34 protein-coding genes and 2 pseudogenes (1 of these 36 cut by a window edge) are annotated in these 41,475 nt (G+C 67.2%); 19 read left to right on the top strand and 17 right to left on the bottom strand.

Annotated features, from left to right (window positions below):
* The 11 genes and pseudogenes from A5780_RS18030 to A5780_RS18075 all read left to right on the top strand — a co-directional run.
* A protein-coding gene (locus A5780_RS18030) for an aromatic-ring-hydroxylating dioxygenase subunit beta (protein ID WP_063009652.1) crosses the window boundary here: on the top strand, positions 1 to 4 show its final stretch. It extends 515 nt beyond the left edge of the window; 4 of the gene's 519 nt are visible here — the last part of the coding sequence; the start codon falls outside the window, past its left edge; the stop codon is at positions 2 to 4.
* 45 nt (positions 5 to 49) lie between these two features.
* On the top strand, positions 50 to 1,597 hold the full coding sequence (locus tag A5780_RS18035; protein WP_064909036.1) for a class I adenylate-forming enzyme family protein: 1,548 nt from the start codon (positions 50 to 52) through the stop codon (positions 1,595 to 1,597).
* A gap of 3 nt (positions 1,598 to 1,600) precedes the next feature.
* Positions 1,601 to 3,097, top strand: a pseudogene (locus A5780_RS41955) (class I adenylate-forming enzyme family protein); the annotation flags it as partial.
* A 117-nt stretch (positions 3,098 to 3,214) separates the two neighbouring features.
* Positions 3,215 to 3,997, top strand: coding sequence for an enoyl-CoA hydratase/isomerase family protein (locus tag A5780_RS41960; RefSeq protein ID WP_223273616.1), 783 nt, complete (start codon positions 3,215 to 3,217; stop codon positions 3,995 to 3,997).
* 22 nt (positions 3,998 to 4,019) lie between these two features.
* Positions 4,020 to 5,510: an aldehyde dehydrogenase gene (locus A5780_RS18045; RefSeq protein WP_063009645.1), complete on the top strand. Its 1,491-nt coding sequence runs from the start codon at positions 4,020 to 4,022 to the stop codon at positions 5,508 to 5,510.
* Between the two features lie 37 nt (positions 5,511 to 5,547).
* The gene (locus tag A5780_RS18050; RefSeq protein ID WP_064909038.1) at positions 5,548 to 6,750 is read left to right on the top strand and encodes a thiolase family protein; all 1,203 of its coding nucleotides are present in this window, start codon (positions 5,548 to 5,550) and stop codon (positions 6,748 to 6,750) included.
* A gap of 121 nt (positions 6,751 to 6,871) precedes the next feature.
* On the top strand, positions 6,872 to 7,756 hold the full coding sequence (locus A5780_RS18055; protein ID WP_231982998.1) for an alpha/beta fold hydrolase: 885 nt from the start codon (positions 6,872 to 6,874) through the stop codon (positions 7,754 to 7,756).
* Between the two features lie 31 nt (positions 7,757 to 7,787).
* Complete coding sequence (locus tag A5780_RS18060) at positions 7,788 to 8,372, top strand: flavin reductase family protein (RefSeq protein WP_063009641.1); 585 nt, start codon at positions 7,788 to 7,790, stop codon at positions 8,370 to 8,372.
* A 7-nt stretch (positions 8,373 to 8,379) separates the two neighbouring features.
* On the top strand, positions 8,380 to 9,570 hold the full coding sequence (locus tag A5780_RS18065) for an acyl-CoA dehydrogenase family protein (protein ID WP_064909039.1): 1,191 nt from the start codon (positions 8,380 to 8,382) through the stop codon (positions 9,568 to 9,570).
* 10 nt (positions 9,571 to 9,580) lie between these two features.
* Positions 9,581 to 10,504, top strand: coding sequence for an LLM class F420-dependent oxidoreductase (locus tag A5780_RS18070; protein WP_197521785.1), 924 nt, complete (start codon positions 9,581 to 9,583; stop codon positions 10,502 to 10,504).
* 9 nt (positions 10,505 to 10,513) lie between these two features.
* On the top strand, positions 10,514 to 11,101 hold the full coding sequence (locus A5780_RS18075; RefSeq protein ID WP_064909040.1) for a PaaI family thioesterase: 588 nt from the start codon (positions 10,514 to 10,516) through the stop codon (positions 11,099 to 11,101).
* An 87-nt stretch (positions 11,102 to 11,188) separates the two neighbouring features.
* Here A5780_RS18075 and A5780_RS18080 read toward each other — a convergent pair whose 3' ends face one another.
* Positions 11,189 to 12,361 carry an amidohydrolase family protein gene (locus A5780_RS18080; RefSeq protein WP_064909041.1) on the bottom strand — a complete coding sequence of 391 codons (1,173 nt, stop codon included), beginning with the start codon at positions 12,359 to 12,361 and terminating at the stop codon, positions 11,189 to 11,191.
* Between the two features lie 294 nt (positions 12,362 to 12,655).
* Between A5780_RS18080 and A5780_RS18085 the strand changes: the two genes are divergently transcribed.
* On the top strand, positions 12,656 to 12,934 hold the full coding sequence (locus A5780_RS18085; RefSeq protein WP_063009877.1) for a hypothetical protein: 279 nt from the start codon (positions 12,656 to 12,658) through the stop codon (positions 12,932 to 12,934).
* Between the two features lie 110 nt (positions 12,935 to 13,044).
* Here A5780_RS18085 and A5780_RS18090 read toward each other — a convergent pair whose 3' ends face one another.
* The 4 genes from A5780_RS18090 to A5780_RS18105 all read right to left on the bottom strand — a co-directional run bounded on the left by A5780_RS18090 (position 13,045) and on the right by A5780_RS18105 (position 18,375).
* Positions 13,045 to 14,139, bottom strand: coding sequence for a Gfo/Idh/MocA family protein (locus A5780_RS18090; protein ID WP_231982999.1), 1,095 nt, complete (start codon positions 14,137 to 14,139; stop codon positions 13,045 to 13,047).
* Between the two features lie 51 nt (positions 14,140 to 14,190).
* Positions 14,191 to 16,452 carry an acyl-CoA dehydrogenase gene (locus A5780_RS18095; RefSeq protein ID WP_197521787.1) on the bottom strand — a complete coding sequence of 754 codons (2,262 nt, stop codon included), beginning with the start codon at positions 16,450 to 16,452 and terminating at the stop codon, positions 14,191 to 14,193.
* Positions 16,453 to 16,519: 67 nt separating this feature from the next.
* Entirely contained in the window at positions 16,520 to 17,512 is a 993-nt protein-coding gene (locus tag A5780_RS18100) for a MaoC family dehydratase (protein ID WP_064909042.1), read from the bottom strand.
* Positions 17,512 to 18,375, bottom strand: coding sequence for a CoA ester lyase (locus tag A5780_RS18105; RefSeq protein WP_064909043.1), 864 nt, complete (start codon positions 18,373 to 18,375; stop codon positions 17,512 to 17,514). Before A5780_RS18105 ends, A5780_RS18100 begins: the two co-directional genes overlap by 1 nt.
* Positions 18,376 to 18,568: 193 nt before the next feature.
* Here A5780_RS18105 and A5780_RS18110 point away from each other — a divergent pair, with 193 nt between their 5' ends.
* The 4 genes from A5780_RS18110 to A5780_RS18125 all read left to right on the top strand — a co-directional run bounded on the left by A5780_RS18110 (position 18,569) and on the right by A5780_RS18125 (position 24,115).
* Entirely contained in the window at positions 18,569 to 19,726 is a 1,158-nt protein-coding gene (locus tag A5780_RS18110) for an acyl-CoA dehydrogenase family protein (RefSeq protein WP_064909044.1), read from the top strand.
* Positions 19,727 to 19,756: 30 nt separating this feature from the next.
* Positions 19,757 to 20,512, top strand: a complete 756-nt coding sequence (locus A5780_RS18115; protein WP_064909045.1) for a GntR family transcriptional regulator — start codon at positions 19,757 to 19,759, stop codon at positions 20,510 to 20,512.
* 124 nt (positions 20,513 to 20,636) lie between these two features.
* Positions 20,637 to 23,378, top strand: coding sequence for a branched-chain amino acid ABC transporter permease/ATP-binding protein (locus A5780_RS18120; RefSeq protein WP_064909070.1), 2,742 nt, complete (start codon positions 20,637 to 20,639; stop codon positions 23,376 to 23,378).
* On the top strand, positions 23,378 to 24,115 hold the full coding sequence (locus A5780_RS18125) for an ABC transporter ATP-binding protein (RefSeq protein WP_064909046.1): 738 nt from the start codon (positions 23,378 to 23,380) through the stop codon (positions 24,113 to 24,115). Before A5780_RS18120 ends, A5780_RS18125 begins: the two co-directional genes overlap by 1 nt.
* 68 nt (positions 24,116 to 24,183) lie before the next feature.
* On the opposite strand, the gene A5780_RS18130 is transcribed toward A5780_RS18125, so the two are convergent.
* Together A5780_RS18130 and A5780_RS18135 are read right to left on the bottom strand one after the other, a co-directional pair.
* Positions 24,184 to 25,440: an ABC transporter substrate-binding protein gene (locus A5780_RS18130; protein WP_156769545.1), complete on the bottom strand. Its 1,257-nt coding sequence runs from the start codon at positions 25,438 to 25,440 to the stop codon at positions 24,184 to 24,186.
* Positions 25,441 to 25,618: 178 nt separating this feature from the next.
* Positions 25,619 to 27,292, bottom strand: a complete 1,674-nt coding sequence (locus A5780_RS18135; protein ID WP_064909047.1) for an FAD-dependent oxidoreductase — start codon at positions 27,290 to 27,292, stop codon at positions 25,619 to 25,621.
* A 221-nt stretch (positions 27,293 to 27,513) separates the two neighbouring features.
* Here A5780_RS18135 and A5780_RS18140 point away from each other — a divergent pair, with 221 nt between their 5' ends.
* Entirely contained in the window at positions 27,514 to 27,927 is a 414-nt protein-coding gene (locus tag A5780_RS18140; RefSeq protein WP_064909048.1) for a hypothetical protein, read from the top strand.
* A 22-nt stretch (positions 27,928 to 27,949) separates the two neighbouring features.
* On the opposite strand, the gene A5780_RS18145 is transcribed toward A5780_RS18140, so the two are convergent.
* The 8 genes from A5780_RS18145 to A5780_RS18180 form a co-directional block, all read right to left on the bottom strand.
* Positions 27,950 to 28,615 carry an ATP/GTP-binding protein gene (locus tag A5780_RS18145; protein ID WP_064909049.1) on the bottom strand — a complete coding sequence of 222 codons (666 nt, stop codon included), beginning with the start codon at positions 28,613 to 28,615 and terminating at the stop codon, positions 27,950 to 27,952.
* Positions 28,596 to 28,973: a DUF742 domain-containing protein gene (locus A5780_RS18150; RefSeq protein WP_064909050.1), complete on the bottom strand. Its 378-nt coding sequence runs from the start codon at positions 28,971 to 28,973 to the stop codon at positions 28,596 to 28,598. Before A5780_RS18150 ends, A5780_RS18145 begins: the two co-directional genes overlap by 20 nt.
* Positions 28,970 to 29,389 carry a roadblock/LC7 domain-containing protein gene (locus A5780_RS18155; RefSeq protein WP_064909051.1) on the bottom strand — a complete coding sequence of 140 codons (420 nt, stop codon included), beginning with the start codon at positions 29,387 to 29,389 and terminating at the stop codon, positions 28,970 to 28,972. The genes A5780_RS18150 and A5780_RS18155 overlap by 4 nt, the downstream gene beginning before the upstream one ends.
* Complete coding sequence (locus A5780_RS18160) at positions 29,386 to 31,806, bottom strand: nitrate- and nitrite sensing domain-containing protein (protein WP_231983000.1); 2,421 nt, start codon at positions 31,804 to 31,806, stop codon at positions 29,386 to 29,388. Before A5780_RS18160 ends, A5780_RS18155 begins: the two co-directional genes overlap by 4 nt.
* A gap of 105 nt (positions 31,807 to 31,911) precedes the next feature.
* Positions 31,912 to 32,469, bottom strand: a complete 558-nt coding sequence (locus tag A5780_RS18165) for a DoxX family protein (protein WP_064909052.1) — start codon at positions 32,467 to 32,469, stop codon at positions 31,912 to 31,914.
* Positions 32,470 to 32,567: 98 nt separating this feature from the next.
* On the bottom strand, positions 32,568 to 33,572 hold the full coding sequence (locus A5780_RS18170) for a Rieske 2Fe-2S domain-containing protein (RefSeq protein WP_064909053.1): 1,005 nt from the start codon (positions 33,570 to 33,572) through the stop codon (positions 32,568 to 32,570).
* Positions 33,573 to 33,878: 306 nt separating this feature from the next.
* Positions 33,879 to 35,000, bottom strand: coding sequence for an acyl-CoA dehydrogenase family protein (locus tag A5780_RS18175; protein WP_064909054.1), 1,122 nt, complete (start codon positions 34,998 to 35,000; stop codon positions 33,879 to 33,881).
* 4 nt (positions 35,001 to 35,004) lie between these two features.
* Positions 35,005 to 36,234 (bottom strand): acyl-CoA dehydrogenase family protein, encoded by a 1,230-nt coding sequence (locus A5780_RS18180; RefSeq protein WP_064909055.1) that lies wholly within the window; start codon positions 36,232 to 36,234, stop codon positions 35,005 to 35,007.
* 264 nt (positions 36,235 to 36,498) lie between these two features.
* Here A5780_RS18180 and A5780_RS18185 point away from each other — a divergent pair, with 264 nt between their 5' ends.
* Positions 36,499 to 38,883, top strand: coding sequence for a CoA transferase (locus tag A5780_RS18185; RefSeq protein WP_064909073.1), 2,385 nt, complete (start codon positions 36,499 to 36,501; stop codon positions 38,881 to 38,883).
* An 81-nt stretch (positions 38,884 to 38,964) separates the two neighbouring features.
* On the opposite strand, the gene A5780_RS18190 is transcribed toward A5780_RS18185, so the two are convergent.
* Together A5780_RS18190 and A5780_RS18195 are read right to left on the bottom strand one after the other, a co-directional pair.
* Positions 38,965 to 39,897, bottom strand: coding sequence for a LysR family transcriptional regulator (locus A5780_RS18190; RefSeq protein WP_255407256.1), 933 nt, complete (start codon positions 39,895 to 39,897; stop codon positions 38,965 to 38,967).
* Entirely contained in the window at positions 39,882 to 40,961 is a 1,080-nt protein-coding gene (locus A5780_RS18195; RefSeq protein WP_082976545.1) for an enoyl-CoA hydratase-related protein, read from the bottom strand. Before A5780_RS18195 ends, A5780_RS18190 begins: the two co-directional genes overlap by 16 nt.
* On the opposite strand from A5780_RS18195, the pseudogene A5780_RS18200 reads away from it, so the two are divergent.
* Positions 40,881 to 41,475, top strand: a pseudogene (locus A5780_RS18200) (acetyl-CoA acetyltransferase); the annotation flags it as partial. The gene A5780_RS18195 and the pseudogene A5780_RS18200 overlap by 81 nt on opposite strands.

The raw sequence follows: 41,475 nt of genomic DNA on the forward strand, positions 1-41,475 counted from the left end.
CTAGTGCTCCGACGTAACCGGCTGAGCCACAACACATTTGCGAGGAAAAGTGCTCGTAGGCGATATCCCTACCAACAACGCCCGCCGGTATCCGGACAAGGCCGCGGTCATCGAATCCGATTGCATGCGTACGTGGTCGCAGGTCGACGACCGCGCGCGGCGACTGGCGAACCATCTGCGCGCGCAGGGACTGGTCACCGGTGACCGAGTCCTGGTCATTGCCCGCAACTGCGCCGAATGGCCGGAGATCGTCTTCGCGATCGCCAAGGCCGGACTCGTCGTGGTTCCGGTCAATGTCCGGCTAGCGCCCGACGAACTCGCCTACTTGCGCGACGACTGCTCGGCGCGGGCGGCGGTGATCCACACCGACCAGGTGGAGCGCTTCGGCGCCGAACTCGACGATCTCGATACCGTGCTCGAGATCGGGTCGGCGGGTGCGAGCGGGCACCCGGACTACGAGACCACGCTGGCGCAGGCCGCGCCCACCGATCCCGCGCCCGCGGACCTGCACCCCGACGCCATCGTCAACATCCTTTACACCAGCGGTACGACGGGGCGCGCCAAGGGCGTGGTGAACACTCACCGCAACCTGCTGGCCCAGGCGATCGACACCACGCTGGTCACCGAGAGCAACCGGTCGGACGTCTTTCTGGCGACCACGCCGTTCTTCACCGCCGGGGGCAGTGTGCGCACCCTGTCGTGGACCTATCTGGGCCAGACGATGGTGATCCACCGCAAGTTCGACCCGCAGGCCGTCATCGACGAAATCGAACGCAGCCGGGTCACGTTCACGACCTTCATCCCGACCATGCTGCAGCGCACCCTGCGCATCCTCGAGGAAGGCCCGGCCCGCGACATGTCGAGCCTGCGGCGGATCAGCTACGGATCGGCACCGGTGCCGCCCGGGCTGGCGCGCAAGGCCATGGATCTGCTCGGCTGCGATCTGCAGCAGCGCTACGGCCTCACCGAATGTGGCGGGCAGGCAACGATTTTCACTCCGCAGGACCACCGCGACATGGTGGCGGGCAAGACCTCGATCCTGACCTCCTGCGGTCAGGAGACGCCGATGTGCTCGATCCGCATCGTCGATGCCGACGGCAACGAGCTGCCCGCCGGGGAGATCGGTGAGATCGTGATCCGCAGCGACGCCAACGCCATCGGGTATTGGAACCGGCCGGAGCAGACCGCCGAGACTTTCCGGCCCACCGGTCTGTGGTCGGGCGATCTCGGATATCTGGATTCCGAACGCTACCTGCACATCACGGGACGCAAGACCGATATGATCATCTCCGGCGGCTTCAACGTTTACCCCGCTGAGATCGAGCGGGTGATCGGCGAACATCCCGGTGTCGAACTGGTCGCCGTGGTGGGTGTACCCGATCCGGAATGGGGGGAGACGCCGGTCGCGGCGGTCATCGCCCGCGACGGATTCGATCCGGACGGACTGACCGCCGAACTGCAGGCGTTGTGCCGGTCCGAATTGGCCGGATACAAACAGCCCCGCCGCTTCGTCTACCGGTCGGAATTCCCCCTCGGCCCGGCGGGCAAGATTCTCAAACGCCGGATCGCCGAAGATCTTCGAGTCGTGGCGGAGTAGGTCATGGAAACAACAGCATCCCCGCCACTCGCGGCCGAGGCGATCGGCGAGCTCGTGCGCCGGCGCGCCGCCGCCACACCCCAGGCGCCCCTGCTCGTCGACGAGGACCGGCGCCGCTTCACCGCGGGGCAGTTCGGCGACCTCGTCTCCTCCTATGCCGAGACTCTGCGCCGCGCCGGTGTTCGGGCCGGTGACGTGGTGTCCTGGCAGCTGCCGAATACGGTGGAGGCGATGGCGCTGTCGATGGCGCTCGCCCAGCTCGCGGCGGTGCAGAATCCGCTGATCATGATGTTGCGGGCCGAGGAGGTCGCGCGTATCACCGGCCGCCTGCACAGCCGATTGCTCATCGTCACAGAGGTTTTCGCGGCCGAGGCGTTCGCCGCCGCGCTCGGGTCCGAGGAGCAGGCGCCGGCGATCCACGTATTGTCCGCCGATCCCGCTGGCGGTGCGCTGCCGGCGCTGCCGCCGCGGCCACCGGCCGATTTCGGCCCCGGGGTGCGGTGGATCTTCTACACCTCGGGTACCACGGGAGTTCCCAAGGGCGTCAAGCACACCGACCGCACGCTGCTGGCCGCGGCCGATACGTTCATCGCCAATGTCGGCCCGCGACCGGAGGACCGGTGTGCGGCGCTGGCACCGTTCGCCCATATCGGCGGCGTGGCCCATTTGCTGCACGCGCTGATCATCGGGCATGTGCTGGTGGTCGGGGCGCGGAAATTCGTTCCCGAACGGCTGGCGGATCTGCTCATCGACGAGGAGGTCACGCTCGTCGGATCCGGCCTGCCGTTCACCAACGAATATCTGCGGATCGCACGCGAACGCGGTGTGGCCCCGCTGTTCCCGAAGTCGCGCGCGACGCTCGCCGGTGGGTCGCCCCGCCCGCGCGATCAGCACGAACAGGCCCGCGAACTGCTCGGCGGTGTCGGCGTCATCTCCGGGTACGGAATGACCGAATGTCCCTACATCACGTGGGGCTCGCCGTCGGACACCGATGAACAGCACGCCGTCGCCGAGGGCCGGCCGGGCCCCGGCGGGTCGGTGCGGATCGTGCGCGCCGACGAGACCGCCGCCGCGGTCGGTGAGATCGGCGAGATCAGGGTGCGCGGGCCCCAATTGTTCTGCGGCTACGTCGATTCCACCCGCGACGCGGAGGCGCTCGACGCCGACGGCTACTTCCGCACCGGCGATCTGGGATATCTGGACTCCGACGGCTGCCTGGCCGTGACCGGCCGGCTCAAGGACATCATCGTCCGCAAGATGGAGAACATCCCCGCCCGAGAGGTCGAGGAAGCGCTGATCGCGGATCCCGCGATCGCCGACGTGTGCGTCATCGGCGTGCCCGACACCGGGTCCGGGGAACGGGTCTGCGCGGTCGTGGTGCCCCGCGATGCGAGCGCGCCGCCGACCCTGGAGTCGGTGCGCGTCTTTCTCAGCGGCACGTCGCTGAACAAGCGCAAGTACCCCGAACAGGTCGAGATCGTGACCGAGCTGCCGCGCAATTCCCTCGGCAAGATCGCCAAACCCGCACTGCGCGAAAGGTTTTCCGACATGATGCCGGCGAGCGACACGAGAGCCGCGACGGCTGCGACGCCGGGAAACGGGCAGACCCCCCAGGATGTGGTCGCCGAATCGTTCACCACGATCGAGTTCGAGGTCAGCGGCCATGTCGCGACCGTCACGCTGAACCGCCCGCACCGCCTCAACAGCTTCGACCAGGTGATGGCCGAGGAGATCGCGCGGGTGTGGCAGCGGGTGCGCGACGACGACGATATTCGCGTGGCGATCCTGCAGGCCAACGGTGAGCGTGCCTTCTGCACCGGTATCGATCTCGAGGGCGGCGCGTGGTGGAAGCACAAAAGCCGGTGGAATCAGGAGGATCCCGGGGTGTCGCTGGGACCGCGCCAGCATCGGGTGTGGAAGCCGGTGATCTGCGCGGTGCACGGTATGGCCGCCGGTGGCGCGATGTACTTCATCAACGAATGCGACATCGTGATCTGCTCCTCGGAGGCCACCTTCTTCGATCCGCACGCCAACGGCGGCATGGTTTCGGCCCTCGAGCCGATCGGCATGCTGGCGCGCGGGATTCCGCTCGGCGAGGTGCTGCGCTGGGCGCTGCTGGGTAGCGACGAACGGATGACGGCCGAGACGGCGTTGCGGTCCGGCATCGTCACGGAGATCGTCGATACAGGGCACTTGCGTTCGCGCGCAAGGCAACTCGCGGAGGAGATCGCCGCGCGGCGCCCGGAGGCGATCCAGGGGACGGTGCGCGCCATCTGGGAAGCGCTGGAGATGAACCCGTCGATCGCGCTGCGAAACGGCCTGTCCTACACCCAGATCGGAAATCCGGGCGACGGGCGCACCGACTCGCGCGTCAACAAGCGCACCCCGCGTCTGCGCTGAACCGAGGAATCAGGAGACCGTCGTGACCAGCACCGGAACAGACAAGATCAGCAGTTTGCCGCTCGTGATCGGAGGCGTCGAAGGCGGCGCCGAATCCGGGCGCAGCTATGAATCCCTCGACCCCTACACCGGCTCGCCGTGGATTCGGGTCCCCGACTGCGGGCCCGAAGATGTGGACCGTGCGGTGCGTGCCGCGCGGGCCGCATTGGAGGGGCCGTGGGGGGCGTTGTCCGGCGCCGCGCGCGGGAAACTGCTGTGGCGCTTGGCCGATCTCATCGAGCGCGAGGCCGACCGGCTGGCCGAACTCGAGGTGCGCGACGGCGGAAAACTGCTGCGCGAGATGTCCGGGCAGATGCGGTCGCTGCCCGACTACTACCGCTTCTACGCCGGCCTGGCCGACAAGGTGCAGGGCGAGGTCATCCCGACCGACAAGCCGGACTACTTCGTCTACACCCGGCACGAACCGGTCGGCGTGGTCGGCGCGATCACCCCGTGGAATTCGCCGCTGCTGCTGCTGACCTGGAAGCTGGCGGCCGGGCTCGCGGCGGGCTGCACCTTCGTGATCAAGCCGAGCGACTACACCCCGGCCTCCACTCTGGCCTTCGCGCGGCTGTTCGACGAGGCCGGATTCCCGCCGGGAGTCGTCAATGTGGTGACCGGGTGGGGGCCCGAAACCGGTGCGGCACTGGCCGCTCACCCCGGGGTGGACAAGATCGCCTTCACCGGCTCGACCGCCACCGGGGTCAAGGTCGGGCAGGCCGCGATCGCGAACATGACCCGGGTCAGCCTCGAATTGGGCGGCAAATCCGCACAACTGGTATTCCCGGACGCCGACCTGGACGCGGCCGCCAACGGCATCGTCGCGGGGATCTTCGCCGCCACCGGGCAGACGTGCCTGGCCGGCTCCCGGCTGCTGGTGCACGAGAGCGTGGCCGCCGAGCTGGTCGGCAAACTCGTCGCCCGCGCCGAGCGGATCGTGCTGGGCGATCCGCGCGACCCCGCCACCGAGATGGGGCCGGTGTCCAATGAGCCGCAGTACCGGAAGGTGTTGTCCTACTTCGACAGTGCCCGCGCCGAGGGGGCCACGGTCGCCAGCGGCGGTACGCCGGTCCCCGAACTCGGCGGCTACTTCGTGCGGCCGACCATCCTGACCGATGTCACGCCGCGGATGAGTGTGGTCGCCGAGGAGATCTTCGGTCCGGTCCTTGCGGTGGCCACCTTCGCCGACGAGGCCGAGGCCGTCGCGGCGGCCAACGGCACCCGATTCGGTCTGGCGGGATCGGTCTGGACCAAGGATGTGCATCGTGCGCACCGCGTCGCGGCGGCCCTGCGAGCCGGCACGGTCTGGGTCAACGCCTATCGCGCGGTCGCCCCGAGCGTGCCCTTCGGTGGTATCGGCGAGAGCGGCATCGGCCGCGAGAACGGGATCGACGCCGTCAAGGACTTCACCGAGACGAAGGCCGTCTGGGTGGAACTCAGCGGCCGGACCCGTGATCCGTTCACCCTCGGCTGAGCACAAGCCACTTCTCCAACTAGAAGGACGATCAACAGTGACAGATTCGAACAAGATCGAGGCCGTCATCGTCGCCGGTGCGCGCACCCCGATCGGGACCTCGTTCAAGGGCACGCTGCGTGACACCACCGCGATGGAACTGGCCGAGACCGTCGTCAAGGAGGCGCTGCGGCGCTCCACCCTGGCTCCGGAGCAGGTCGACGACATCATCCTGGCGGAGTCCAACTACGGCGGCGGCGATATCGCCCGCCATGCGGCGGTGACCGCGGGTTTGCCGCAGGTGCCCGGACAGGCGGTGAACCGTCACTGCGCGGGCAGCCTCACCGCCATCGGCAACGCCGCCGCGCAGATCGTCGCGGGCGCCGAGCGGGTGATCATCGCCGGTGGCACGAATTCGCAGTCCACGGCGCCGCTGCAGCAATTCCGCACTCCCGGGACCACCGCCGAGTTCACCGGCCAGTGGATGCCGCCCTCGCACCCGGACACCGCTGAGGCGCCGAATCAGGACATGTCCATTACGGTCGGCTGGAACACCGCCAAAGCCGTGGGCATCACCCGCGAGGAAATGGACGCCTGGGCGCTGCGTTCACATCAGCGTGCGGTCAAGGCCATCGATTCCGGGGTCTTCGATGACGAGATCGTGCCGGTGCAGGCATTGCAGGCCGACGGCTCGCGCATCGAATTCGCCGTCGACGAGCATCCACGCCGCGACACCAGTCTGGAGAAACTGTCGAGCCTGAAGGTGCTGCACCCGGAGATCGAGGGTTTCTCGGTTACCGCGGGCACCGCCAGCGGGATCAACGACGCCGCCGCCGCGGTGGTTGTCACCAGCGCCGAGGTGGCGAAGGCACAGGGCGTCGAGGTGCTGGCGACGGTGCGGGCGTGGGCGTCCACCGCGATCGACCCGGCCGATACCGGACTGGCTGTGCTGGATGTGATCCCGAAGGTGCTCGAGCGGGGCCGGATCGCCGCATCCGATGTGGCGCTGTGGGAGATCAACGAGGCATTCGCCTCCGTGCCGGTGGCCGCCTGCAAGAAACTCGGCATAGATGACGAACTCGTCAACACTGCGGGCAGTGGGTGTAGCCTCGGCCATCCGGTCGCCGCGAGCGGTGCCCGCATGGTCGTCACCCTGATGTACGAGCTGCGGCGTCGCGGTGGCGGATACGGCGTGGCGGCAATGTGTGCGGGCGGTGGTCAGGCCGGGGCGGTACTGATCGAGGTGCCGAAGGTGTCGTGATTGTTCCTGTTTATTGACATTCTTGTCAGATATGGTTGGTGAACCCGTCGCCGGGTGCGTGCGCCCGAACGGGGCGGTCGGCTCGCGGCCGTCGTCGGTGGTACGGAAGGGAGCAGTCTCGGTGCGTCATCTCGAGCACAGTCTGCCGGGCGCCGGAGTGCGCCTGGCCGCCGATCGCTGGGCCGGCGATCACGCCGACGGGCGCGGCGTGGTGGTGCTGCTGCACGGCGGTGGCCAGACGCGGCACTCCTGGCGGCGCACCGGAATCCGGTTGGCCGAGGCCGGTTGGGTCTCGTATGCGATCGATCTGCGCGGGCACGGCGACAGCGACTGGCATCCCGGCGGTGACTACAGTGTGGCCGCCCTGGTCGACGATCTGCGCGAGCTGCTCGCCCCTATCCGGCGGGCGAATCCCGGACTGCCCGTCGCCCTTGTCGGCGCTTCGATGGGCGGGAAGATCTCCCTGATCGCGGCCGGTGAGGACGCATCGCTCGCGCAGGCACTCGTTCTGGTCGACATCGCAGTCCGCGTCGAGGTCAGCGGCGGTCGCCGGGTTCGCGAGTTCATGCAGAGCGCGCCGGATGGCTTCGCGTCGCTCGAGGAGGCCTCCGCACGAATCGCGGCCTACAACCCCCATCGCCCGCGGCCGTCGAGTGTCGAGGGGCTGCGCAAGAATCTGCGGTTGCGCGAGGGCCGCTGGTACTGGCACTGGGACCCGGCGATGATGCGATCGGCCGACGGTGACGACGACCGGCCGGTGAGCCCGCAGGTCTACGAGCGGGCCAAGGCGGCCGCCCAACGCATCACCTGCCCGGTGCTGCTGGTGCGGGGCCAACTGTCCGACGTCGTATCGGACGAGGGGGTCGCCGAATTACGGGAACTGATCCCGCATTCGGAGGTGATCGACGTCCGCGAGGTCGGCCACATGGTGGCCGGCGACGACAACGATGTGTTCACCGCGAACCTCCTCGGCTATCTGAATTCATCACTGCCCGCGCGCGCGTAGCCCGCCGGACATCCCGAAAGGAAACAACGACATGACTATCGACGTCGATGCGGCCAACAAGGTCCTCGGTGGCCTGCGTCCGTTCCCGGTCGCGGTCACGACGATCGACGGCGGATTCGCCAACGGCCTGATGAGCCTGTCCGCGGGCTCGATGAGCATCGTGCCGGAACTGCCACGGGCCACGGTCAGCCTCACCAAGTACAACAAGACCCACGACATGGTGCTCAGCTCCGGCATCTTCGTGATGCATCTGCTGAGCGCGGTGCCGGAGCAACTCGACGCGTCGCTCGACATTCTGATGACGCTGGGCGGCAGCTCGGGCCGCGACGGCGACAAGATCTCGAAATTGCGCACCAAGACCGGGGTCACCGGTGCGCCGATCCTGCTCGACGCGCACAGCTACGTCGAGACTCGGGTGATGGCCACCCTGGATGTCGAGGAGAGCACCATCTTCGTCGGCGACGTGGTCGCAGCGGAAATCCTCAACCCCGGCGAGCGGCTGCGCATCGGCGAGGCGTGGGGCAAGCTGCCGGCCGAGTGGATCGAGCGGTACGAGACCAACCACGTGCCGCAGCTCGAGAGCGCGCGGGCCTATCGCGCCGCCGCGCGGGGCTGAGTATCCGATGTCCGCATTGATCTCCGACCGGATCGACGATCCCCAGGTGACCGGCGCCTGGGAGCTGCCCGAGGAGTTCCGGCTGTTGCGCGAGACCGTGCGCCGCTTCATGGATTCCGAGGTGCGCCCCCTCGAGCAACAGCTTCCACACGATGCCGCCGGGCTGCCGCGCGAGCAGTTGATCGCATTGCAGGACAAGGCCCGTCGACTGGGGTTGTGGGCTTTGCAGACGCCGGAGCAATTCGGCGGCGCCGGACTGAGCGTCCTCGGACAGGTCGTGGTGGCCGAGGAGGCCGCCAAATGCCGTATGGGCGCGTTCTTTCCGGCGCTGGGCGCCTTCGGCGGCAACCCGCCGAACGTGATGTTCAAGGCGACTCCGGAACAGTTCGCGAAATATGCCCAGCCCATCATCGATGGCACCGCCACCAAGGCATATACGGCGATCAGCGAGGCTTCGGGCGGTTCGGACCCGGCGCGCGCGATCACCCTCAAGGCCGTGCGCGAGGGCGACCACTATGTGCTCAATGGCACGAAGATGTGGACCAGCCACGCCGAGAACGCCGACTGGGGCGTGGTCTACGCCCGCACCGGCGAAGGGCGGCACGGCATTTCGTGCTTCATCGTCGAGAAGGACACGCCGGGACTGTCGTTCCGCCGCATCGGTGTCATGGCCTCCTTCGCGCCCTACGAACTGCATTTCGACGATGCGGTGATCCCGGCCGAGAATCTGATCGGGGCCGAAGGCAAGGGCTTCGCGCTGGCCAGTGACTTCCTGATCCATGGCCGCATCCTCTATCCGGCCGGGCCGATCGGCATCGCCCAGAGCGCACTGGAGATGGCCTGCAGCTGGGCCAAGGACCGAGATGTGTTCGGCGGCAAGCTCGCCGACAAGCAGGGCATCCAATGGATGCTGGTCGACAGCGAAGTCGAGCTGCGCGCGGCACGGCTGCTGATGTATCAGGCCGCCTGGAACGCCGATCTCGGCAAGGACGTCAAGGTGGACGCGTCGATCGCGAAACTGTACGGCACCGAGGCCGCGTTCCGCGTGGTCGACCGGTGCATCCAGATTCACGGTGCGCTCGGCCTGGCCGACGAACTGCCGCTCGAGCGGTGGTTCCGGGATCTACGCGTCAAACGTCTGGGGGAGGGGGCGACCGAGGTGCAGCGGGTCGTCGTCGCCCGGAAACTGCTCGACTGAAAGCGATACCGTGAGCCTGAAATTCAATCTGATGTTCCCGATGCGGGCGGTCAAGCACTACCCGCGCTGGATCGGCGAATCCGACTTCGGCGCCGTGGCGAAGTTCGTGGAGGATGCCGGATTCGACGGTCTGTCGGTCAGCGAGCACCCGTATCCGGACAAGAAATGGCTGGCCAACGGCGGCCATCACGCCTTCGACCCGTTCGTGGCGCTCAGCATCGCCGCCCAGGCCACGACCCGGCTGCGCCTGATCACCTATGTGATGGTCGCGGGATATCGCAGTCCGTATTTGGGCGCGAAATCGGCGGCGTCACTGGATCTGCTGTCGGGCGGGCGGCTGACACTCGGCCTGGCCGCTGGCTATCTGAAGTCCGAATTCGAGGCGCTCGGAGCCGATTTCGCGCATCGCGGCGCACTGCTCGACGAGGCCATCGCGGCGATGCGGGCAACGTGGTCGGGAGTCGACCACGAGGGCCCGCAATTCGGTGCGGCAGGCCATATTTCGCTGCCGCCCCCACAGCAGCAGGGCGGTCCGCCGATCTGGATCGGCGGTAACAGCACCGCGGCCCGACGCCGCGCGGTCGAACTCGGCGACGGCTGGCTGCCGATGGGGCAGTCCGCGGAGATGGCCGCGATCACCCGGACGCCGCCGTTGGAGGATATCGGCACGCTACGCACGATGATCGGCGAGCAGAATACCCGGCGCGCGGAGCTGGGGAAGTCCGTGCTCGATGTCTCCTTCGTGCCGTTCGAGGCCAACCTTTTGCATAGCGGGGACAGCACCGCATTCTGCGACGCGGTGCAGCCGCTGCTGCCCGAGTACGCCGATGCCGGGGTCACCTGGATCACCATCGAGCCGGGCAGCCGCGGTATCGACGACTTCCGGGCCGACATCTCGATGATCGCCGACCGGCTGATCAAGCCGAATCGGTAAGCGCCGCAGATGGTTTCGCAATTCTCTGCAACCCACGATCGCACGACGTCGGACTACGGCGAACTGGCCGAGACCGTCCGCGGGTTGCAGGCCGCCGTCTGTGCGGCGGACCCGCCCCCGGACGTGATACGTCGTGTGGTTCGCGAATTGGCACGCACGTCAGCGGAATTGGAAGGCTACCGGGTGCCGGAGCAGCAGCGTCCGGCACATCGGCGTCCGACCCCGGCGGTGACGCATCCGTCGCTGATCCCGTATGTCATCACCGAGGTCGACGCGACCCGGCTGGTGGCTGCCACCCGATTCACCGATGCGCACCTGGGCGGCAACGGTGCGGTTCACGGCGGTCAGATCCCGCTGCTGTTCGACGATCTGCTCGGCATATTCGTCGGGATGAAGGCCCAACCGGGTTCGCGCACCGCTTATCTGAAAGTCGACTACCGCCGCATCACACCGATCGACCGACCCCTGCGCGTGGAGGCATCCATCGATCGGGTCGAAGGCCGCAAGACATTCGTCAATGGCCGGCTGCTCGACGGTGCGCACGTGTGCGCCGTGGCCGAGGCCCTGTTCGTGCGGTTACTGCCCGGACAACCGTAGGTCTCGGCAGTTGGCCGCCGCCCGGTTCGCCGATGCGCACCCGGGCGGCAACGTACCGCTGTGCTGCGGCGTGAATGCCGATCGTCGTCAGGCGCGGGGGAAGTTGAGCATGCGGCGAGCGTTGGTCTCGGTGATCATTTCGACTTCGTGGTCGGGGACGTCGGCCAGGACTTCGGCGGCGCGTTTGCGGCTGTTGGGCCAGTTGGAGTCGGAGTGCGGGTAGTCGATTTCGAGCATGATGCGGTCGATCCCGGCCTTGTGGCGGTTTTCCACGCCGAATTGATCGTCGATGAAGCAGCCCCAGAAGTGCTTGAAGTAGAGGTCCGAGGGGCGGGTGTCGAAGTCGATCGGCTGGTAGTGGCGGTGGCGTTCCCAGACGAAGTCGGCGCGTTCGAGGATGTAGGGAATCCAGCCGATGCCGCCTTCGGCGAGGGAGAATTGGAGTTTCGGGTGGCGTTGCAGGACGCCGGAGAACAAGAGGTCGGTCAGTGACCACATGAGGTTCGTGGAGAAGATGGTGATGGCCACGGCGAAGGGTGCGTCGGGCAGGACGACCTGACCTGGGATTGCTTTGGTTCCGGAGAAGGAGAATCCGGGAACGTAGGAGCCGGAGCCGAAATGCAGGGACAGGACCTGTCCGGTCTCTTCGCAGGCGTCCCAGACAGGTTCCCAGTAGGTTTTGTCGTGGAACGAGGGCAATCCGAGGGGCACGGGGGAGTCGGGGAAAGTGATCGTGCGTGAGCCCTTGGCAGCGGTGCGACGGATCTCCTGGGCGGCCAGCGTGGGGTCCCAGGTGGGGATGAGGGACATGGGGATGAGCCGGGTGGGTGCGGTCGCGCACCATTCGTCGACGTGGTAGTCGTTCCAGGCTTTGACGGCGAGGAGGGCCAGCTCTTTGTCCTTGGCGCGGTGGAAGACTCCGCCGCCGAAGCCGGGGAAGGAGGGGAAGCAGAGCGCGGCTTCGACTCCGTCGACGTCCATGTCCTTGATCCTGGCCGCGGGGTCGTAGCAGCCGGGGATCATGTCTTCGTAGCGGACGGGGTCCAGTCCCCACTGGTCCGGGGGTTTGCCGGCGACGGCGTTGAGTCCGACGGTGGGGAAGATGTCGCCGTCGTAGTGCCAGACGTGCTTGTTGTCGACTTCGACGATTTTGGGGCCGCGGTCTTTCAACTTCTCCGGGAGGCGGTCCTGCCACACACGGGGGTGTTCGATGAGGTGGTCGTCGACCGAGACGATCTGATGGTGGTCCTGCAAGGGCATGGGGGGCTTCTCCTGTGACGAGGTTCGTAGGCTGCTCGTCTGATACCAAAATCAGCTAACTTATTGACCTTTATTGGTCAGTTCTAGTGAATCAGATCATAGGCTCGAATGTGCGACTATCGCCGGAGTTTTCCCGTTGATATCGCGTTATGAGATTGGGGTGCTGGGTGAAGTTCCAGTTCAAGCCCATGCGAGCTTGCGCCGGATATACTAAGAGAGTATTTATTCAGCTGATTGTGGGCGTCGTGCGTAGAGTGCGCATCGGATACGCGGTTCGAGACGATGGAGGTCGCGATGACGGAGCAGGGTAACCCCCCGGAGCGTGCGGACAAGGACGATCATGACCTGCTCACCTACAGTGAGGTGGCCGTACGGTTGCACGAAGAGGTGGAGTCCCTCGCGCAGCGGGCGCGCGAACTCGCCGCGGCCGGTGAATCGGAAGAGCTGACGAGGGTGGAACAGCGGCTCGCCGTACTGGAAGCCGCTCGCGACCGCAACAGCCGCCAGCCCATCAACGATGACAACTTCGAAAAGTTCTTCGGATACAAGGGTTTCGCGAGAAGGAACGTCTGAGTGCGGCGGTCTGTCGCACCGGGTCGCTACCGGGGTCGGTGGCGACCCGGCGTGACCGCCGAGAAGACTACGGTGTCAGCCCCAGTGATGTCGGATGTAGCTGTGCCCGTTCATAATTCGACCCATCCCGCGCCCGCCGAACTCCGGCGGGCGGCGGTGATGATGCGCTGGACCCGCAATCCGTCCGCGAGGCCGGGGACGTCGGGGGTCGGTTTTCCGTCGAATGCCGGAAGCCAATCCTCGAGCAGCAGCGCCAGTTGCCGTGCGGCGCCGTTCCGTGCTCCGCCCTCGAAGGACAACGCGCCCGAGCGCGGGATGCGGGACGAGCCGGGTGTGGTGCTCAGTGCGGGCTCGTCGGCGGTACCGGCGAGCAGGGTGCGTTCGAACAGCGTGCCGTCGATGGCCACCGCCCCGGCGCTGCCGGTGATGTCGAGGTGGTAGGAGGCGCCCGCGTGCAGACCCATCGCGGTCAGCGTGTGAGTGGCCACGACCCCCGACTCGAAGCGGATGAGCACCGATGCGGTGTCGTCGGCGTCGATCTCGAGCACGGTGCCGTCGGGGCGCTGGCGGGTCGGCACCGTGGTGCGCACATCGGCGCACACCGCGGCCGGCTCTCCGAACAGCCAGCACAGGTAGTCCAGGTCGTGGGCGCCCAGACCCAGCAGATAGCCGCCGCCGTCGGCACTGCGGTACATCCATTCCGATTGCAACGGATGGGCCGGATGCCAGTAGTCGACCCGGGCGCTGACCCGCGCCGAATACGGGGTGCCGAGATAGCCGCCGGAGATCAATTCGCGCGCCGCGTACTTCTCCGGTGACCAGCGGTCCTCGAAACACACCGCGTGCGCGACACCCTTGTCCTCGGCGCGGGAGAGCATGTCGTGCGCATCGTCGTCGGTGAGTGCCAGCGGCTTCTCGCACAGCACATGCTTTCCCGCCTCGATCGCGGCCAGCACCTGATCGTGATGAGCCACCGTCGGCGTCGCGATGGAGATGACATCGAGGTCGTCGCGCCGGACGAAGGCGGGCCAATCGGTGCTCAGATCCGTGATCCCGGTACGACCACCGGCCTTGTCCACACTGGCCTCGGTGCGCGCGCACAGGGCCACCACCTCGAATTCGGGGACCGCCCGGAATGCGGGCACCTGCACGTGCACACCCCATCCGACGCCGACGATCCCCACTCGCAATCGATCAGACACCACTTCTTCTCCTATATACGGACTTCGTTGTTCCGATATGTGTTGTGCTCGCGCCTATTTCGGCATGCCCAGCACGCGCTCGGCGAGAATGTTGCGCATGATCTCGGTGGTGCCGCCGGCGATCGTGGCCGAGCGCGACATCAGGTAGTCGTGCTGTGCGGCGGCACCGGTCGCCGTGGTGATCGCGGCCGGGCCGAGCACCCGCAGATGGGTGTCGCCGATCGCCTGCATCGTGGTACTCCAGACCAGCTTGATCACCGAATGTTCGGCGCCCGGCGCACCACCGGCGGCGATCCGGCCCAGTGCGCGCTTGCCCAGCAGTCCGACCGCGCGGGCCTCGCTCAGTCGGTCGGTGAGCTCGGCGCGGGCGTGTGCGGGAAGCTCGTGGCCGGCCAGGGCGGTTACCAGATCCAGGACGGTCTGTTCCAGACGTCCGGCCATCATGATCACTCCGGCGCGTTCGAAGCCGAGCGTGGTCATGGTGACCTTCCATCCCTCGTGTAGGGGGCCCAGCAACGCACTGCGCGGCACCCGGACGTCATCGAAGAACACCTCGGCGAATCCGCCCTCGCCGGTGATCTGAGTGATCGGGCGGCGGGTGATTCCAGGGGTGTCCATCGGGACCAGCAGGGCCGAGATCCCCTTGTGCGGGGGCGCCTGCGGGTCGGTGCGCACCAGCAGCAGGCAGTGTGTGCCCTCCATCCCCTCCGAGGTCCAGATCTTCTGGCCGTTGATGACGAATTCGTCGCCGTCCAGCGTCGCGCGGGTGCGCAGGCTGGCGAGATCACTGCCGGAGCCGGGCTCGGAGAAGCCCTGACACCACACCTCGGTCCCGGCCTGGATGGCGGCCAGATGCTCGCGCTGCTCCGCGGTGCCGTAGTGCATCAGGGTCGGCGCCACGTTGTTCACGCCCAGAACTCCAGCCAGCATGGGCGCACGCGAGCCCGCCAGCACCTGGTCGCAGGCGACTTGATCGACGATCGAGAGCCCGCGGCCGCCGAATTCCGTCGGCCAGTGCGGTGCGATCCAGCCGGCCTGGTGCAGGCGCTGCTGCCAGGACAGCCGGGCCGGGAACGAATCGTCGGCACCCCATTGCTCGTGATGCAGCGGCAGCAGTGATTCGACGGCGGCGGCGAGTTCGGCGGCAGGGCTGCCAGGGGCGATCTCGGCGGCCACGGTCGACGCGGCCGCGTCCCGGGTGGGGTCGAGGCGCTCGCGGGCGGCGCTCACGCCGCCGAACAGCGGGGCCGAGGCGCCGGCCCGGCGATAGTAGAGGTGTGCCTCGTGCTCCCAGGTGAAGCCGACTCCGGCCAGCACCTGAATATAGTCCGCGGTGACATGCTGTGCGGCCGTGACGGATTCGAGCAGCGCCAAGGCGACCGCCTGATCCAGGGCAGCGGCCCCGGCGCCGGAATCCAGCAGCCCGGCAACTTCGCGGGCGGTGGCTCGCGCCAATTCGACATGGGCCAGCATGTCGGCGCACTTGTGCTTGACGGCCTGGAATGCCCCGATCGGCTTGCCGAATTGTTCGCGGGTGGCGGCGTAATCGACCGCCGCCCACAGACAGTGGCTCGCGACGCCGGTCAGGTCACCGGCCAGGGCCAGTCCCGCGGTGACCAGGCTGCGCCGGATCGCCACCACCGCGTCGTCACCGGTGGCCAGAACGGTGCCCGCCGCCTGCCGCAGATTCACAGCGCCGAGCGGGCGTAGCAGATCTAGGCTCTGGGTTCGCTCGGTGCGCACCGCGTCGGTATCGGAGGTCGGCACCGCGATCAGCAGCGGGCCGGATTCGCTCTCGGCGAGCACGAGGACGACGTCGGCCTCCGGCGTCAGTATCAACGCCGCGGTGCCGGAGACCAGCGCCCGGTCGGGGTGGTCACCGGCCACGGCCTCGAATCGACCTGCGACCGCGGGCATTCCGGTGTGTTCGGTCCACGCCACGGCCGGGACGACGCGTCCGGAGGCGATCTGCGCCGACAGGTCGCCGCCCGCGACATTCGGTGCGCTCAGTGCGCCGAGCGCGCCCGCGACGGCGATGACCGGCGTCGGTGCCACGGCCGAACCCAGCGCCTCGGCGGCCACGGCGAAATCGGCCCAGCTGCCGCCGGATCCACCCTGGGATTCGGGGACCGGCAGTCCCGCGACGCCCACCTCCGCGAGCTGCGACCACAGCGACACCTCGCTGACCCGGTCCGGGTCCTGGATCAGCTTGTGCGCGGAGCCGGGGCCCCAGTGGCGGTCGAGCAGCTGCGCGATCGCTTCCACCAGCGACTGCTGCTCTTCGGTGTCGGCAACGACTACGGACGAGTTGATCACAGGCTGTCCCCTCCGGCGCACGCGGAAAACAGAATCATATAAATAATTATGCCATGTCAGATTTGATTCATGCCAGCAGTGCGGTGAAGCGCCAGTCCAGCACCTGCCGGTCCGTGGTGGCGGTGTTGTGGGCGAACACGCGCGAGCGCAGCTGCAATACGCCACCGTCGTCGACCAGCGCCGTGGCGCTGTCCACGGTGAGCTCGCTGGACAGGGTGTCACCCTCGTGCACAGGGCCGGTGTGATCACACGAATGCCAGCCCAGCACCGTGACGAGGTTGGGCAACGCACGAGTGGCCTGTGCCAGTGCGATGCCGATGGCGTGCCCGCCGTAGACGAGCCGACCCTGTTCGCCGACCCGGTAGTCATGGTGTGTCGCAGCGATATTCAGGCTCAGGCGAGCGAATTCGGGCGCGTTCGAGACGACATCACCGCTCGAGTGCCGGATCTGCCCGGCCAGCGCCGGATCGAAGTGGGTGCCCGGCACAGCCGCACGGAACGCGCGCAGATCCCACGGCGGGGGTGTGGTCCGTGCCGGCTCCGTGTCGATGCCGATGCGCGACAGGTCGTCGTCGGGCACGACCCTGGCGGGATCCGGATTCTCGCTCAGCGGCAGCATCGCACAGCGGTGAAAATCGAGCACCGTGCGTTCCAGATGGTCGGTGCAGGTGATCCGCAGCGCGGCCATGCCGGTGGGACGGCGGCCAGGTTTGGCGGAGTTCTGCCGGAGTCCGACGACCTCGGTCCGGGTGCGCAGCGTATCGCCGAGGGCGGGGAAGCGATGGAAATTCAGCCCGCGGTAGAACAGGTTGGCTTTCACTCGCCGGGTCACGATCGTGGATTGGCCGATGGCGACATCCCAGACCAGGGCAGGGTGGGCGAGCGCCACGCCGGTGACCGTGGTGGACAGGTGCCGGTCCAGTGCCAGCCGCAGGCGATCGCCCGCGATGGCCTGGTGTGCGGCCGCCAGGCCGTCGGTCAGCGTGATCGAGGGTGCGTCGTCGAAGATCTGGCCGACCCGCAGGTCGTCGAAGTAGGGCCCGTCGCCGGGTGTCGTCATCACTGTTGTCCTCCGATTCGTGTCAGCACCCGCCGGGCGGCGATCGCGACGGCCTCGTCCAGCATGCGGTCGCCGAGCCGGGCTACCCCGGCGCCGACTCGGGTGGCCTCGTCGAGCGCGGCGAGGACGGCGCGGGCTTGTTCGACCGCATCCTGGTTGGGAGTGAATTGTGCTGTGGCCGTGGCAATCTGGGCGGGATGCAGAACCCATTTGCCGTCGAATCCGGCTTCGTGCGCCCACCGGACGCGGCTGCGGAAATCGTCGTCGTCGGTGACGGCGAGATGTGGTCCGTCGATCGCCGCGACGTCGTTGGCCCGCGCCGCCAGCAGGATGCGATCCTGGATGGCCGCCCATCGCCCGGGCGGCAGGTCCGCGCCGCGGCCCAGTGCGGCGCCGAGGTCGGCGTATCCGATCACGACGGCGGCCAGGGGAGCGGTGGTCCGGCAGATGTCGTCGGCCGCCAGCACGCCACGCGGTGTTTCGATCAGCGCCTGCAGGCTCGCCGGATGGCCGTCGAGCAGCGCGTGTGCGCGCTCGAGCGTCGCGGAGTCCTCGACCTTGGGAATCACGATGCTGTCCACGGTGCTCGTCGCGGCGAGCGCGCGCAGATCGTCGGCGGCCCACGCGGTCGTGAACCCGTTCACCCGCACCGCGACCGAGCGCGCCGGGGCGCGTTCGATTCCGCGCAGCAGATTCGCGACGAGCTCGCGCGCCGATTCCTTGGCGTCGACGGCGACCGCATCCTCCAGGTCGATCACCACCTCGTCGGCACCGGCGTGCAGCGCCTTGACGATCCTGTGTTCGGCTGCGCCCGGGACGACCAGTACGGCGCGCCGCCGGACCGGATTCTGCTCTGACGGCATAGACGTGCTCCTACGATCGGTGGTTAATGTACGTACATTTGACCCGGGGCTGACTTGCGCTGCCGGGCAGTAGATCGGCACGTTAGCAATGCAACTGGCGCCTGTCGACCTTTCGGCACGGCGTATGCTCAGCCGGCGAACCAACATTTCGAGAAATGGCCGTACAAATTGTCCACGGCCTGGAGGAGACGACGTGAACCACGGATGGCTGAACAGTGAGGAGGTCTTGCTCGTCGAGACCGTCCGGGCCTTCATCGACCGGGAGGTCAAGCCGAAGGTACAGGAGTTCGAGCACGCCAACCGCTATCCGGAGGAGTGGATCGAGCAGATGAAGCGGATCGGCATCTACGGCTTGGCGGTGCCCGAGGAATACGGCGGCACTCCGGTGTCGATGCCCTGCTACGTCCAGGTCACCGAGGAATTGGCGCGTGGCTGGATGAGCCTGGCCGGGGCGATGGGCGGACATACCGTGGTCGCGAAACTACTGACCCTCTTCGGCACCGACGCACAACGGCAGGCCTACCTGCCACGGATGGCCACCGGTGAGTTGCGCGCGACGATGGCGCTGACCGAACCGGGCGGCGGCTCGGACCTGCAGGCGATGACCACCCAGGCCAGACGCGACGGCGACGAGCTGGTCATCACCGGAGCCAAGACCTGGATCAGCAACGCGCGCCGGTCCGGGCTGATCGCGCTGCTGTGCAAGACCGATCCGGCGGCGGTACCACGGCATTCGGGTATCTCGATCGTCCTGGTGGAGCACGGTCCCGGCCTGACCGTCTCGCGTGATCTGCCCAAGCTTGGCTACAAGGGCGTGGAGAGCTGCGAGCTGTCGTTCGACAACTATCGTGCGCCGGTGTCGGCGATCCTCGGCGGTGCGCCCGGTCAGGGATTCGCACAGATGATGAAGGGGCTCGAGACGGGCCGCATCCAGGTCGCCTCGCGGGCGCTGGGCGTGGCCGCGGCGGCGCTCGAGGATGCGCTGGCCTACTCCCAGGATCGGGAGAGCTTCGGTAAGCCGATCTGGAAGCACCAGTCGATCGGCAACTATCTGGCGGATATGGCGACCAAACTGACCGCGGCGCGGCAACTGACTCGCTATGCGGCCGAACAGTCCGACCGCGGGGAGCGCTGCGATATGGAAGCGGGAATGGCCAAGTTGTTCGCCTCCGAGGTCGCCATGGACATCGCGTTGAACGCGGTGCGGATCCACGGCGGATACGGGTACTCGACCGAATACGACGCCGAGCGTTACTTCCGCGACGCCCCGCTGATGATTGTCGGCGAGGGCACCAACGAGATCCAGCGCAATGTCATCGCCGGTCAGCTCGTCGCGCGCGGCGGTATCTGAGCCGTCGGCGGTCCGTAGGATCTGTTTCCCATGAGGCGGGACAGGGTGGAGTCGGAACCGGCGTACCGGGCGGTGGCGCGCAGTGTGCGGGCGGAACTCGCGGCCGGCCGCTACGCCGGTGGAGTGGCACTGCCGACCGAAATGGAACTGGCACAGCGACATCGGGTCAGCCGCCACACCGTGCGCCGCGCGTTCCAGGATCTGGTCGCGGCGGGGGAGGTGTACCGGGTGGCCGGGCGCGGTACCTTCGCCACCGGCGCCGAACAGCGGTATCTGCGGCAGTTCGGTTCGATCGAAGACCTCATGCAGTTGTCGTCGGACACCACCATGCAGGTGCGGTCGGGGCTGCGTCGCCGGGTCGACATCGAGGCGGCCAGCCGGCTCCGGCTCGACACCGATGTGGTGTACACGGTGGTCTTCGTCCGCCTGCACGACGGAGTGCCGTTCGTGTGCACGACCGTGCATCTACCCGAGCCGATCGCCCGCTCGGTGGCCGCGGCGCCCGAGCTGGCCGACGGCGCATCCAGTCCCTACACCGTGATCGGACTGCTGGAACCGCACCTGAACAGCCCGATCGTCGAGGCCGCGCAATCGATCACGGTGGCCGCGGCCACCCCGGCGACCGCCGCCGAACTCGGCTGCGCACCCGGACATCCGATGTTGCGCGTGGACCGGCTGTACTCCGATGCCGGCGGCGCGGCGGTGGAATTGTCGGTGAGCCAATTTCTGCCCGAGCACTACACCTACCGCGTGACACTACGGCGATCGGGTGTCACCCCGGCTTGATCGCCCCGCACAATATAGCTCAAAACGATCAATCATCTACCTATTCGATGATACCGTGACCTGCGGCCGGACCATCAAGCATCATCCGCGCCGGCTCGACAGTGCCCCGGAGGATCGTTCTGGAATGACTCAACATGTGGTGTTTCTGTTGCTCGGTCTGGGCAACGGCGCGGTATTCGGGGCCCTGGCCCTGGCCGTTGTCCTGACCTATCGCAGCTCGGGTGTGGTGAACTTCGCCTCCGGCGCGATAGCGCTCTACACGGCCTATGTCTACGCCTACCTGCGCGAGGGCAAATTCCTGCTGCTGGTGCCCGGTCTGCCGACATCGATCACATTCGGTGACGGGCTGGCGATGTGGCCGGCACTGCTGCTGTCCATCGTGATCGCCGCGGTGCTGGGTGCGTTGCTGTACGTAGTGATCTTCCGGCCGCTGCGGTCCGCGCCCGCGGTCGCGCGCGCGGTGGCCGCGCTCGGAGTCTCGCTGGTGCCCGCCGGTCTGGTGGCCGTCGAACTCGGCACCGATCCGATCAATGTGGACCCGATATTCCCGGCGACCATCTGGCGCAACGGCGATCTGCGGATCTCGGCGGATCGGCTGTATTTCGCGGTCGCGATCCTGGTCCTCGCGATCGTGCTGTCGCTGATCTTCAAGTACACGAAGTTCGGCCTGGCCACCCGCGCCTGCGCCGAGACCGAGCGCGGCGCCTACATCAGCGGTATCTCACCCGATCGCGTCGCGGTCTACAACTGGATGCTCAGCTCGGCCGTGGCCGGGCTCTCCGGCATCCTGATCGCCCCGATCGTGCCGTTGGTGCCCGTCGCCTACACGCTGTTCATCGTGCCGGCGCTGGCTGCGGCCGTGGTCGCCCGCTTCGAATACGTCGTGGTGGCGGTGATCGCCGGACTGGCGGTCGGCGCCCTGCAATCGGAGGCGCAGTATCTCGCCTCCAAACACGCCGCGCTGCCCTCGAGTGGGCTTCCCGAGTTGGTGCCGCTGGTATTGATTCTGGTCGTACTCCTCATCAGATCGCGGCCGCTCCCGGCGCGGGGGGCGATCATTCTGCGAAGTCTGGGCAAAGCGCCGCGACCCCGGCGCATCCTGCCGACGACCGTGCTGATGGTGGTGGTCGCCGCGGTGGCGCTGGTGGTTCTGCACGACCGCTACCGCACCGGCCTGATCATCAGTCTGATCATGGCGATCATCGCGTTGTCGACCGTGGTCGTCACCGGCTATGCGGGCCAGGTGTCGCTGGCGCAGTTGACGATCGCGGGTGTCGCCGGATTCATCCTCGGCCCGATCAGCACCTCGTGGCATATTCCGTTCCCGCTCGCCCCGCTGTGCGCCGCGCTCGTGGCCACCGCGCTCGGCGTGCTGGTCGGCCTGCCGGCGCTGCGCATCCGCGGACTCACCGTGGCGGTGGCGACATTGGCCATGGCCTATGCGGTGGAAGCACTCTGGTTCCGGAATGTGGATCTGGTCGGCTCGTCGGGTGTCGCGAGCGGCTCGCCCTCGTTGTTCGGCTGGGATCTGGGAATCGGTTCCGGGCACGGGTATCCGCGGTTGAGTTTCGCGTTCCTGTGCCTGTTCGTGCTCGTAGTGGTCGCACTCGGCGTGGCATATCTGCGCAGGAGTTCGCTCGGGTCGCAGATGCTGGCCGTGCGGGCCAACGAACGCGCCGCCGCGGCCGCGGGGGTCAGCGTGGTGCGCGTCAAGATCGTCGCCTTCGCCATCGCGGCGTTCATCGCCGGAATCGGCGGTGCGATGCTGGCCTATCAGGGGCAGACCGTCACCTTCGACGCGTTCTCGGCATTGAACAGCCTCGTGCTGTTCGGCACCGTGTACTTGGCGGGGACGACATCGGTCGCCGGTGGCCTGCTCGCGGGCGTGCTGGCGGCCAACGGCCTGGTGTTCATCGTCGTCGACGAAGTCTTCTCCGCACACGGCTGGTATCCGGTGGTGGCGAGCATCCTGCTGATCTTCACCGTGATCCTCAATCCGGACGGAATCGTCGGGCCCTTCCACACGCTCGTGGCCCGCCGACGGGGCGGGGCGAGGGTCGAGAAGGCCGGGGCCGCAGTCGGTTCCGTGCCACCGCGGGCGGCCGCGCCGGTCGTGGCGATCGATTCCGGCGCGCCCACGGCTCTGGAATTGCGTGATGTGTCGGTGCATTACGGCGGCGTGGTCGCGATCGACGACATCTGCCTGTCGATTCCCCGCGGCGCGATCGTGGGGCTCATCGGACCCAACGGCGCCGGCAAGACCACGCTGATCGACGCGATCAGCGGCTTTGCCGATCACACGGGCGCGGTGCTGCTGGGCACCGAGAACATCGACGCGATGCCCCCGCACCAGCGCATCCGGGCCGGATTGGGCCGGACCTTCCAAGCCGTCGAACTATACGACGACCTGGATGTGCAGGAGAACGTGCGCGTCGGATTGACCGCAGGCCGGCGCCGTGGCGGCGGTGACGATCAGAAGCTGAGCCGCGTACTGGATCTGCTCGGCCTGTCCGAGGTGCGCGCCCGCCTGGCGGGTGAGCTCTCCCAAGGGCAGCGCCAGCTGGTGTCGATCGCGCGAGCGCTGGTCGGATCGCCGGATGTGCTGTTGCTCGACGAACCGGCCGGCGGGCTGGACACCAATGAGAGCCAGTGGCTGGGCGATCGTCTTCGCGATGTCCGCGACAGCGGGGTCACCATCGTCATGGTCGATCACGACATGGGATTGGTACTCGGACTCTGCGACCGCATCCATGTGCTCGACTTCGGCAAGGTCATCGCCTCGGGCGCGGCCGAGGACATCCGCACCGACCGCGTCGTCGCACAAGCTTACCTGGGCAGCGCGCACACCAGTGGATTGGCGATCTGATGACTGAAACGACTTCTGCCGCACCGGCATTCGAATGCAGCGGACTGGTCGCCGGGCACGGTTCGGTCGCCGTGGTCCGCGATATCGGACTGCGCCTGGACGCCGGGACGGTGCTGGCCGTCCTCGGCCCGAACGGCGCCGGCAAGACCACGATGATGGAGACGATGGCCGGTCTGCTGCCGCGCCTGGGCGGGGAGGTCCGCGTCGGCGGCACCGCGCTGCCCAGTGGGAAGCCCGCCGCCGCCAACCGGGCCGGACTGGCCCTGGTACCCGACTGCCGGGACCTGTTCACCACCTTGACGGTGGCACAGAATCTGCAGCTTGCGCACAGGCGCGGTGGACCCGGCGTCGACGCGTGCCTGGAGATGTTCCCGGCCTTGGCGAAACGGTTGAACGTGGCCGCGGGCGCGCTGTCCGGAGGCGAGCAGCAGATGCTCGCGGTGGCCCGGGCGCTGGCGCAGAACCCCGCGGTACTGCTGATCGACGAGATGAGCATGGGATTGGCGCCGGTGATCGTCGAGAATCTGCTCCCCGTGGTGCGCCGCGTGGCCGAGGAAACCTCGGCGGTGGTGATTCTGGTGGAGCAACATGTGCGGCTGGCGCTCGAGGTTGCCGACGAGGCGATCGTGCTGGTGCACGGTGATGTCCGGCTGCGAGGACCGGCCACGGAGTTGATCGACGATCCCGACCGGATCGAGGCCGCCTACCTCGGCGAGATCGGGACCGCGCCGGCGTAAGCGCAACCGGAAATAGTTCGGCCGCCTCCGGATTCGGAGGCGGCCGAAGTCGTGTTCGCCGAAGGTGGTCAGCGGCCGGGCATCGAATACAGCTTGGCGTCCGCGGCGACGCGGCGGTAGTTCGACAGGGTCCCGGCCTTGTCGGCGGTAGCCATGATGCCGTCGGTGCTGCAGATATTCGGCGACAATGCGATCTGCTTACCGTTGCACTGGAACATGACGCCGCCCGAGAGCGGGTATTCCGTCGCCGGCGCCGATTGCAGAGTGCTGGTCACGGTCGCAGGGGTTGGTTCCGAAATCTTGGCGGCATTCAGCGCATCGACCATGCCCAGCACTGGCGAGTAGCCGAAGGCCGCGGTGGAGCCGAATTTCGCACCGTCGCCGTATTTGCCCAGGACGCTCGCGAAGAGTTTGCCGTCGGGCCGGTCCTTGCTGAGGTCGGTGGTGGTGACCACGTTGATGTCCTGGTACCCGCCGGGGATGGCGCTCGCGCCTCCCGGCGTGATGCAGCGGTCGATGATGGTGGTCTTCACGCTCGGGTCGACGGTCTTGATCGCCTTGAGGGCGCTGGTGCAGAAGGTGTCGTTGCCGACGACGGTGTAGAGGTCGGGATGTTCGCCATCGGCGGCGGCGATCTGCGGGGTCATATCGGCGGTGCCCGGAGGCACCGCTGTCACGTTCAGGCCCACGCCGGCGTTGCCGTAGAGCAGCGCGCCGATCTGGCGGGCAGGCCCCTCCGCGGCCGGCACGCCGATGACGACGAGGTCGGCCTTCTTCACGCCGTCGGCCTTGGCCTGTGCGGCGGGCGTCCCGAAGTAGGACAGCCCGTTCAACAGCATGAACACCCCTGGCGTCTGCAACGCCGCCTGAGTACTCGCGGTGTGGGTGACCAACGGGATTTTGGCCGCGGCCAGAGGCGCTATCGTCGCATCGATCTGACCTTCGACACCTTCGACCACAGCCGCCACGTCAGCCGCCACCATCTGATTCGCGCAATCGGTCGCGGTCGCGGGCTGGCCGAGGCTCTCGCACACCTTGAGCGTGATCGGATGGCCGCCGAGACCGCCGAGATAGTCGTTGGCGTAGGCCACCGCCGCGCGGGCCCCCTTGATCTCGTCGGTGTTGTCGATCGCCGGCGATTTTCCCTCGCTGATGAAGCCGATGGTGACCGGCGAGCCGGCGGCTTTGTTCGGTGAACCTGCGATCGGCTCGGCCGAGGGGGTCGAATCCGACGTCGACGACGAGCTACACGCGGTAGCCACCGCGAGGGCCGCGGCGATCATCAGTGGCGCTGCGATGCGCCCGGGGGTCCGTGGACAGTGCACTTCAATCTCCAATCGTGATCCTGGCGACCCCGTGCAGCCGGGGCGGATGAACAGATGCGGCACGGACGTGCCTCTGCCAGGGATTTGATGCTATCCGATAGATGATTGAACTGATCGTGCTTTTCGGGTCAGGATGCGAAAAATAGTTGAATAATTTTGTTCGAAGTGCGTCGAGTGGTCAGTGCCCGCGTGATGCGGCCAGCATCTCGGCCACCGAGACGAATTTGACCCGGGGGCGGCCTTGCCGCTTGCCGAGTTCGCGTTCCGCGGCGTCGATGGCGCGCCAACCGGTGCCGTCGACCAGTTCTGGGCGGCGCTCTGCCAGCAGGGCATGCAGGGCCCGGCGGTCGTGGCGGGGTGCGGGCAACATGCCGGCGGCGAAGTCGTCCAGCAGACCGGCCACCGTCTCCTGGGCACACGCCTTGTTCGTACCGATCACTCCGCGCGGCCCGCGTTTGATCCACCCGGTCACGTAGACGCCGGTCACGGGATCGCCTTCGGCGGTGACCACCCGGCCCCGTTCGTTCGGCACGATATGCCGAGACTCGTCGAAGGGCAGGTCCGGTACGGGCTGCCCGCGATACCCGACCGAGCGCAGCACCAGCGAGGTCGCGATCGTCTCGGTACAATCGGTCGGCCGGGGGGTCAGCTCGCCGCCGGATTCGGCCAACTCGTTGCGCACGATCGTAAGCCCGTCGACCCGATCGGTCCCGAGGATCTCCACCGGTGAGGTCAGGTACCGGAACACGATCCGTTTGTGACCGGGGTGCTGTGCCTGCTGCGAGTACTCCCGGGCCAGCTCGACCTTGAGTAGGGTCGACGGCTCGGTGCCGGGATCGTCGAGGACGGCCTGGCTGGCCGAATCGAGTTTGAGCTCGGATTCGTCGATGATCACATCAACGCCTGGCAACCGTTGCAGGGCAAGAAATTCCGGCGAGGTGTAGGCCGCCTGGACCGGGCCGCGACGGCCCAGCAGAACCACCTCGCGGATCGTACTGTCACGCAGGGCTGCCAGGGCGTGATCGGCGATATCGGTGCGGGCGAGCTCCTCGGGGTCGAGTGTGAGCACGCGCGCGATATCGAGTGCCACATTGCCGTTCCCGACGATGACAGCGCGCTCACCCGACAGGTCGAAGACGCGATCCGCGTAGTCGGGATGGCCGTTGTACCAGGCCACGAACTCGCCCGCGGAATGGCTGCCGGGCAGCGATTCGCCGGGGATGCCGAGACTGCGGTCGGCCGATGCTCCCACCGCGTAGATCACCGCATGGTGGTGATCCATCAATTCGGCATGCGAAATGTGTTCGCCGACTTCGACATTGAGCAGATAGCGGAAGCCGGCGTGGCGGGCCGCGGCCTCGAACGTCGTGGTGATCGCCTTGGTTCCCGCGTGGTCGGGGGCGACACCGGCTCGCACCAGTCCGTGTGGCGAGGGTAACCGGTCGATCACCTCCACCTCGGCGTCGGCGCGGCGCATCAGCTCCTCGGCGGCATAGGCCGCGGCCGGTCCCGCTCCGACGATCGCCACGCGCAGGGTGCCGAGCTCCTTGGCGACCCGGCCGGGGGGCGCCGGCTGGATCATCTTCGCGTCCAGCGGGTGCCGCTCGAAGTAGCCGGCGTTGATGTCGGTGTAACGTTGCAGGCCCTCGGGCAGCTCGTCCTCGGAATAGATCGCGTCGACCGGGCAGGCATCGGCGCACGCGCCACAGTCGATACACGTCTGCGGGTCGATGTAGAGCATCTCCGCAGTGGCGAAATCCGGGTCCTCGGGCCGCGGCCGAATGCAGTCGACCGGGCACTCCGACAAGCAGCTCGCATCATTGCAGCATCTCTGCGTCACTACGAAGGCCATGGTGCGAGGTCCTCACATTCCCTGTGTCGCAACAACTTCGGTACGTCAGCAGGCTGTCTGCCGATCGTCCGGATATGGTTCGCGACTAGTCCATACGGTTTATTGAGTCAACCTATTGTACTATATCGTACAGGGCTGTCGGCTCGCGGGCGGTGCGCGCAGGAGCCGCCGCGACATGTGCCGTGCGTCGACGAGCCGAAACCGACAGGCGGTGTGCTCACGTGGACGTGGCGACAATCTGGACCACCCGGTGGTCCCCCTCGGTGTGGACCGGTGCCATGCGGCTGATGATCGAACTGGGCCGTCAGGTCTGTGCGCTGGACATGCCCTCGGGTATCGGCGGGCCGATCGAGTCGGCGGCGCGGTCGAAAGGGTGGACCGTCCCGGTGTTCGAGTACCGGCCCGGTCAATGGTTGGTGTTCGCCACACCGGACCGGCCGGTCGCAGAATCGGAACGCCGCGGTTTGCGACAGGCGGGGGTGACCGCGCTGGACACCGGGACGTTGGAGTTGCCGATGCCGGGAGCCAACAGCCCGTATTGGCACCGGCACCTGCATTCGGTCCGGCCGGTGCCCTCACGCTCGCAGCTGGTGAGCCTGGTTCTCAGCGCCACGACCGGCAGTCGGCCCGAATAATCGCCGTGGAGTATCCACGCGCTTAGCCGCCGGACCGCAGACCCTCACGGGGTGCCGGTGGCCCGGTCGAATGCCAGGGGGCGTGCGGAGCCGGGGCCCCGGCGGCCCGCGCGGCCCCGCCGATGAGGTACTCCATCAACGTGATGAGCATGGCCTTGGCGGACTCGCGACGGCGGGCGTCGCACAGCATGACAGGCACATGGTCGGCGAGGTCGAGGGCGTCGCGGACATCCTCGGTCGTGTAGCGAGGTGCGCCGTCGAAGCAGTTGACACCGACGACGAACGGCAAACCGCGACGCTCGAAGAAGTCGACGGCGGCGAAACTGCTGTCGAGCCGTCGGGTATCGGCCAGCACGACCGCCCCGAGGGCGCCGAGGGCCAGTTCGTCCCACATGAACCAGAACCGGTCCTGCCCGGGCGTGCCGAATACGTAGAGCACCAACTCGGGGGAGATGGTGATGCGACCGAAGTCCATGGCGACGGTCGTGGTCGTCTTCGACTCGACCCCGGACAGATCGTCGATATCGCGCGAGAGTTCGGTGACGACTTCCTCGGTGCGCAATGGGACGATCTCGCTGACGGCACCGACCATGGTGGTCTTGCCGACACCGAAACCGCCGGCGACGAGGATCTTCACCGAGGCGGCCAGGGCGGGCCGTTCGTCGGGGTCAAAGGTTGCGGATGCCATCCAATACCGTTCGCAGAAGGTCGAGGTTGTGGAGTCCGGTGTCGGTCACGGGGGACACCGACCGGCAGATGAGGTGGCCGTCGGCGAGCAGATCGCTGAGCAGGATTTTCGTCACCATCAGCGGAAGACGCAGGGCGGCAGAGACTTCGGCAACCGACTGTGGTGCCTGGCACAGACGCATGATGTCGCGATATTCGGGTTCGCGCCGACGCAGGCCGGCCGTGGTGTCGACCGCCAGGACGAGGGTGATCATGTCCAGGTCCGCTCGTGGACTGCGGGTGCGTCCGCGCGTTAGTGCATAAGAACGTACGAGGGGTCCGGCCTCGTCCTCGTACCACGAGGCGCGCGGACCGGTCACGAGCTCGGGTCGCCCATGCGGCCGAAGCCCCGGCGGGGTGCGGCGGAAAGATAGGTGCCCACCCGGTGCACGGTCTGGTTGATCTCGTAGGCGACCATGCCCATGTTGGCAGTCTCGTCGGTGAGCAACGCCAGACAGGCATTGGGCCCCGCCGCCGTGGCGAACATGACGGCATGGTCGAGCTCGATGACGGTTTGTCGGACAGTGCCACCGGTGAAGCGGTGCCCGGCGCTGCGCGCCAGGCCGTGCAGTGTCGCGGCCATCGCGGCGAAGTGCTCGGCGTCCTCGACCGGCATGAGGGTGGAGCGGCCGAGCAGTAGACCGTCGGTGGACAGCACCACGGCGTGGCGGACGCCGGGAATGTGCGCGACGAGGTCGTCGAGGAGCCAGTCGAGGTTGCGGGTGGGCGTCGTCATTGGGAGCCTTCGGGTTCGCAGGGGGCGGTGTCGGGGCGCCAGCGGCGGCCTTGGCGCGTGCCGTTCTCGATGGCCGACATCAGATTTCGTGCTTGATCGGCGGACCGCGGGCGCGGCGGTGCGTCGGTGGCGCGGGAGGTGGACGGGGCCGGTGCCTGGGCCAGTTCCGGCGCCAGGCTCTGCTGGCGGCGTCGGCGCGGTAGCGGCGGCTTGTCGGCGCCGTGCGGACGGGCGGGGGACGGATCGTGGAACGACGGCGACACCGTGCTCGGTCCGCGGCCGGGATCCGGCGCCGGGTAGGCCGCGGCGGTGTATTGATCCGGGGATGCCGGGCGGTGCGCTGGTACCTGAGGGGGCGGTGCGAGATCGGCCCGGGCGGTCGCGGCCGGTCCCGCAGGAACGTCGGCCCAGGTATCACCATGCCCGGCTGCGATGGGCGGCGCGACCGGGCCGGTCGGCCGATGATCGTTGTGCGCCGTCTCGGTGGCGATCAGCTGGGACGGGATGACCACGATGGCTCGAATGCCGCCGTAGTGCGATTCGGCCAGGCGCACCGAGATGTTGTGCCTGGCCGCCAGCAGTGCGACCACGAACAGTCCGAGCCGGGAATCATCCGACAGGCTCGTCACACTGAAATCCGGTGGGTTGGAGAGGGTTTCGTTCATCCGCTGGATGTCGTCGTCCGCCATGCCCAGACCTTGGTCGGAGACCTCGACCAGGATGCCCTTACCCACGACATTGCCGGTGACCTCGACTGTGGATCCGGGCGGGGAGAAGGACGTCGCATTGTCCATCAGCTCGGCCAGCAGGTGGACGAGGTCGGCGACGGCGGTGCCGGCCACCGATCCGTCGGGGACACGGCCGACCTGCACGCGGGCGTAGTCCTCGGTTTCGGCGACCGCGCTGCGTACCAGATCGAGTAACGGAACCGGGTTGCGCCACTGGCGGCCGGGCTGACCCCCGCCCAGAATGATGAGATTCTCCGCGTTACGCCGCTCCCGGGTGGCCAGGTGGTCGAGTTTGAACAGCAGCTCCAACTGGACGGGATCTTCGAGTTCGCGTTCGGCTTGGTCGAGTACTTCCAGCTGGCGGTGGATCACCAGCTGGCTGCGATAGGCGATATTGAGGAACAGCGCGTTGACCGCTGTCCGGGTTCTCGCCTCCGAGACTGCCGCGGCGACCGCCGCCATCTGCGCGCGGTTGAACGCCTCGGCGACCTGACCCACCTCGTCGGTGCCGAAATCGAGCCGCAAGATGTCGGTGTCTAGGTCGACCGTGCGGCCCGTATGGAGCTGTTCGGTGATCCGGGGGAGTTGGTCGTCGGCGAGCGCGAGCGTTTCCTGGCGTAGTCGGCGCAGGCGCCGGATGGTGCGGGTCGCCAGCCCGGCCGCGATCAGGAAGGCGACCACGGAGACCACCAGTACCGCCCCGCCGCCCAGCAGCGAATTGCGGGCGGTAACCTTGCCGTGATCGGTCGCCGACCGCAGGGCATAGTGGTTCTGGTTCTGCCACAGGTCGATCAGCGTATTGCCGACCTGCGCGGCCGCATCTTGCCAGTCGGCCACGCTCAGAGGAAGCGGAGCGGGCTCGCTCGTGTCATGGGCCTTGGCGCTGGTTGCCGACGGCGATTGCTGGGAGACGCCGCGTTGTATGAGGGCGTCCTCCATCATCGCGAGCCGTCGCCACGGATCGCTCTTGGTCAGAGCCCGTAAGGTTGCTTGCGCCCCGGGGTTGAGCTGCGGTTGGAGATTGGCGAGCTCGCTTCGGTAGAAGCCGACCTGGCGGCTGTATTCGAGGAGCTGTTCGGCCGACAGGCCATTGCCGATGACTGCGGCCGCGGCGAGCGCATTGCCCTTCGACATCGCCTCGGCAGCGTGAAAAAGCCTGGCCGCGTTGGATTCCTCGGCCGCTGTCTCCGAAGTCGGTGCCGCTCTGGTCAGCAGTTCCATCCCACCCGCCGCCACCTGGGTGAGACGGTTGAAATAGGAGTACGCCTCGTCGGCGGACAATGTTCCGGCGTCGGCGCGCTGGCGAACAGTCGGTAGCTGGGAGGTGAGCGATCGGGCCGCGTCCAGGGCGCCGTCGAAGCTGCCGTCCATGCTGCTGATGCGCTGACCGGCGGCGATGATCGTATGGATCGCGCCGTCCACGCGCGCCCGCTGGGCCGTGAGCTCGCCGGCGTGCTGCGTGTCGCCGCCGATCTCGAGCAGTGTCAGCCGTCGTTCGTTCTGCGCTTGGACCGCGAACTCCATACCGGGCGCGGTATTGCGGTCGATCTCTGCTGCCCAGTTTTCACTGTGGCGACCCTGTATCAGAAGCGAGGCGGCAACCCACATCCCGACGAGTAGCAGTGCCAGGCTCGGCACCAGTGCGATCGACAGAATTTGGCCTCGGACACCGAGTTTGGCCTTGAACACCGGCACAGACTAACTCGACCACCCGCGTTTATCAGCGAGATGAGCATAATTATCTTACTAAAAATTGGGCAGGTCGGAAGTGATCCGGAGGCGACCTGGTTCGGCTCAGGAATCTGCCGTGGCGACGTCTGCTGCCGCGTCGTCCGGCGGTGCGGGCCGGTAACACAGCGTCAGCAGCGCCCCGGCCGCCGCGGAGCCCAGCGCCGCAGCTGCCACGGCGGGCCGCAGCCCGCTACGCCGGCGGCCACGGAGCCCGTCGATGGAGAACCTGCCGTGGCCCAGGCCGGCAAGCGCGACCGCCGTCCCGGCGACCACGCCGAGGTATTCCCATCCGCCTTTGAATACGAAGAATCCTTTGCCCCGATGATCGGTCGCGGCGGCGACCGACATCAGGCCGACCGTCGCCGCCGCCGGCAGCGGATTAGCCAGTCCGAGAACGAGTCCCGTGCCCGCGGCGATCTCCCCGGCAGCAGCCATCCGGGCGTGTACGGCGGCCGGTCGCAGGCCGAGGGAGCCGAACCAGCGTGTCGTGCCCTCGATGCCGCCGGGGCCGGCGATCTTGTTCCAGCCGTGTGCAATGAGCATCGGTCCGAGCGTGGCGCGCAGCGCGATCGCGGCGATATCCGCCGACCGGTCGGAGCGGGTGCGGGACAGTGAGGTCATACCGTGCTTCCTTGTCGAAATACCGTGGGGACTCTCCGTGTTGCTTCCCGACTTCTCGGCCCCGGTTTCCCATGCCTCGCGGGCGACCGGATACACGCTCATACCGGCGCCGCGGCGGAGTTCGGATCGCCGGGCGCCGTCTCGGGATAGAAGCGGGTCGCCCAGGTGCGCAGCCGCCGGAAGCCCGCGGCTTCGGAGGGGGCCAGGCCCGGAGGGTCCATGTACTTCTGGTGTTCCCAGATCGCGATGTCGTCGGGCAGGGCCAGTTTGGCATGGGCCAGCCGCTCGTCGTATCGTCCGTTGTCCTTGTCGATCCAGTACGTGGCGAAGATGTCGGTGGTGGTGTCGTCGACCGGTGTGGGGCAGATTGCGATAACTCGGATTCCGTCGGCGGTGACCTCGCCGTTGAAGCTCAGACCGATGCCCGACCACAGAATTTCGATCGTATTCGACGTATCTTCGGCCCTGTCCACGCCGTCGCTCCAGCGACGGCCGAATCCGACCTTGGACTGCCAGCGCGCGCCCTGGACGGTCTCGCGGAGAACGACCGGTGCGTGGGGAGTGTGGTGTACGAATCTGAAATGCCAAGGGTCGACGGCATTTTCGGCGATCACCTGAGGGTGGACGTGAACTCCGGCGTGGCGCGACCGAGCCTGTTCGGTGAGCGGAAAATAGTCGACGCGGGCAATGTGGTCGCCGAGCGCGGGGAATGCGTCGGGGACTTCCCAGCTCGGCGGCCTGCCCTCGGAATCGTGCCAGATGTAGATCGACTCGTTGCGCTCGGTGACCGGCCACGCCCGCACGCGCCGGACCCGGTTGGGCTTGTCGTGGTACGGAATGTGCGTATTGCGCCCGTCGCCGTTCCATCTCCACCCGTGGAAGGGGCACTGAATATCATTGCCCACCACGCACCCACCGTGGCCCAGATGAGCGCCCAGATGCCGGCAGTGGGCGTCGAGAACTCGGACGTGGCAATCGTTTCCGCGGAATGCCACGAGTTCGGTGCCGAAATAGTGCAGGGCCTTGACCTCGCCGTCCCCGAGGTCCGCAGACCACGCGACCTGGAACCAGCCCGTGGGCCGAGTCGACGGAAGTTCGGTCATCTCGGACTCCTTTCGAATACGCCTACCATGTCATCGCTTGACAATGTAGTCAAAAATGATGCTTCCGGCGGTACATTCGACAGGCTCGTATGGTTGAGTCCCCACTGTCAGAGGGGTATAGGTTCGTTCGGATGAAGTTGACTACTCTGACAAATATGGGCTGAGGGCCGGTCATCGAGAGTTGAGCGGTCCGTATGTCGAACGATGCCCTCTGTGCTCGCGGCGCGACAAACTCTGTGCCGCGCCGCATTTCGGTCACAGTCGGCGGTTCGCGCCGCTACGGCTCGAGAACTTCGGCGATGGCTGCTAAATGCCGATCCGCTGGGCCAATCTCGCGCGGTGCGTGCCGGCGTCGCCGAGCAGCAGTTCCGATGATCGCGCGCGCTTGAAATACAGATGGGCGGGCACTTCCCAGGTGAAGCCCATGCCCCCGTGGAATTGGATGTTCTGGTGCGTTGCGGTGACGAACGCTTCGCTGCAATAGGCTCGGGCCAGCGACGCCGCCGCGGGCAGTTCCTCGTTGTCCGCAGCTGCCGCGGCCAGCGCGTAGTAGGCGGCTGACTTCGCGGACTCGACTTCGATCAGGACGTCGGCGGCCATGTGCTTGAGGGCTTGGAAGGCGCCGATCACCTGACCGAACTGCACGCGTGTCTTGAGGTAGGCGGTCGACATGTCCAACGCGGCCTCGGCGCCGCCGACCTGCTCGGCGGCCAGTGCGACGGCGGCGAAATCCAGCACCCGTTCCAGCACCTGCCGGCCGCCGCCTTCGGCGCCGATCAGGCGTGCCGGGGTCGAGTCCAGCTCCACCACCGCGAGCTTGCGGGTCTGGTCGAGGGTGATGGACGGCGTGCGGACGATCGCACTGTCGGTGGTATCGATCGCGAACAGTGAAATGCCGGTTGCGGTGCGGGCGGGCACGATGATCAGCTGGGCGTGCGCACCGTCGAGGACGTACTGCTGGGTACCGTTCAAGGTCCAGCCGTCGGGGTCGTGCGTCGCGCGCACCGTGACGTCGTCGGGGTTCCAGCATCCGTGATCCACGATCAGAGCCACCGTGGCGATCAGCGACCCGTCGGCGATCGCGGGAAGGTACTGCTCCTTGGCTTCTTCGTCGCCCGACTCGAGCAGGGTGGTGGCGGCCAGCACCACCGTCGAGAAGAAGGGGGCGCACAACAGTGCGCGTCCGGTCTCCTCGAGCACGATGCCCAGTTCGATCCAGCCGGCGCCCTGACCGCCGTACTGCTCCGGAATTGCGAGACCCTGCAGTCCGAGATCGCGTGCCATCTGGGTCCATATCACGGGGTCGTACCCCTCGTCGGTGGCCATGAGCCGGCGCACCTCCGTCTCGGTCGACTTTTCCCGCACGTAGTCGCGAACGAGCGCGCGTAACTGGTTCTGCTCGTCGGTGAATGTTGCGAACAACGTCATTCTCCTAGTTCCCGTCCTGCACGGCGGTGCCGCCCTTGCGTACGTCTCGGAACGGCACGCCCCGGTCGGGCTCGTGGCCCTTCGGCAGCCCGAGGATGCGCTCGCCGATGATGTTGCGTTGAATCTGATCGGTGCCGCCGCCGATCGAATTGATGAACGACCACATCATTTGATGGTCGACCTCGTAGGCTTGTTTGTCGCTCTCGTCGTAGAGAAGTCCGCGCGCACCCAGCAACCGGAAGCGAAGGCCCCAGGCGGAGTGCAGAATCCGTGATTTCGCGAGCTTGCCCAGTGAGGCCAACGAGGAACCTCCGCCCGCTTCGATCTGTTTTTTCGCCCGAACGGCGTTCCAGTCGTTCACCAGCCGCCAGGAGTGGATGCGCATGATCTCCTGCCGGACGGCCTCGTCGCCGAGTTTGCCGGCCGCCCGAGCCGCGGCGACCAGGTCACCGGATGCGGTGAAGATCGCTGGTCGAGCATTGTCATCGCGTGTGGGCGCTCCGATCTCGAAGCCCATCGTGCGGCGCTCTTCCTTGAGTGCTGTCTGCAGCACTCGCCAGCCGTCGTTCAGTTCGCCGATGAGCGCGCTTGCCGGAACACGGACGTCGGTGAGGAAGACTTCGTTGAAATCCGATTCGCCGGTCATCTGCTTGATCGGGCGAACCTCGATCCCGGGCAGGTCCATGGGAATGATGAAGAAGCTGATGCCGGCGTGCTTGGGCCGGTCCCAGTCGGTGCGGGCGAGCAGCAGCGCGCAATCGGCCTCATGGCCGCCGGTGGTCCAGATCTTCTGACCATTGACGATGAACACATCGTCGTGCTGGTCGGCGCGGGTCTGTAGCCCGGCGAGGTCCGAGCCGTTGCTCGGCTCGCTGTACAGCAGGCAACCGCGGCTCCATTCCCCGGACAGGAGTTTCGGCAGAATGTCGCGCTTCATCTGCGCCGAGCCGAACTCGACGATCGTGTTTCCCGCGAGTGCGGTGAACCCCCGGTGCTCGACGGCGGCCCCGCGTGCGCCGGCGGCGCGGAATTCGTCGCGTACCGTCTTCGCGTCCGGCCGGGACAGACCGCGGCCGAACGAATCCCTGGGCCAGGTCGGCGCCGCCCACCCCGACTCGACGACGCGGGCGCGCCAGGCGCTGTCGTCGGTGCCGTGCCAATTGTCCGCCAGCCAGGAACGGACCTCCTCGGCAAGGGCGTGTGGTGTTGTCGGTGGCCCTTCGGCTTTCGTCATGCTGCCCTCTCGAATTCGTCACTGCGTCGTGCTGTTCGTCCTCGACGCTCTCACCATCCGAGCGAGCCGTAAACGACCGGCCCGCTCACGGACAGATGAGCCGACGGGACATGTGCCGGTGTCCTTATCTGTGATGTACAACTCGGTTCTCCGGCACCAGCATCGGTAGTGCAGCCCGTGGTTTCCGCATCGGACGCCATCGCCGAACAGGCTCTCGGGCAAAACATCTCGTACGAACCGACATGGGAGTTGGCCTTGAGCGACATCACCCCCAGCTACGATCCGCCGCTGCTCGGAGTCCGAGTCGTGGACCTCGTGTCCGGGCCCATGCAGGGCGTCGGCCGCCTCCTCATCGATCTGGGCGCAACGGTCGTCAGGGTTCGGCTCGCCGGCGTCAACGACGACTCCGGCTTCGGTCCAGTGGTCGGCGGGATCGCGCTCGGCAGTGCGATTGCCGCGCGTGGAGCCGGCGCGGTCACGATCGATCCGGCCACCGATGCCGGGCGCTCGGAATGGGAGAATGTGCTTGCCGCATCGGACATCCTGATCGAGAACACGGCGCCGGGTAGTTCCGCCGAAGCCACACTCGCGATACCGGAGATCACCACAACTCATCCGTCGCTCGTGGTGCTGTCCATCAGTGACTTCGGCCGTGACAACGACTTCAGCCGGTGGCAGGCCACCACACCGGTCATCCATGCCCTCACCAGCGAGTTGTCCCGCTCCGGCCTCCCTGGCCGGGCCCCGCTGATGCCGCCGGGGGAGCTGCCCTATGACGTCGCAGCCGCCCAGGCGGCGTTCGAGGCGCTGAGCATGTATGTCGACCGGCTGCGCACCGGTTCGGGGTGCCGGATCGATTTCTCCGTACTCGACGGTGCGATGCAAGCACTCGATCCCGCCTACGGCATGACCGGCAGCGCGTCGGCCGGAGTACCGCTGAGTTCGCTTCCGCGGGGTCGTGCGGACGAGCGGTACAAGTACCCCATCATCGCGTGCAAGGACGGGTTCGTACGGATCTGCGTACTGGCCCAGCGGCAGTGGCGTGGCATGTTCGAGTGGATGGGACGCCCGGAGGAATTCGCGGACCCGAAGTACGACAAACTCCTGGTCCGATTCAAATCACCGGACCTGTTACCTGCCATCGGGCGGCACTTCGCCGACAAGACGCGGACGGAACTCGAGCAGCAGGGACAGGAATACGGGGTCCCCACGGCGAGCGTGCTGACGCCGGACGAGGCGCTGGCCACCGAGCAGATCAGGTCACGGGGCTTCCTGCGTGAGGTCGAACTGGCGCCCGGTGTGATCGTGCCGGTGCCGGCGGGGGCCATGGAGATCGACGGTGCGCGGGCCTGGGTGGACACCGCACCGGAGACCACAGCGGAACAACGACCGCGAGGCGACATCCTGGCCGCCCGCCCCCGCACTCGTCCGGGGTTGCCGCTCGACGGTATCCGAGTCCTCGATTTCGGCGTGATCGTGGTGGGTGGTGACACCGGCCGGCTGTTCGGCGATCTCGGTGCCGATGTCATCAAGATCGAGAATTCCGCCTTCATCGACGGTGCGCGAGGCGCCCAGGGCCCAGCCGGGATGACGCCGGGTTTCGCGGCCGGGCACCGCAACAAGCGCAGCATCGGAATCGATCTGCGCAACCCCGCCGGCCAGAAACTGGTGCGGCAACTGGTTCGCTCCGCCGATATCGTATTGACGAATTTCAAACCGGGCGTTATGAATTCGCTCGGGCTGGATTACGGCTCACTCGAAGACGTGAATCCCGGAATCGTGGTCGTGGACAGTTCCGCGTTCGGGCCCACCGGCCCGTGGTCGCGCCGCCTGGGCTACGGCCCGTTGGTGCGCGCGGCCACCGGCTGCACCGCTCGGTGGGTCTATCCGGATGATCCGGGTTCCTTCAGTGACGCGATCACGGTATATCCCGACCACGTCTGCGCTCGTATCGGTGCGCTGGGCGCGTTGGCTCTGCTGATCCGCCGGGAACGCACCCGGCTCGGCGGGTCGGTCAGTGTCGCCCAGTCCGAGGTGATGCTCGGTCACTTCGCGCCCGTGATCGCGGCCGGTCACCTGCTCGAAGGCGGGCTACCGCAGGCGGATGTTCTCGAGCGGGATGCGCCGTGGGGGCTGTTCCCGGCTGCCGGCGACGACGAGTGGCTCGCCGTCACGGTCCGCGACGATACGGATTGGGCCGCACTGTGCTCGGCGATCGGGCGCACCGACCTGCTGGACGACGAGGCGCTGTCCACCGCTGCCGATCGCCACGCGCAGCGGGACCGCATCGACACCGCGCTCGCGAAATGGACACGCGAGCACGCACCTTCGGATGCGATGAAGTTGCTGCAGGAGGCGGGCGTTCCCGCCGGTGCGATGCTGCGCGGCGCCGATCTGCCCGATTGGGCCTACTGCAAGCAGCGGGGCGCGTTCCGCGAAGAACGTCATCCCCGCGGGCGTGAGCCGTACGTGCTGGAGAACGTGCAGATTCACGCCGACCCTGTGGCTGAGCCGCCGTATGGACCGGCGCCGTTGCTCGGGGAGCAGACCCGCCGGATCGCTGAGGATCTGCTCGGCCTCGACGAGGACCAGATCGACGATCTGCTGCGGAAGGGTGTGCTCGAGATCGCGGTGCCCCGGACCTCCTGATCGTTGGGCGGCCGACGGCCCAGCCGCCGGCCGACGGCCCAGCCGGTCTCCGCCCCCCGAGCCCGTACCGGCTGGTAAGTGTCACGCCGCGTCGAAGGTCTCCGTCAGTTCGTCGATGGCCGCCCGGAGTGCGGGATGCTGCTCCGGGCGGTCGCGCGACCACGCGAGCGCGAGTTGTCCCGGTTTCCACCGCTGGTCGTCGATGGGGATCAACTTGAACTGTGGTGGCGAGAAGACCCGGCCGAGAATGGAATCGGGAGCGTAGGCGATCAGCAGGACCAGTCGCCTGCTCCGTACCTGGGCCGCGAGTTCGACCTCACTCGCGCGGCTGCCGGCGGCTTCCACGACTCGCCCGACACCGCTGGAGTTGAGGCGGCGGGTCAGCGTCGCCATAGCCAGGGGGTTGGCTCGTGCGATGTCCACGGCTACCTCGCGATCCCGCAGATCATCGATCGTGATGACTTCGCGCGCGGCCAAAGGATCGTCGTTGCGTACCGCGATGCCGCTTCGGTACCGGGAGATCACGCGGAAGTCGACTCGGGATTCGGGACACGGCAAATGGATCAGGCCGAGGTCGAGATGGCCGGCGACCAGGTGGGCAGCAACCTCCGCGGCGGAGCCGGGAATACTGAATTGCGTTGGCGCAGCGGTTAATTGGTAGACCGCATCCTCGAAGGCGTACAGGAAATCGGAGGGCGCGAATGCCGTCGCACCGACGCGCAGCGGCCCGGCGCTCCCAGCGATCTTGCTCGCGGTCGCTCGGAGCTCGGTCACCATGTCGAGAATGCGGTGAGCCGGCTCGACCAGCGCCGCGCCGAGTGGTGTCAGCCTCACGTCGTGGTAGCTGCGCGCGAACAACTCGCCGCCGAGCTCGCGCTCCAGCAGTTTGATCTGCTTGCTCAGCGGTGGCGGCGTGATGTGCAAACGGTCGGCCGCGCGTTTGAAGTGCAATTCTTCGGCGACCGCCACGAAGTACTTCAGACGGGTGAAGTCTATGCTCACCGATTGCGCCATACGGGCCGTCGCTTCTGCGCGAAGGCGGTCATTCCTTCGACGCTGTCTTCGCTGAGCAGGAGTGCGTCGAGCGCCGGCGAGAGGTGGGTGACGGCGTCGAGGGTATCGGCGATGCCGGCGGTCTCGCTCATGATCTGCAGTGAGGCGCGCACGGAAGTGGGGCTGCCGTCGAGAATCTCGGCTGCCAACGCGCGGGCTCCCGCCATCGCGGTACCGGGGGCCACCACACGGTTGACCAAACCGTAGGAGCGGGCTTCGGCGGCGGTGATGCGTTTGCCGGTGAGGATCATCTCGTTGGCGAGCTTCGCCGGTATCGCACGCGGCAGCCGTACCAGCCCGCCCGCCCCGGCAGCGAGGCCGACTTTCACTTCGGACAGCGCGAACGTCGCGGTCTCGTCGGCGACGATGAGATGGCAGGCGAGTGCTATTTCGCACCCGCCCCCCATGGCGAAACCGTTGACCGCGGCGATGACTGGTTTCGTCATATCCCGGCGGCTGGTCAGCCCGCCGAACCCGTTCTTGGGCACCCATACGGATTTCCCGGACGCGGAGTAGACGAGGTCGTTTCCGGCCGAGAATGCCTTGTCCCCGGCGCCGGTCAGGATGGCTACCCAGAGGTCCGGATCGGCGAAGTAGGCGTCGAAGATCTCGTCGAGTTCCTCGTTGGCCGGCGGGTGCAGGCTGTTGCGCACCTCGGGCCGGTTGATGGTGATCTCGAGCAGATGACCGTCGCGACGGACCGACACGTGTTCGTAGTTCTCGCGCAGCACCTTCGGCCGAGGTGGGAACAGTTCGTTCATCCGGGCCTGGTCCGTGGTCACCCGGTTTCCGAAACCGAACGAGCGGACGTAGACGCGGGTGCCGATCGGTTCGGCGGTACCGAGCCGACCGAGAATCTCCTCGTCGCCTTGCTGGGTCATGGCGACGAAGCGGCGGGCATCGGCCTCGAGGCGCCCGATCACCACACCGGTGCGTTCACCGTTGCGGCCGTACTTCTCATGTCCGTGGCGGCCGCCCGGCGTCTCGGCGTTCCGGAAGAGCGCTGGGTGTTCCTGCACGGCCATGCCGATCTGCGCGAGCCCGCACTGATGGACCGCGAGGACCTCTCCTGCGCGCCGGCGTCGGTCATGGCGGTCCGGCACGCGCTGGAAGTCGCGGGGATCGAGCTGGACGAGATCGCGACGTTCGATCTGTACAGTTGCTTCCCCATCGCGGTATCCAACATCTGCGACGGCCTGGATCTGGCGCCGGACGATCCGCGCGGACTGACCCTCACCGGGGGCTTGCCCTTCTTCGGCGGCGCGGGCAACAACTACTCCATGCACGCCATCGCCGAAACTGTGAACCGGTTACGTGCCCGACCGGGCACCTTCGGTCTGGTGGGTGCCAACGGAGGCACTCTGAGCAAGTATTCGGTCGGCATCTACTCGACCGCTCCCGCCCCGTGGCGTGCCGACCGTAGCGCGGAACTGCAGGCCGATATCGATGCGTGGCCTACCCCTGAGCAGGCAGTCAAGCCGCGCAACGACAAAGGCCCCTCGCCCGCCGTCGCCGGATTCGACGGCAAGGCCACCGCCT

Origin of the sequence: Nocardia sp. 852002-20019_SCH5090214, assembly GCF_001665865.1 — a bacterium.
Classification (GTDB): domain Bacteria; phylum Actinomycetota; class Actinomycetes; order Mycobacteriales; family Mycobacteriaceae; genus Nocardia; species Nocardia nova.

What these genes read in the sequence shown, in the direction of transcription:
- A5780_RS18060 (WP_063009641.1), top strand. Translation starts at nt 7,788, where the DNA reads ATGACTATCGACGTCGATGCGGCCAACAAGGTCCTCGGTGGCCTGCGT.
- A5780_RS18065 (WP_064909039.1), top strand. Translation starts at nt 8,380, where the DNA reads ATGTCCGCATTGATCTCCGACCGGATCGACGATCCCCAGGTGACCGGC.
- A5780_RS18075 (WP_064909040.1), top strand. Translation starts at nt 10,514, where the DNA reads ATGGTTTCGCAATTCTCTGCAACCCACGATCGCACGACGTCGGACTAC.
- A5780_RS18080 (WP_064909041.1), bottom strand. Translation starts at nt 12,361, where the DNA reads ATGCCCTTGCAGGACCACCATCAGATCGTCTCGGTCGACGACCACCTC.
- A5780_RS18085 (WP_063009877.1), top strand. Translation starts at nt 12,656, where the DNA reads ATGACGGAGCAGGGTAACCCCCCGGAGCGTGCGGACAAGGACGATCAT.
- A5780_RS18100 (WP_064909042.1), bottom strand. Translation starts at nt 17,512, where the DNA reads ATGACGACACCCGGCGACGGGCCCTACTTCGACGACCTGCGGGTCGGC.
- A5780_RS18105 (WP_064909043.1), bottom strand. Translation starts at nt 18,375, where the DNA reads ATGCCGTCAGAGCAGAATCCGGTCCGGCGGCGCGCCGTACTGGTCGTC.
- A5780_RS18115 (WP_064909045.1), top strand. Translation starts at nt 19,757, where the DNA reads ATGAGGCGGGACAGGGTGGAGTCGGAACCGGCGTACCGGGCGGTGGCG.
- A5780_RS18120 (WP_064909070.1), top strand. Translation starts at nt 20,637, where the DNA reads ATGACTCAACATGTGGTGTTTCTGTTGCTCGGTCTGGGCAACGGCGCG.
- A5780_RS18125 (WP_064909046.1), top strand. Translation starts at nt 23,378, where the DNA reads ATGACTGAAACGACTTCTGCCGCACCGGCATTCGAATGCAGCGGACTG.
- A5780_RS18135 (WP_064909047.1), bottom strand. Translation starts at nt 27,292, where the DNA reads ATGGCCTTCGTAGTGACGCAGAGATGCTGCAATGATGCGAGCTGCTTG.
- A5780_RS18145 (WP_064909049.1), bottom strand. Translation starts at nt 28,615, where the DNA reads ATGGCATCCGCAACCTTTGACCCCGACGAACGGCCCGCCCTGGCCGCC.
- A5780_RS18155 (WP_064909051.1), bottom strand. Translation starts at nt 29,389, where the DNA reads ATGACGACGCCCACCCGCAACCTCGACTGGCTCCTCGACGACCTCGTC.
- A5780_RS18165 (WP_064909052.1), bottom strand. Translation starts at nt 32,469, where the DNA reads ATGACCTCACTGTCCCGCACCCGCTCCGACCGGTCGGCGGATATCGCC.
- A5780_RS18170 (WP_064909053.1), bottom strand. Translation starts at nt 33,572, where the DNA reads ATGACCGAACTTCCGTCGACTCGGCCCACGGGCTGGTTCCAGGTCGCG.
- A5780_RS18175 (WP_064909054.1), bottom strand. Translation starts at nt 35,000, where the DNA reads ATGACGTTGTTCGCAACATTCACCGACGAGCAGAACCAGTTACGCGCG.
- A5780_RS18180 (WP_064909055.1), bottom strand. Translation starts at nt 36,234, where the DNA reads ATGACGAAAGCCGAAGGGCCACCGACAACACCACACGCCCTTGCCGAG.
- A5780_RS18190 (WP_255407256.1), bottom strand. Translation starts at nt 39,897, where the DNA reads ATGGCGCAATCGGTGAGCATAGACTTCACCCGTCTGAAGTACTTCGTG.
- A5780_RS18195 (WP_082976545.1), bottom strand. Translation starts at nt 40,961, where the DNA reads ATGGCCGTGCAGGAACACCCAGCGCTCTTCCGGAACGCCGAGACGCCG.